At 45.9% G+C, this 49,296-nt stretch carries 47 protein-coding genes, 1 tRNA gene, 2 rRNA genes, 1 other RNA gene and 1 riboswitch; of the genes, 39 read left to right on the top strand and 12 right to left on the bottom strand.

All coding sequences use genetic code 11. The features are described 5' to 3' along the window. From rrf to AB4Z30_RS28175, 12 genes are all read left to right on the top strand, one after another. Nucleotides 1-99: ribosomal RNA gene (gene rrf, locus AB4Z30_RS28230) — 5S ribosomal RNA — on the top strand; the annotation flags it as partial. A 361-nt stretch (nucleotides 100-460) separates the two neighbouring features. Then, nucleotides 461-1,918 carry an IMP dehydrogenase gene (gene guaB, locus AB4Z30_RS28225; protein WP_090924897.1) on the top strand — a complete coding sequence of 486 codons (1,458 nt, stop codon included), beginning with the start codon at nucleotides 461-463 and terminating at the stop codon, nucleotides 1,916-1,918. A gap of 418 nt (nucleotides 1,919-2,336) precedes the next feature. Further along, entirely contained in the window at nucleotides 2,337-3,728 is a 1,392-nt protein-coding gene (locus AB4Z30_RS28220) for a D-alanyl-D-alanine carboxypeptidase family protein (RefSeq protein ID WP_441930944.1), read from the top strand. Between the two features lie 182 nt (nucleotides 3,729-3,910). Then, nucleotides 3,911-4,792, top strand: a complete 882-nt coding sequence (gene pdxS / locus AB4Z30_RS28215) for a pyridoxal 5'-phosphate synthase lyase subunit PdxS (protein ID WP_062329598.1) — start codon at nucleotides 3,911-3,913, stop codon at nucleotides 4,790-4,792. An 18-nt stretch (nucleotides 4,793-4,810) separates the two neighbouring features. Continuing rightward, nucleotides 4,811-5,401, top strand: a complete 591-nt coding sequence (gene pdxT, locus AB4Z30_RS28210; protein ID WP_441930942.1) for a pyridoxal 5'-phosphate synthase glutaminase subunit PdxT — start codon at nucleotides 4,811-4,813, stop codon at nucleotides 5,399-5,401. A 17-nt stretch (nucleotides 5,402-5,418) separates the two neighbouring features. Further along, nucleotides 5,419-5,688 carry a hypothetical protein gene (locus AB4Z30_RS28205; RefSeq protein WP_441930941.1) on the top strand — a complete coding sequence of 90 codons (270 nt, stop codon included), beginning with the start codon at nucleotides 5,419-5,421 and terminating at the stop codon, nucleotides 5,686-5,688. After that, entirely contained in the window at nucleotides 5,681-6,964 is a 1,284-nt protein-coding gene (gene serS, locus AB4Z30_RS28200; protein WP_441930939.1) for a serine--tRNA ligase, read from the top strand. The genes AB4Z30_RS28205 and serS overlap by 8 nt, the downstream gene beginning before the upstream one ends. A gap of 211 nt (nucleotides 6,965-7,175) precedes the next feature. After that, nucleotides 7,176-7,264 (top strand) — tRNA-Ser (locus AB4Z30_RS28195). Between the two features lie 135 nt (nucleotides 7,265-7,399). Next, complete coding sequence (locus tag AB4Z30_RS28190) at nucleotides 7,400-7,741, top strand: hypothetical protein (RefSeq protein ID WP_441930938.1); 342 nt, start codon at nucleotides 7,400-7,402, stop codon at nucleotides 7,739-7,741. Between the two features lie 25 nt (nucleotides 7,742-7,766). Next, nucleotides 7,767-7,943, top strand: a complete 177-nt coding sequence (locus AB4Z30_RS28185) for a hypothetical protein (RefSeq protein ID WP_441930937.1) — start codon at nucleotides 7,767-7,769, stop codon at nucleotides 7,941-7,943. Between the two features lie 22 nt (nucleotides 7,944-7,965). Beyond that, the gene (locus AB4Z30_RS28180) at nucleotides 7,966-8,118 is read left to right on the top strand and encodes a small acid-soluble spore protein P (protein WP_441930936.1); all 153 of its coding nucleotides are present in this window, start codon (nucleotides 7,966-7,968) and stop codon (nucleotides 8,116-8,118) included. A 266-nt stretch (nucleotides 8,119-8,384) separates the two neighbouring features. Then, nucleotides 8,385-9,482, top strand: a complete 1,098-nt coding sequence (locus AB4Z30_RS28175; protein ID WP_441930935.1) for a hypothetical protein — start codon at nucleotides 8,385-8,387, stop codon at nucleotides 9,480-9,482. Nucleotides 9,483-9,595: 113 nt separating this feature from the next. Here AB4Z30_RS28175 and AB4Z30_RS28170 read toward each other — a convergent pair whose 3' ends face one another. Beyond that, nucleotides 9,596-10,162: a GNAT family N-acetyltransferase gene (locus tag AB4Z30_RS28170; RefSeq protein WP_441930934.1), complete on the bottom strand. Its 567-nt coding sequence runs from the start codon at nucleotides 10,160-10,162 to the stop codon at nucleotides 9,596-9,598. Between the two features lie 59 nt (nucleotides 10,163-10,221). Then, nucleotides 10,222-10,722, bottom strand: coding sequence for a tRNA adenosine(34) deaminase TadA (gene tadA / locus AB4Z30_RS28165; protein WP_441930933.1), 501 nt, complete (start codon nucleotides 10,720-10,722; stop codon nucleotides 10,222-10,224). 322 nt (nucleotides 10,723-11,044) lie between these two features. Here tadA and AB4Z30_RS28160 point away from each other — a divergent pair, with 322 nt between their 5' ends. Together AB4Z30_RS28160 and AB4Z30_RS28155 are read left to right on the top strand one after the other, a co-directional pair. After that, nucleotides 11,045-13,384: an ATP-binding protein gene (locus AB4Z30_RS28160; RefSeq protein WP_441930932.1), complete on the top strand. Its 2,340-nt coding sequence runs from the start codon at nucleotides 11,045-11,047 to the stop codon at nucleotides 13,382-13,384. Nucleotides 13,385-13,402: 18 nt separating this feature from the next. Then, nucleotides 13,403-14,104, top strand: coding sequence for a pseudouridine synthase (locus AB4Z30_RS28155; protein WP_441930931.1), 702 nt, complete (start codon nucleotides 13,403-13,405; stop codon nucleotides 14,102-14,104). A gap of 202 nt (nucleotides 14,105-14,306) precedes the next feature. On the opposite strand, the gene motB is transcribed toward AB4Z30_RS28155, so the two are convergent. Beyond that, nucleotides 14,307-15,125, bottom strand: a complete 819-nt coding sequence (gene motB / locus AB4Z30_RS28150; protein WP_441930930.1) for a flagellar motor protein MotB — start codon at nucleotides 15,123-15,125, stop codon at nucleotides 14,307-14,309. Then, on the bottom strand, nucleotides 15,112-15,912 hold the full coding sequence (gene motA, locus AB4Z30_RS28145) for a flagellar motor stator protein MotA (RefSeq protein ID WP_441930946.1): 801 nt from the start codon (nucleotides 15,910-15,912) through the stop codon (nucleotides 15,112-15,114). The genes motB and motA overlap by 14 nt, the downstream gene beginning before the upstream one ends. A 234-nt stretch (nucleotides 15,913-16,146) precedes the next feature. Between motA and AB4Z30_RS28140 the strand changes: the two genes are divergently transcribed. Continuing rightward, on the top strand, nucleotides 16,147-16,440 hold the full coding sequence (locus AB4Z30_RS28140) for a hypothetical protein (protein WP_441930929.1): 294 nt from the start codon (nucleotides 16,147-16,149) through the stop codon (nucleotides 16,438-16,440). A gap of 213 nt (nucleotides 16,441-16,653) precedes the next feature. Beyond that, on the top strand, nucleotides 16,654-16,950 hold the full coding sequence (locus AB4Z30_RS28135; protein ID WP_441930928.1) for a 4a-hydroxytetrahydrobiopterin dehydratase: 297 nt from the start codon (nucleotides 16,654-16,656) through the stop codon (nucleotides 16,948-16,950). 120 nt (nucleotides 16,951-17,070) lie between these two features. Here AB4Z30_RS28135 and AB4Z30_RS28130 read toward each other — a convergent pair whose 3' ends face one another. The 5 genes from AB4Z30_RS28130 to AB4Z30_RS28110 all read right to left on the bottom strand — a co-directional run bounded on the left by AB4Z30_RS28130 (nucleotide 17,071) and on the right by AB4Z30_RS28110 (nucleotide 22,166). After that, nucleotides 17,071-17,427 (bottom strand): c-type cytochrome, encoded by a 357-nt coding sequence (locus AB4Z30_RS28130; RefSeq protein ID WP_441930927.1) that lies wholly within the window; start codon nucleotides 17,425-17,427, stop codon nucleotides 17,071-17,073. A 149-nt stretch (nucleotides 17,428-17,576) separates the two neighbouring features. Further along, nucleotides 17,577-18,074, bottom strand: coding sequence for a GNAT family N-acetyltransferase (locus AB4Z30_RS28125; protein ID WP_441930926.1), 498 nt, complete (start codon nucleotides 18,072-18,074; stop codon nucleotides 17,577-17,579). Nucleotides 18,075-18,408: 334 nt separating this feature from the next. Further along, nucleotides 18,409-18,879, bottom strand: a complete 471-nt coding sequence (locus tag AB4Z30_RS28120; protein WP_441930924.1) for a C40 family peptidase — start codon at nucleotides 18,877-18,879, stop codon at nucleotides 18,409-18,411. 3 nt (nucleotides 18,880-18,882) lie between these two features. Beyond that, nucleotides 18,883-19,020, bottom strand: a riboswitch (cyclic di-AMP (ydaO/yuaA leader). A gap of 289 nt (nucleotides 19,021-19,309) precedes the next feature. Further along, nucleotides 19,310-20,164 carry a hypothetical protein gene (locus AB4Z30_RS28115; RefSeq protein WP_441930923.1) on the bottom strand — a complete coding sequence of 285 codons (855 nt, stop codon included), beginning with the start codon at nucleotides 20,162-20,164 and terminating at the stop codon, nucleotides 19,310-19,312. 10 nt (nucleotides 20,165-20,174) lie between these two features. Continuing rightward, nucleotides 20,175-22,166, bottom strand: coding sequence for a M1 family metallopeptidase (locus tag AB4Z30_RS28110; RefSeq protein WP_441930922.1), 1,992 nt, complete (start codon nucleotides 22,164-22,166; stop codon nucleotides 20,175-20,177). A gap of 101 nt (nucleotides 22,167-22,267) precedes the next feature. Here AB4Z30_RS28110 and AB4Z30_RS28105 point away from each other — a divergent pair, with 101 nt between their 5' ends. Further along, complete coding sequence (locus AB4Z30_RS28105; RefSeq protein ID WP_441930920.1) at nucleotides 22,268-22,771, top strand: YwhD family protein; 504 nt, start codon at nucleotides 22,268-22,270, stop codon at nucleotides 22,769-22,771. A gap of 188 nt (nucleotides 22,772-22,959) precedes the next feature. Here the strand turns inward: AB4Z30_RS28105 and AB4Z30_RS28100 are convergent, their stop codons facing one another. After that, on the bottom strand, nucleotides 22,960-25,038 hold the full coding sequence (locus AB4Z30_RS28100; RefSeq protein ID WP_441930918.1) for a transglycosylase domain-containing protein: 2,079 nt from the start codon (nucleotides 25,036-25,038) through the stop codon (nucleotides 22,960-22,962). A gap of 259 nt (nucleotides 25,039-25,297) precedes the next feature. Between AB4Z30_RS28100 and speE the strand changes: the two genes are divergently transcribed. Beyond that, the gene (gene speE / locus AB4Z30_RS28095) at nucleotides 25,298-26,125 is read left to right on the top strand and encodes a polyamine aminopropyltransferase (RefSeq protein WP_441930916.1); all 828 of its coding nucleotides are present in this window, start codon (nucleotides 25,298-25,300) and stop codon (nucleotides 26,123-26,125) included. 14 nt (nucleotides 26,126-26,139) lie between these two features. Further along, nucleotides 26,140-27,009 (top strand): agmatinase, encoded by an 870-nt coding sequence (gene speB / locus AB4Z30_RS28090; protein ID WP_434748559.1) that lies wholly within the window; start codon nucleotides 26,140-26,142, stop codon nucleotides 27,007-27,009. A 237-nt stretch (nucleotides 27,010-27,246) separates the two neighbouring features. Here the strand turns inward: speB and AB4Z30_RS28085 are convergent, their stop codons facing one another. Continuing rightward, complete coding sequence (locus AB4Z30_RS28085; protein ID WP_441930914.1) at nucleotides 27,247-27,378, bottom strand: hypothetical protein; 132 nt, start codon at nucleotides 27,376-27,378, stop codon at nucleotides 27,247-27,249. A 347-nt stretch (nucleotides 27,379-27,725) separates the two neighbouring features. Between AB4Z30_RS28085 and AB4Z30_RS28080 the strand changes: the two genes are divergently transcribed. The 5 genes from AB4Z30_RS28080 to argS all read left to right on the top strand — a co-directional run bounded on the left by AB4Z30_RS28080 (nucleotide 27,726) and on the right by argS (nucleotide 33,438). Next, nucleotides 27,726-28,928 carry a WD40/YVTN/BNR-like repeat-containing protein gene (locus AB4Z30_RS28080; RefSeq protein ID WP_441930912.1) on the top strand — a complete coding sequence of 401 codons (1,203 nt, stop codon included), beginning with the start codon at nucleotides 27,726-27,728 and terminating at the stop codon, nucleotides 28,926-28,928. Nucleotides 28,929-29,143: 215 nt separating this feature from the next. After that, nucleotides 29,144-30,625 carry an alpha-N-arabinofuranosidase gene (locus AB4Z30_RS28075; protein WP_441930910.1) on the top strand — a complete coding sequence of 494 codons (1,482 nt, stop codon included), beginning with the start codon at nucleotides 29,144-29,146 and terminating at the stop codon, nucleotides 30,623-30,625. Nucleotides 30,626-30,628: 3 nt separating this feature from the next. Further along, the gene (locus AB4Z30_RS28070) at nucleotides 30,629-30,934 is read left to right on the top strand and encodes a DUF6171 family protein (RefSeq protein ID WP_441930908.1); all 306 of its coding nucleotides are present in this window, start codon (nucleotides 30,629-30,631) and stop codon (nucleotides 30,932-30,934) included. Nucleotides 30,935-31,336: 402 nt separating this feature from the next. Continuing rightward, nucleotides 31,337-31,762: a DUF1934 domain-containing protein gene (locus AB4Z30_RS28065; RefSeq protein ID WP_441930906.1), complete on the top strand. Its 426-nt coding sequence runs from the start codon at nucleotides 31,337-31,339 to the stop codon at nucleotides 31,760-31,762. Further along, nucleotides 31,759-33,438: an arginine--tRNA ligase gene (gene argS / locus AB4Z30_RS28060; RefSeq protein WP_441930904.1), complete on the top strand. Its 1,680-nt coding sequence runs from the start codon at nucleotides 31,759-31,761 to the stop codon at nucleotides 33,436-33,438. Before AB4Z30_RS28065 ends, argS begins: the two co-directional genes overlap by 4 nt. A gap of 193 nt (nucleotides 33,439-33,631) precedes the next feature. On the opposite strand, the gene AB4Z30_RS28055 is transcribed toward argS, so the two are convergent. Further along, nucleotides 33,632-34,786: a S8 family peptidase gene (locus tag AB4Z30_RS28055; protein WP_441930902.1), complete on the bottom strand. Its 1,155-nt coding sequence runs from the start codon at nucleotides 34,784-34,786 to the stop codon at nucleotides 33,632-33,634. 451 nt (nucleotides 34,787-35,237) lie between these two features. Here AB4Z30_RS28055 and rpoE point away from each other — a divergent pair, with 451 nt between their 5' ends. From rpoE to AB4Z30_RS27980, 15 genes are all read left to right on the top strand, one after another. Next, nucleotides 35,238-35,801, top strand: a complete 564-nt coding sequence (rpoE, locus tag AB4Z30_RS28050; protein WP_441930900.1) for a DNA-directed RNA polymerase subunit delta — start codon at nucleotides 35,238-35,240, stop codon at nucleotides 35,799-35,801. Nucleotides 35,802-36,302: 501 nt separating this feature from the next. Beyond that, nucleotides 36,303-37,907, top strand: coding sequence for a CTP synthase (locus tag AB4Z30_RS28045; protein WP_441930898.1), 1,605 nt, complete (start codon nucleotides 36,303-36,305; stop codon nucleotides 37,905-37,907). 227 nt (nucleotides 37,908-38,134) lie between these two features. After that, complete coding sequence (locus AB4Z30_RS28040) at nucleotides 38,135-38,521, top strand: response regulator (RefSeq protein ID WP_441930896.1); 387 nt, start codon at nucleotides 38,135-38,137, stop codon at nucleotides 38,519-38,521. Nucleotides 38,522-38,781: 260 nt separating this feature from the next. Further along, on the top strand, nucleotides 38,782-39,636 hold the full coding sequence (gene fba, locus AB4Z30_RS28035) for a class II fructose-1,6-bisphosphate aldolase (protein WP_441930894.1): 855 nt from the start codon (nucleotides 38,782-38,784) through the stop codon (nucleotides 39,634-39,636). A 147-nt stretch (nucleotides 39,637-39,783) separates the two neighbouring features. Beyond that, nucleotides 39,784-41,037 carry a UDP-N-acetylglucosamine 1-carboxyvinyltransferase gene (locus AB4Z30_RS28030; RefSeq protein ID WP_441930892.1) on the top strand — a complete coding sequence of 418 codons (1,254 nt, stop codon included), beginning with the start codon at nucleotides 39,784-39,786 and terminating at the stop codon, nucleotides 41,035-41,037. Between the two features lie 495 nt (nucleotides 41,038-41,532). After that, the gene (rho, locus tag AB4Z30_RS28025) at nucleotides 41,533-42,858 is read left to right on the top strand and encodes a transcription termination factor Rho (RefSeq protein ID WP_441930890.1); all 1,326 of its coding nucleotides are present in this window, start codon (nucleotides 41,533-41,535) and stop codon (nucleotides 42,856-42,858) included. Between the two features lie 139 nt (nucleotides 42,859-42,997). Then, a complete protein-coding gene (locus tag AB4Z30_RS28020) occupies nucleotides 42,998-44,272 on the top strand; it encodes a radical SAM protein (protein WP_441930888.1) in 1,275 nt (424 codons plus the stop codon). 103 nt (nucleotides 44,273-44,375) lie between these two features. After that, nucleotides 44,376-44,573: a 50S ribosomal protein L31 gene (rpmE, locus tag AB4Z30_RS28015; RefSeq protein WP_441930886.1), complete on the top strand. Its 198-nt coding sequence runs from the start codon at nucleotides 44,376-44,378 to the stop codon at nucleotides 44,571-44,573. Nucleotides 44,574-44,726: 153 nt separating this feature from the next. Further along, an RNA gene (gene ffs, locus AB4Z30_RS28010) (signal recognition particle sRNA large type) lies at nucleotides 44,727-44,994 on the top strand. 177 nt (nucleotides 44,995-45,171) lie between these two features. Further along, nucleotides 45,172-46,917: a DNA polymerase III subunit gamma/tau gene (dnaX, locus tag AB4Z30_RS28005; protein WP_441930884.1), complete on the top strand. Its 1,746-nt coding sequence runs from the start codon at nucleotides 45,172-45,174 to the stop codon at nucleotides 46,915-46,917. Nucleotides 46,918-46,978: 61 nt separating this feature from the next. Then, nucleotides 46,979-47,290 carry a YbaB/EbfC family nucleoid-associated protein gene (locus tag AB4Z30_RS28000; protein WP_342553666.1) on the top strand — a complete coding sequence of 104 codons (312 nt, stop codon included), beginning with the start codon at nucleotides 46,979-46,981 and terminating at the stop codon, nucleotides 47,288-47,290. Nucleotides 47,291-47,325: 35 nt separating this feature from the next. Beyond that, nucleotides 47,326-47,925, top strand: a complete 600-nt coding sequence (gene recR / locus AB4Z30_RS27995; RefSeq protein WP_062329683.1) for a recombination mediator RecR — start codon at nucleotides 47,326-47,328, stop codon at nucleotides 47,923-47,925. A 196-nt stretch (nucleotides 47,926-48,121) separates the two neighbouring features. Further along, the gene (locus AB4Z30_RS27990) at nucleotides 48,122-48,397 is read left to right on the top strand and encodes a DUF2508 family protein (protein ID WP_441930881.1); all 276 of its coding nucleotides are present in this window, start codon (nucleotides 48,122-48,124) and stop codon (nucleotides 48,395-48,397) included. A gap of 46 nt (nucleotides 48,398-48,443) precedes the next feature. Continuing rightward, nucleotides 48,444-48,713, top strand: coding sequence for a pro-sigmaK processing inhibitor BofA family protein (locus AB4Z30_RS27985; RefSeq protein WP_441930879.1), 270 nt, complete (start codon nucleotides 48,444-48,446; stop codon nucleotides 48,711-48,713). A 305-nt stretch (nucleotides 48,714-49,018) separates the two neighbouring features. Beyond that, nucleotides 49,019-49,296, top strand: a 16S ribosomal RNA gene (locus AB4Z30_RS27980); the annotation flags it as partial.

The raw sequence follows: 49,296 nt of genomic DNA, 5'->3' as shown, positions 1-49,296 counted from the left end.
GGGGTTCCACACGTACCCATCCCGAACACGACCGTTAAGCCCTCTAGCGCCGATGGTACTTGGACCGCAGGGTCCTGGGAGAGTAGGACGCCGCCAAGCAAAGAACCACTGCCGATGTAATTCGGTGGTGGTTTTTATTTTTATTTAAATATAGGTAAGAACATAAAAATCTTCAATTAAGGAATACTTAAACTACACTCATAACAAAGGCAGGCGTCCGATCTAAATGGAAGGACGCTTTTTATTATATTTTCAAGACTTGTCCACGTAAGAAACACATTTGTGTACAAGGGGAAGCACACCTGATTGTTCCAAGGAGTTTCCCTTGACATTCTAAATATCGCTTTGCTAAGATGGACAATAATATATTTTCAGAAAACGAATTTTCGGCATACAATACAGCCTGGAATCTTCGGGTCTTGGTCCGTAAAGCTGAGCAAACATAAGGAGGAACACTTGCGTGTGGGAAGATAAATTTGGTAAGGAAGGCTTCACCTTTGATGATGTATTGCTAGTGCCACGGAAATCCGAGACACTGCCTAAAGAAGTAGACGTATCTGTTCGTTTGAGCGATAACGTCAAATTGAACATTCCTTTGATTAGTGCAGGGATGGATACTGTTACAGAAGCGACATTGGCAATTGCCATTGCCCGCGAAGGCGGCATTGGTATTATTCATAAAAATATGTCCGTTGAACAACAAGCTGAAGAAGTGGATCGGGTTAAACGCTCAGAGAGTGGTGTAATTACCAATCCTTTTTCACTCACAGCTGAACATCTGGTATCTGATGCTGAGGCAGTTATGGCAAAATACCGGATTTCTGGTGTGCCTATCGTTGAAGGAGATCAGAAGCTCGTAGGGATTCTGACCAACCGTGACTTGCGATTTATCCATGATTTCAACATCAAGATTAGTGAAGTCATGACTCGTGAGAATTTGGTTACAGCTCCTGTCGGTACAACACTGCAAGAGGCAGAAGGTATTTTGCAGAAGCATAAAATTGAAAAACTTCCATTGGTGGACGAGTCCAACACATTGAAGGGCCTTATCACGATTAAAGATATCGAGAAGGCAATTCAGTTCCCGCAAGCTGCGAAAGATGCGCAAGGCCGCCTTTTGGTTGGTGCAGCAATTGGTATCTCGAAAGATACTTTTGAACGTGCAGACGCTCTGGTCAAAGCGGGTGTGGATCTGATTACAGTAGATTCAGCTCATGGCCATCATATTAACATTATTGAAGCAGTTCGCAAGTTGCGCGAACGTTTCCCTGAGCTCACCATCATTGCAGGCAACGTTGCTACGGGTGAAGCCACACGTGATCTGATTGAAGCAGGAGCTTCGGTTGTCAAAGTAGGTATTGGGCCAGGTTCCATCTGTACAACCCGTGTTATTGCAGGTATTGGTGTTCCTCAAGTTACAGCTGTATATGATTGTGCAAGTGTGGCGCGTGAATACGGCGTACCTATCATTGCTGACGGCGGTATTAAATACTCTGGTGAGATTACTAAAGCTCTTGCTGCCGGTGCTCATGCGGTAATGCTGGGAAGCCTGTTTGCAGGAACAGCAGAGAGTCCAGGAGAAACTGAAATCTTCCAAGGACGTAGTTATAAAGTATATCGTGGTATGGGTTCGATGGCTGCAATGAAACAAGGTAGTAAAGATCGATACTTCCAAGATGATGACAAGAAATTGGTACCTGAGGGTATTGAGGGCCGTGTAGCTTATAAAGGTCCGCTGTCTGATACAATCCATCAGTTGATCGGTGGTCTACGTTCGGGTATGGGATACTGCGGAACAAGTAATCTAGATCAATTGCGGAATGATACAAGCTTTATCCGTATTACAGGCGCTGGTCTTCGTGAGAGCCACCCGCATGATGTACAGATTACAAAAGAAGCACCTAACTACTCGTTGTAATCCGAAGAGAGTTAATCATTTCCAAGGCAAGCTCAGCGATTTTCGCTGGGCTTGTCTTTTTTTGCGGATATCCCTGTGATAGAATAGAACAAGCGGTGCCGTCCAACGATGGATCTGGGCGTTGCGGCGATTTTTTGACGTGATCCATGATGATTTATTTTATCGATTTAAGGTGAGCCGGAATTGGCTTATCCCACATGAAGAGAAGCCGATGCCCATTACATAAGCATATGGCAAGATGCGAGCGAAGTGACAATTGATCTGGACGTTAGAGCAAAGAATTTGCTCATATCGATACAGCGCATATAGTCAGAGAATCACACATCCATTGATACATTGACAGGGACTATGAAAACAGCAGCTTGAGCTGCACTGAGGCATCATTTCAGAAGCTTCAGATCGAAGGGAGTATTCATCATTGAAAGCCAAACACATGAATAAGAAGAAGCATCAGATCCTCAAAAAGAGCGTAGCCTCCGTTATGCTCCTTAACATGCTATGCATGTCCGCAGTGATGCCTGTTATGGCCGCAGCAAGTCACTCTGGTCAGGTCCTGACCGCGGCAGCTACAACAACGAAAACGCCTGCAAAGGCGGTTAGCATTCCCTCAGTTGACTCGCTTGGACTTGATGTAAGATCGGCAGTCCTGATGGAAGCTTCCACAGGCCAGATTTTGCTTTCGGTTAATGCGGATAAGGCAATGCCGCCAGCGAGTATGACGAAGATGATGACAGAGTATATCGTTGCAGAACAGGTGAAACAGGGGAAGTTTGGCTGGGATACTGTAGTTGAAGTGAGCAAAAACGCAGAAAAAAGTATCGGTTCACGTATTTTTCTAGCCGAAGGTGACAAACACACTGTGAAAGACCTGTATATCGCTATGGCTGTTGGTTCGGCCAATGATGCGACTGTTGCCTTGGCTGAATATGTTGCGGGTTCTGAAGCAGAATTCGTGAAAATGATGAATGAAGAAGCGAAGAGAATGGGCATGAAAGATACCCACTTCATTAACTCTAGCGGTCTGGATCGTGCGGACATGCCAGCTGAATTCCGCCCATCAGAAGACAAGGAAACGGTGATGTCCGCTTTAGACGCTGCTATTTTGTGCAGATATATCGTTAGAGATCATCCGGACTACAAAGATTTTACAACGATTCAATCCTATAAATTCCGTCCTAAAGACAAAGCACCGATTATCAACTATAACTGGATGCTGGAAGCGAATAAAAATATAACCAACTTCAAAAGCTACGCCTATGAAGGTCTGGATGGCATGAAAACAGGCCATACGAGCAATGCAGGGAATAACTTTACGGGTACAGCTGAGCGTAACGGCATGCGTTTGATCAGCGTGGTGATGGGTACAGATTCTGAATCTGCACGTTTTAGAGAAACAAAAAAGGTGCTGGATTATGGCTTTGATAACTTTGAAGTAAAACAGGCTGTTGCAGGCAAAACCAAAGTGAAGGGCTGGGAAACGGTACCTCTGAAAAAAGGGAAAGAAACAACAGTTCCTGTTGTAACCGATAATGCGGTAAGTTTTGTTGTGCCTAAGGGTACTCAAAATCTGAATGTTACATTCAAAGCGAGTGTAACCGAAGCAGATAAACTGGTTGCACCAATCAAAGCAGGTACTAAGGTTGGTACGGTGACTTACACATACAAAGCAGAGGGAATGGAGCCTCAGGAAAAAACAGTAAACCTGATTACAGCCGAAGAGGCTGAAAAAGGTGGCTGGTTCCGTCTATTCTTCCGTGCGATCAAAGACTTCTTCGTTGATCTGTTCGATGGAATCAAAAACTTGTTTTAATCGAAAAATACAAACTAATACTGAATGAGTGGATTGTATATTTACGCTTTTTCCGGTAAAATATCAAGTTAGAATTCTACGTATTAAAGTATAAAAGTCTAAGGTTCTTTCATCTGAATAGAAGCGTCATTATGCTTGTTGAAAAATGAGAGACAACACATACACTACGGGGGGCTTGGAATATGGAAACGGGAACATCACGCGTTAAAAGAGGTATGGCTGAAATGCAAAAAGGCGGCGTAATCATGGACGTCATGAACGCTGAGCAAGCTAAAATTGCGGAAGCAGCAGGTGCAACAGCAGTAATGGCACTTGAACGTGTTCCTTCTGATATTCGTGCAGCAGGCGGAGTGGCTCGTATGGCTGATCCAACGATTGTGGAAGAAGTAATGAAGGTTGTTACGATCCCTGTTATGGCCAAAGCACGTATTGGTCACTATGTAGAAGCTAAAGTACTTGAGTCACTTGGTGTGGATTACCTGGATGAGAGTGAAGTACTGACTCCTGCGGATGAAGTATTCCATATTGATAAACATGAGTTTACTGTACCGTTTGTATGTGGAGCGAAAGACTTGGGTGAAGCACTTCGCCGGATCGGTGAAGGAGCATCCATGATTCGTACAAAAGGTGAGCCGGGAACAGGCAACATCGTTGAGGCGGTACGCCATATGCGTTTCATCAACAGCCAAATTCGTAAGGTAACCAATATGTCGAAGGACGAGCTGTATGCAGAAGCAAAGAACCTTGGCGTTGCATACGAGCTTTTGCTTGATGTACATGAGAACGGAAAATTGCCAGTAGTTAACTTTGCAGCGGGTGGCGTAGCGACTCCGGCAGATGCAGCTCTTATGATGCACCTCGGAGCAGATGGTGTATTCGTAGGTTCCGGTATTTTCAAATCCGATAGCCCGGAGAAGTTTGCTCGTGCGATCGTTGAAGCAACAACACATTACACAGACTATAAATTGATTGCCGAGGTTTCCAAAAATCTTGGAGCACCAATGAAAGGCATCGAAATTTCCAAACTTGCACCTTCCGAGCGTATGCAGGATCGCGGCTGGTAAGAGAAGGGGAATTGACAGATGAAGATCGGCGTTTTGGCACTTCAGGGTGCTGTTACAGAGCATATACGCAGTATTGAACGTGCTGGGGCCGAAGGCATAGCAATCAAGCAAGTCCAGCAGCTAGAAGAACTGGATGGCCTGATTCTGCCGGGTGGAGAAAGTACGACTATCGGGAAGCTTATGCGCAAGTATGGGTTCATGGAAGCCATTCGAGCCTTCGCAGCAGCAGGAAAGCCGGTATTCGGCACTTGTGCAGGTCTGATTGTCATGGCGAAGCGCATTCAGGGTCAGGATGAGGCTCATTTGGAGCTTATGGATATGACGGTATCCCGTAATGCATTTGGACGACAAAGAGAAAGCTTTGAGACGGATCTGCCAGTCAAAGGCATTGATGAGACGGTGCGAGCTGTATTTATACGTGCGCCGTTAATTGAAAGTGTTGGCGAGCAGGTCGAGGTCCTTTCAACGTACAAAGATGAGATTGTGACAGCTCGCCAGGGGCATCTGCTGGCTTGCTCCTACCATCCGGAGCTAACGGATGACTATCGTCTGCATGCTTACTTTGTAGACATGGCCAGAGCGTATCAACAATCGAAAGAAGTAAAATAAAGTATGATGTACAACCTATGATCTCCCGGTCATCGGATCACTTCCTCAGACGTCTGTTTCAGGCTGCTGTGGCGGCTGCATCTGAACGGATGCCTCATGTTGCTTGTCACTGCTGCATAGCGGGAATTGCGGCAGAGGGCAGACCTGAGGACATAGGTTGTTTTTTCGGTTATTGGTATGAAGTAGGTTATAATAAATATATTGTCCTTTATATTGAAGGTTTCGAGAATGGGTCTAACACGAGGCCCTATATTGTAGGTTTATTAGGAGGGGTACGTAGTGCTTGATGTTAAAATATTGCGGAATGAATATGCACGAGTAGAGGAAGCATTAAACAACCGTGGCAAATCACTAGATCTGATTGCTGGATTCACCGAATTGGATGCAAAGCGCCGGGAGCTGCTTCAGGAGAGTGAGAATCTGAAGAGCCGCCGCAACACGGTATCTTCAGAGGTAGCCAGACTGAAAAAGAACCGTGAAAACGCGGATGATTTGATTGTTGAAATGCGTGAGGTATCTGATCGCATCAAAGCGATGGATGAAGAAGTACGTGAGCTTGAGGTTAAAATTAATGATCTGACAATGGCGATTCCTAACATTCCTAATGAGAGTGTGCCTATCGGTACATCGGAAGAGGATAATGTTGAAATTCGCCGCTGGGAAGAGCCCAAGTCATTCTCATTCACGCCAAAAGCGCACTGGGAGATTGCACAGGAGCTGGACATCCTTGATTTCGAAGCAGCAGCCAAAGTGACAGGTTCCCGTTTTACCTTCTATAAAGGACTTGGAGCGCGTCTGGAGCGTGCGCTGATTAACTTTATGATGGATTTACACAGTGATCAGCATGGATACGAAGAAATTTTGCCTCCATACATTGTGAATCGGGACAGCTTGTTTGGAACAGGACAACTGCCGAAGTTCGAGGAAGATCTGTTTAAGCTTAGAGATACAGAGTATTATCTGATTCCAACAGCAGAAGTGCCTGTAACGAACTACCACCGTGAAGAGATTTTGAATGCAGATGATCTGCCGAAGCATTTTGTGGCGTACAGTTCGTGTTTCCGCTCTGAAGCCGGATCGGCTGGACGTGATACTCGTGGCTTGATTCGTCAGCATCAGTTCAATAAGGTGGAGTTGCTCAAGCTATCTTCACCAGAGACGTCGTATGATGAGCTGGAGAAAATGACACAAAACGCAGAGCGTGTACTACAACTTCTGGGCTTGCCTTACCGCGTGTTGACGCTTTGTACGGCTGATATGGGTTTCACTTCGGCAAAAACATATGATATTGAAGTGTGGCTGCCTGAGAGCAACACTTACCGAGAGATTTCATCTTGCTCTAACTGCGAAGACTTCCAGGCACGTCGTGCCAATATCCGTTTCCGCAGAGAGCCTAAGGCGAAGCCAGAATTTGTACACACATTAAACGGATCTGGACTGGCTGTGGGACGCACGGTAGCAGCGATCCTGGAGAACTATCAGCAGGAAGACGGTACGGTAATTATTCCTGAAGCATTACGTCCTTACATGGGCGGAATTGACGTCATCGCTCGCCGCGCGTAAAGCCGGAAACGAGATCGGACACTATATTTATCATCTGACTCACCCGTCATCTGCTTGGTGACGGGTGGAATAGATGATGTAATAGAACGTTGGCTAGAAGGTGGAGAATAGAAGTTCGTTTTTGATTTAAAAAAAGCAATAAAAAAACTTGCACTCTGATATTAATCTATGGTATGATACTTTTCGTGGCAAGTTTATAAAATGAATATTTGGAGAGGTACCGAAGCGGTCATAACGGGGCGGTCTTGAAAACCGTTAGGGTGCAAGCCCACGTGGGTTCGAATCCCACCCTCTCCGCCATACTACACTTATAACAAGGATTTGAGCGTTAATGCTCAGGTCCTTTTTTGTTTAATTTTATATAAAAAGAGCGCAAACTTAGCATGCATAAAAACAACATCATTTCCACACGTTATAGAAGTGGAGGTGGTAAAGATGAACCGCGAGCTAAACATCGAACAGAACGAACTTGTAGGTGCATGGCAGGATCGTTTGCCCCAAGTCCTGAATGTGGGTGATCAGGCACAGATCATGGCTGATGAAGCTGATAACCAGGCGATACGGATACACATTGCAACAGCAGGTCATGAAATGTATTCTTTTGATTTCAAATGCCAATATGTTGATTCCCGTGAGGTTCGTGTAGAGCTGGTAGATGTGGAACGGGATGGGCGAGCAACGGATGAGCGTACAGAGCCGATTCAGGAACTGGCGCATGATTACACCAGACATATTCACGAATGTGCCCAGTCTCTGCAATCGATAACGAAACCTTAACGCGARCCAAAAGGAGTTGAATGGTGTGACTAAAGCTAAGTCAGGTGTGGACAAAAACCTACAGAATGTTGTTGGAGATCTCGACCAAACTGGAGTTAATAGTCATCATGCCAATCAAATACAGCAGGATTCCAATGATCGCCGTCATCAGGATGTCTTAAATCATGATAAAACGGAAGACAGAGACCCATCCCATTCTTAAGCTATGATGAGGAGGCACTTGTATGAGTAAACCCAAAGCAATTCCTGTACCGGAAGCTCAGGAGAGCCATCAGCAGCATCATTCGTCCAAACGCTCTTCTATGCAGGAACCATTGTCGGGCTCTAAAAAGGTAAAGAATCAGAATCATGTGGATCATCTGAATCCGGAGGGTTAACCAGAGTTATACTGTATAAGACATGCTTTGCCACATACAAAATTAAATCTTTTGAAAGTCCCTTGTTACCAAACAAGGGGCTTTTGCGTATTCATACATATGGAAAGACTAGCAGTCAGATTATCCCGTTACTGACATAGGTCTTTGTAGCCATTTTCAAGAGGAAAAATCACAATTTTCCCAAATAAGGTTTCAGTATCTGCCGAGATGGTATATCATTGATATTGAATTATTTTTTTGGGGTTATCACGAGAGGAGAGAAACAAATGACTAAACGCATGGGGGCGCTTCTTCTTACGTTGTTGTTAACGGTATCTTTGGCTTTAACAGCATGTAGTAGCAAGCAAGAACCAAAAGAGGCATTGAAGACAGCTGCAGCAAATGCTTCTAAATTAACATCGTATGAAATGAGTTCCAACTTTACAATTAATGAATTGAGTTATAAACCTGGTGATGCTTCTCAGACGGATCCAAGCATGGCCCAGTTTATGAGCATGCTGAAAGATGCACAACTGAATGTCACAGGTGTATACCAAAGTGAGCCAATGCAGACAGAGATGACCGTTGGCATCGAGCTTAAAGGCGATATGGGAATGACCTTTAATATTCCTATGGTGTTGACTAAAGAGAAAATGTATGTGAAGGTGCCAAACATTCCATTCCTGCCAATTCCGGAAAATATCGTGAACAAATTCATTGAATTTGACTTGAAAAAGTTGGCGGAGCAAGAGGGTACTGAATTTAACCCTGATGCACTGGATGCTGCCAAAACACAAAAGCTGAGCAATGAAATCATGGATGCGGTATTGGGTGAATATGATCAAAATAAATTTTTCAAAAATCTCGATACCAAAGATGCTAAGCTGCCAGAAGGCGTAGATGCAAAGCAAGTTGTACAATTTTCGGTGAACAATGACAATGTGAAAGAAGCTCTTACAGTACTAGTAACCAAAGCATTGCCTAAGGTAATGGACATTGTCTCCAAAGAGGAGTACCGGGATATGCTGCAACTGAGCCAAGCAGATATCGATAAAGCCAAAGAAGATTTGAAAATCTCCGAAGCAGATCAGGCTAAGATGACGAAAGATCTGGATAAATTAAAAGATGTTCTGACGATTAACACATTTAATATCGATTTCGCTTTGGATAAAAATGACTTCCCAGTATATCAAAAAATGGTTGCTGATATGTTGATCAAACCGGAAGATACCAAAGACGAAGTGAAATTGGCGTTTACGGGATCGAATACGTACACTAAGATTAACGAAAAACCAGAATTCAAAATCAATATCCCAACGGGTGATGATGTAATCACGATGGAAGAGTTCGAGAAAATGATGAATTCCTCTTACGGCGGGTACTAAAACCTGGAATCAAACGAAACCGCCTGATATTCAACTGGAGATGAACTTCTCCAGCCTGAATGTCAGGCGGTTTTATTATGTTGACCCAATGCCGCATATCGCATCAACTAGCGCTACACGTCCTCTTCCAAATCCTCAGCAAGCACAGCGTAAATTTGGTGGTCTTGATAGATCCCGTTGATTTTCAAATATTTGCGGGCTACCCCCTCAGGCTGAAATCCGTTTTTCTCCAGAACTCGCTTAGATCCATGGTTTGAAGGCAGTACAGCGGCTTGTATTCTATTTAATTTTAGAGCGCGGAAGCCATAGGCTACAGCCAGCTTCACAGCTGCTGACATACGACCGCCACCTTGATAGTTCGGATGGATAAAGTAACCTGTATCTGCATAGTTAGCAACACCGAGTACAACATTATTCAGACTAATTTGCCCGATGAGCAAGTCATCCTTAATGTTGAAAATTCCGAACTGATAACCGTTACCTTCGTCAGCCGCTCGCACACGATCCTGTATCCGCTGAGTCTGCGCTTCAAGTGTATAAAAATCATTCTCTCGAACCGGTTCAACCGCTTGATAAGGGATTCGGGTAAGCCTAATCAATTCAAGATAGGCTTGTGCATCCTGAGTGGTGAGTAACCGAAGACTTATTCCATGAGCTGTATCATAAAGTGTTAGTGCCATTTCAGTAAACTTCCTTTCGTATGCAGTTTTTGCGATGGAATTAGGGTGTGTCTTGAAACTTATTTTTTACGTAAACGTCTGAAAAATTGGGTCAGCATGGAAGAACATTCGAGTTGAAGAACATCCGCAATAACCTCGGTTCGATGGTTGAAACGCGGTTCTTGCAACAAATTCATTAGTGTCCCTGCACAGCCTGCTTTGGGATCAGCGGTACCGAAGACGACGCGTGGAACTCTGGATTGTACAATCGCACCAGCACACATGGGACAAGGTTCGAGAGTAACATACAGTGAACAGTCCAGTAAGCGCCAAGCTCCGATGACTTCGCTGGCCTCACGAATGGCTACCATTTCCGCATGGGCCGTAGAATCCAGTGTAGTTTCCCGCAGATTATATCCACGTCCGATAATCTCGTTGTTACGCACGATGACAGCTCCTATAGGTACCTCACCAAGAGCTTCAGCTTTCTGAGCTTCTGCAATCGCTTGTCTCATCCAATACTCATGCAGCTCTTCTTCGGTCAATTTTATGAGATCAGGCTGGGAAAAATCATCATTCATAAGTGAAAAACTCCTTTCGTCACCGTTTATTCAGCGAACAAATATTCGGTTTGTTAACATGTTGTGTATAGAATTGTGGATAACCAGTAGTTAATCACATAGTTATAAACATAATATCCACAACCCTGTGGATTTGTGTATAACTCAAGTGATATATTTCATGGAAAGTGAATAAACAACAATATTCGACCTGTTCAAGCCTGAGCGGTAACTTTTGGGCAAAGGGCAATTATCCTTTTCAAATAGTCACACAAGCGTTATGATGGATATAGGTTTTGCCATATATCGCCAGAGGGCATAAGCCGAGAGGTGAACAAAAAATTTGTCTATTAAAACGAAATTATCCATGATTATGTCGTGCTCCGTGCTTGTTATTTTGATTTTAAATATCGCACTGAGCTATTATACTACAGAAGAGAATTTGAGGCAGGATAGTGAGAACAAGATGGTGCTCACAGCCAAACAGATTGCAATTTCTGTCGAACAGAATCAGTACAGTGCTGAATATGTAAAAAGGCAGATCGGCAACAATTTGTGGCTTGCTTCTATAATGGCAGCAGAGGAATTAGATCCAGACATCAAAAATATTACCAATGAAGACCTGGTTCGTTTGAGTAAAAGAGTAGGTGTATCTCATATCTCACTTCTGGAACAGACAGATGATGACATCGTGGTTAATCGGTCTTCTGATCCAAGAGAGATTGGTTTGTCTACAAAATCGATGACGTACTGGTACCAGGCGTTTAAGCAGTTATTTGAGAAGCATCAGGTAACGATTCCCCAAGGGCAGAAACTGGATCATTTCTGGTCAGATGGTTTCGAATATTCAACTTCCAGTCCTACAGATATTGATATATGGGGATATTACCATGATGGAAAGAGAAACTACATAATCAATCCCTTCTATAATAATACTGAAGTAGATGACTATGTGAAAATCTCTAGCCCGGATGAAATTTTAAATAAAATTCGTGAAGTCAATCCTTCCATTCTGGAGATTACGGGCATTAATCCGTTGACGTTTGCCAGTCCGGACATGAGTGGTGATGGAAGAGATACGAACTTTAGCAAACTGAACAACAGACCGATTCGTTTTGGTACATATCAGTATGGCTCGGTAGACGAAGACCATCGTGCTGTAGTAAGGGCTGTTCGCACCGGGCAGAATGTATCATTTGTTAGTGAGACACATGATCAGAAGGTTTTGAAGAGTTTTATTCCGATCTTCACACCGAATGAGTCTTCCTATGTGATCAGTATTGTCATGGATTACAAACAAATATCCTCGATGGTCTCTGAGCAATTGGTCAGCCATGCTTCCATATCTTTGGTATTGCTGGAGATTGTGATCTTCGGTAGTTACTTGCTCGCTGGTTACATCACGCGTCCAATCCAATCGATCTTGGGCAAGGTGAACGATGTGGCGGATGGGCACTTTGATTTCCGTTTGAAAATTAAACGCAAGGATGAACTCGGACAACTAGCTAACCGGATTAATGCCATGATACRCAATCTGGGTCATTACACAAGCCGCTTGAAACAGATGTATGAAGAAAACCGGGCAGTTAAGGAGCATCTGGAGTCTATCATTAATCAAACCGCCGATGCAATTCATATAACAGATCTGGAAGGAAAAGTGCTGCGGGTCAACCGAGCTTTTGAACAACTATATGGTTTCCGTAGCCGTGAGGTAGAAGGACGTTTGCTGAAGATTATTCCGCCAGAGGCGGAAGAGGAAATGAAGCAGCAACATGCCCAGCTGGTTGAAGGCATGTCAATTACGTCCAACGAAACAATCTGGATGAAGAAAGATGGGACCCGGGTCGAAGTCAGTGTTAGTACAGCGCCTGTGAGGGACGAGGCCGGTGAGATTACAGCACTCATCAGTGTCTCAAGGGATATTACTAGCCGTAATCGGATGGAAGAGCTGCTTAGACGGTCCGAGAAGTTAACAACGGTAGGACAGCTCGCCGCTGGTGTAGCTCATGAGATTCGTAACCCCCTTACGACACTGCGTGGTTTTTTGCAACTCCAACAGGAAAGCAACAAATTAAACCATCGCCATCTGGATCTGATGTTATCCGAGCTTGATCGAATCAACCTGATTGTAGGTGAGTTTCTGATTCTGGCAAAGCCGCAGGCGGTTCATTTTCAGGAACGGGATATTCGTTTCATTCTTGGAGATGTCATCTCGCTGCTGGATAGTCAGGCTCATCTGCACGGGGTAGAGTTTGTATTGCATGCCTCATCAGATTCAGCTATGGTACACTGTGAAGAGAATCAGTTGAAGCAAGTATTTATCAATGTGCTGAAAAATGGAATGGAAGCTATGCCGAATGGAGGAAGCATCCATATCAAACTTAAGGCTGATGAGCTTGCCAAACGGGTAAGAATTGAAATCAAGGATGAGGGGATCGGTATTCCTGAAGATATGATGTCAAAGCTTGGGGAGCCGTTCTTCACCAATAAAGAATCAGGAACAGGACTCGGCCTCATGGTCAGTCAGCGCATTATTCAATCACATAAGGGCATGATGGATATTAAGAGTGTAATGAATAGGGGAACGACGGTCATTATTGAACTGCCAGCCTCTGAACTGCACCCGCAGTTACAAGAGGCAGATCAGACAGCGGTAGAACAACAACCAGACGAAGAGAACTAGATGAGGTGAGATGACCTTTTGCGTATTAATAAGTTTATTAGTGAGACAGGTTACTGCTCCCGTCGAGCAGCTGACAAGTTAATTGAGAGTGGTCAGGTGACCATTAATGGCGTTAAGGCGGAGCTGGGCAGTCAAGCAGAAGAAGGCGATGATGTTCGAATTAACGGCAAGCCCATTAGCGAGAAGAAAAAGCATGTTTACATTGCGCTGAACAAGCCCGTGGGCATCACCAGCACGACCGAGCAGCATATTCAGGGAAATATCGTTGATTTTGTTGGTCACCATGAACGAATCTTCCCTATTGGACGTCTAGACAAGGATTCAGAAGGCTTGATTTTGATGACGAATGATGGTGACATCGTGAATCGAATTCTGAGAGCGGAAGGTCGTCATGAAAAGGAATATATCGTTACGGTTGATCGAGCCATTACGCCGAGTTTTCTTAAAGGCATGAGTACGGGAGTCAAAATTCTGGGTGAAATGACGCTGCCTTGTACAGTAACCAGAATGACAGATCGTGTGTTTCGGATTATTTTGACGGAAGGAAAAAATCGTCAGATCCGCCGCATGGTTAGTGCATTCGGATACGAGGTTCGCAAGTTGAAACGGATTCGCATTATGAACATTCACCTTGGAGAACAGGCGACAGGATCATGGAGGGAGCTTACAGCCGCTGAAAAAGCAGAGCTGGGCAGCTTGCTGGACTATTCGCTGGAATAGGAAATGAAGAACGAGAATCAAGCAATGATTTGCTCAGCGCTAGTAAGTATGAAAAAAAGCATTGTTTCCTTACAACAGGAGGCAATGCTTTTTTGGTCTAAATACAGGGAGGGCGCTCTATACTATGGTTTAAAAAAGAGAAAAACCGTTCCCCTTAAGCTTAGTGGAGAACGGTCTTGGACTCATGTATAGCTGAGGGCTTCTAATTGCTGCCACTCACGGATTTTGCATTGGTATTCTTACTTTGATACTTCCGGATAATCGACACTTCTACACGCCGATTCTGTGCTCTTCCGATGTTTGTGTCGTTGCTGGCGACTGGGTGATATTCCCCATATCCACTAGGTGTGAACTTGGAAGGGTCCAGCTGGGTATTTAACAACAGGATTTTCAGAAAATTCAAGGCGCGATCTGCACTCAAATCCCAGTTATCCTTATATTGGTTATTCGAAATGGGCACATTATCGGTATGACCAGATACGACAATTTCGTACTCAGGGAACTCTTGAAGCATGCTGGAGATCGCCTTGGCCAGTGAACGTGATTCAGGTTTTACATCTGCTCGTCCAGAGGAGAACAGGGCCTTATCACTGATGGTGATCTTCAGTTCAGACTGGTTGAGCTTGGTGTTCAACTGATCTGAAAGCCCATTTTGAGCAATATACTTGTCGAGTTGTTTCTTCAGCTTCTCCAGATTTTCCTGTTCCTTCTGAGCCATCTGAGCATCAGTGATCTGTGCAGGTGTCTTCTTCGTTATTTCCTTAGGGATCTCCTTGTTCTTGCCAAGATCCGTGCTGGATTCAGTCGGATTCATGGAGGTATGATCCAGGACACCGGAGCCTCCGTTGAGTGCACTGCTTAGTGCTGAGGCCATTTGCTCGAATTTGGCAGCATCAAGTGAGCTCATGGAGAACAGGGTAATAAATAAGGCGAGCAGCAAGGTCATTAAGTCAGAGTAAGGAAGCAGCCAGCTCTCATCGATATGTTCTTCATGCGGTTCGTGCTTTTTAGCCTTTTTCACCTGATGATCCCTCCCTCTCTTCCAGTTGTTTACGTTCGGAAGGTGTCAGGAATACGGATAACTTTTGGTTGATGGCAATAGTTGATACACCCGATTGAATAGACAAGAGCCCTTCAACCATCATCAACTTGATTTCCATCTCCTTTTTGGACATCCGTTTCAGCTTGTTGGACATCGGATGCCACAACACGTAACCACTAAAGATACCAAGGAGTGTTGCAATGAATGCGGCTGCAATCGCATGAGAGAGCTTCTCCATGTCACTGAGGTCGGCAAGTGCAGCGATTAGACCTACTACAGCCCCGAGAACCCCGAGAGTTGGTGCATACATCCCTGCTTGAGCGAAGATCAACGCACCGCCGCGATGTCGCTCTTCGGTTGCATGAATATCTTCCATCAGGACGTCACTCACAAATTCTTGATCGTTGCCGTCAATAATCATACGCATACCGCCACGAAGGAATTGATCATCAATCTCTTCTACTTTTGACTCCAGTGCAAGCAAACCTTCACGACGGGTAGTGGAAGCCCAGTCCATAAATGTGCCGATCAGAGAGACGCGGTCAATCAGTTCTTGCTTTTTAAAAAGGATACCGAATAACTTCGGAATCTTCTTAACTTCAGACATAGGAAACGCCATAAAGATGGTTCCTGCCGTACCAACGAAGATAATAACGTAAGCTGCCGGGTTATTAACGAGGTTGACCAGCGGAGCACCCTTCAGAAACATACCAAGTACAAGGGAGACTAAACCCAAAACTAGTCCGATAATCGTTGAAATTTCCATCATACACCTCATCCATGAGATAAAATTGAATCCTTTCAAGCGGCCGAATTCGGGCTTCCGGACGAACGTTCTGCCGCAATCCGTTGCATGTTTGGCTGCCTCCATGGCTGCCGAAACGATTGAAACGGTCATTTATAGTATTTATCGACCAGAAGGCCTTTTTTTTTAAGGGTTATTTTCAGGTATAATAAGAACAAATCCGCCTCATTCGGGGTGAGTAGGAGTGAAAAGTCAATGGGCGTAAAGCATGGACGTGATTATGAAGGAATTTTGACAGATTTAACCGTAGCCATCGGGCGCATCCCGGATCGCTATGTTTTCTTTGAAATGGATGCGGAAGAGTGGGGTAGACTGGGAGAAACGGAACAGCATGAAGTAGATGAGGCTTTGGCAGAGGATCTGTTTTATGCTCTCGGGGAGGAAGCGGTCATACCGGTTGGTAGCGGCGTCGTGATCCATGATAAGGAACAACACCGGATTCATATTTTAATTGGAGAAGAAGAATTAACATTTGTTCCTTTAATTTAAGAAAATGAATCGACAATAAGACCTTGCGCATCAAGGCGCTGAGCCGTCTGTTCTATGGATTTTGGCGCTTTGACGTGGTAAGATGATACTCATGAAAAAAGGCGCCGCAGGGCGGTGGCCTGCCTTTAAAGCTGTATGGCAGCTTGCGAAGGTGTCGATGGTCACGTGGATGCAAGTCCGCGATGTCTCATCATATGGGGAGGAAGATAACGCATGGTTTTTACGCAAGAGGAAGTCGAAGCTCATCTGGGAAGGCTTGAAGGCTGGGAACTGGAGGAGGGACGGTGGATTGTCCGCAAATTTATGTTTTCTAACTATATGAAAGGGATTGCATTTGTAGACGAAGTCGCTGCCATTTCGGAAGCATTCAATCACCATCCTTTTATTACTATTGATTATACAACGGTTACGCTGCGTCTTACGTCATGGGATGAGGGCGGCATTACATCGGTAGACATTAAGGAAGCAGAGCAATACAATGAAGCGTTTGAGAAAATGAGAACAGAATAATCTGTAGCAGCATCCTAGAATCTGCCTACAGAATATTGCGCTTAACGCACTTAAAAAAGAGGCTCTTGCTTCCCAAACGGGGGAACGAGAGCCTCTCTTTGATGCCTTGCGTCGTAACACTTATTTCTTCTCTGCCAACCACATGGCGATATGGGCGATTTCCTCATCCTGCAGTCTGCCTTTGAAGGAAGGCATTCCGCCTTTACCTTTGACAATCGTGGAATAGATTTTCTCCACATCGTCCTTGCTACCAATGTTTGCAAGAGCCGGGCCTACGCCACCTTGAAGCTGATCACCGTGACAGGAAATACAGTTGGCTTTCACCAGTGTTTCAGCCTGTCCAGCATCCATAGCTACTTCAGGCATGGGCGGTTTGGCTTCCTTGGCTACTTCCTCTTTACCTGGAAGCGTAAACATTAAAACAATAGCTAAAGCACATGCTGCAAAAAATACCCCGCTCATGATCCATTTGTGCATCCCTTATGTCCCCTCCAGAATGAAAGATCATCTAACTCAAACTATCCCTATCATTATAACGGAAGCTGTCATTACATCATAGCATTTTGTGGTAATTTTTTGAACTAATCACCAAAGAGAGACAAATTGAAACCATTTTAATCATTAATTTACGCTCTAGGGCCTTCATAGACCATGCAATAGAAGGGCTTTAAACCACTTGGGGTTTGGCGTTCATATGTATCCTGGATAATAAATCCGCTCTTTAGATATACTTGAATAGCACGGTTGTTCCAAGTGAGTACTTCAAGATCAATCTCATTGGACGGATTGCGACGGATGGCCTCTTGTACGATGGCTTCAACGAAAGCTTTGCCATGACCTTGACCACATTGATTCGGGTGCATGCCGAGGCCAATACGTGTAACATTCTGGAGCGGAAAATATTGTGCAAACCCATACACATGATTATCCTGATTCAGGACAATGGCATATTGCTCTTCTCGCAGTTGTGCATCTCCAAACTCAACTTCCAATGCTTTCATCTGTTCCCACGGCAGCCAGCTATAGATATTGTAAGGCGGATCATATTGCCAGCTACAGATGAGTTCTGCATGTTCTTCCTGCATAGGCACCACATGAAACGTCAAAGGGGCTTCATTCTTCATATAAAAGTGCATGCTCCTTTCTCCGTTATCCGTTCATTGTTCACTCTACAAAAGACCTGTCCATTTGACAAGTCTTCAATTCTCAGAAAAAAATGAAACAAAAGTACGGATCACTCCGTTTATATTATAACGGGATGGGTAAAAACATCATAAGGGCACGGATCAACGAAGGAAGATAACGTGTTGGTTCAGGAACATCTACATGAATTTGCAGCATCAGCAGCCACATGGGATCAGAAAGCATAAAAAAACCGCCGGATACATTCCTGCGGAGAATGTACCGGGCGGTTCTGTTTATACTTCGTTACAGTATGATGTTGATTCCAGCTTGTCCCTAGTCGAGGGCCAAAGACTCATACGCATCCGTGCTCATAATCCGTTTAGCGCCAATGTAGCGGTTAGCCCAGTAATCTTCGCTCAATGAGCTGATCGTTACACCTTTAGAAGAAGAAGAATGTGCAAACTTGCCACTTCCTACAAAAATACCTACGTGTGACACGCCTTTACCTGTTGTGTTGAAGAACACCAGATCTCCAGGTCTCATCTCCATGCGAGATACGGAATCCCCCATGTCGTATTGAGAGCTAGATTGACGAGCCAAATCAATACCTAGTTTGTCAAATACATACCGTGTGAATCCGGAGCAGTCAAAACCATCAAGTGTTGTTCCTCCGCTTTTGTATGTAGTTCCCATTGCTGAATCAATGACTTTGTCCATCTTAGAATCTGCAAACGCGCTGCCTGCTCCAAGTGATAATGCAAATGTGAGGCTAAGTACTGCTGCAGTAAGTTTCTTCTTAAACAAGTGATATACCCCTTCCAACGCCTGCGAGGTTAGCTTAAGGATTCGGTTGAAGGTCCCCTATGATCCCTCTGTTTCAAGATCAATTCACCCATAACTGGTTCCCCCGCTTCCCAGGTGCCAAGAATTTGGCTTTGCTAGTTATTGCACCTGAAAAAAGAAAATTTAATTTAAGGATTTAATTTAAAGTTGTTACAAATCAGGATTTAAAGATTACAAAGTTGTTACTAAAAGCTCACTGCGATTATTGTACCAGAGGCTTAGTACTTTGGCAACGTTTAGCAGCAAAATTAGCAAAAAAAACCTCGACCTTTGACGGGGAAAGGTCGAGGTTTGTGTATTTATACGCAATAACGAATGAAATGTGTAACATGAGATGGTAACAAATTTTTATTTTTGAAAGCGATCTCAGATTGCGTGCCTAATTTTTGAGTTAACCTATATGATCTTCATTTCTGGTTGATGTCGATTGCCATAAGCGAAAATGACTACAAATTTTCCACATGCTTAGCAGGCTGCGGGCAAGGGGGTATGTTTGTTGCAAGATCAGCCCGGAGAGTCCTGTCAGGAACCATGAGGCAGATGTGAATGCACCAAAGACAAACAAATGAACAACTCCCAGCGCCAGCGCAATGCCGATGACAGGGAAGATGCGGCGTACAGCAATCCACAGTCCCTTAAATGTACCGTGAATTCGTCCTTCTCCTTCCGGGTCAGAAATGCCAAACTGCATATAGAGCACAGCATGGTGTACAATCCAGCCATAGATGATCCAGCTTGCTGCATATGGAATGCCAGGAAGTAACAGATGAAGAGAATGAAAGCTATCCATTACTGTTGAATACAAAATGGGAACGAGCCAGTACGCAGGGAGTAGTATGAGTACTGTACGTATGGTGTGCGTCAGGAGCATCGGTTTCCATAACTTTTTAATACCCTGAATAAAAGGAATGCGTTCTTCTGAAGAATTGAAATGTTGAAGGGAGTAGAGCAATCCGGCTTGAATGAGTGGGCTGATCAAAAGGCGAAGCAGCAACATGCCGCCCAGAATCCACAGATAGCGCTGGACTTCAGGGCCGGACAGACTCAGCTGGCTTTCCATTTTGAATAAAAGTGTACTTAGTTCTCCGACATCGTCTGTTGGGTAACGTAGCAGAAGAGGAACGACAGCCGATTGAACTAGCCGATAGATGAAATATCCCCAGATTAATTGATAGATAAATAAAAGTGCGGCAATAAACATATGCTGACGGACGAGAAACCAGCCTTCACGAATTTTTGCTTTCACTGTCTCCACCTCACCATGACAGACCTCCGAATATGGCTTCAATTAATTTCGTAGCACTCATGTTCCAGCGGGATTTGACTTGCTCATCCAGTCCGGTTCTCAGGAAATTGTTCATATGGCGATTTTCGAGCACAATGTCATACAAAGGGTCGGTCATGGCCCAGGTGACAGGAGATGTATATGTGAACTTATAGGTAATGCGCTCCTCGCTGCCATCCCAGTCCTTGGTTACGGTATGGCCGTCCTCAAAGGCAATCCGAACAGGAACCTTGGGGAAGTCACTTCCTCTTTTGACAATAGTGACAGAGGACTCGTACATTTTTTGGCCGTCCTTTTCTATAGAAGAAACGTTGATCTTCTCCACAGCAAAATCGGCCATGCCGTTGCGGTAGACGTACTGGTCAAAATAATCTGCCCAGGAGGTGCGGGTGACTTGCTCAACCACCTTCTGAAAATCACCCGTTGCGGGATGTTTAAAGCGATATTTTTTTACATAGCTCAAAAGGATTCGTTCCATGGTCTTCGCTCCGACTTGTTGTTCGATGCCGAGAAGCACTAGCTTGCCTCGGGTATATACGTTGGAAGCATATTGATTCTGCGAATCAAACTTCCATGAGGGCTGGGTTAAAGGAGCCGGGGATGTAATCAGACCTGATTGTACAGGCAGGTTCGGGATGAGTCCGTATTCCTGCTCCATCAGTTTGTCTTCTGCGTAGGAGGTGAATCCTTCATCCAGCCAAGCCTCTTCAAATTCATTGCTGGCAACCATACCATAGAAGTATTGGTGTCCAATTTCATGTGCAACCGTGCGCTCCAGATCGTAACCCGGTGTTGTATCATCGGCTCCAAAGGCTGTAATGAGGGTTGGGTACTCCATACCTCCGGCACCGTTTGCGTTTTTTGGCGGGACAACGATAGATAATGTGGCATAAGGATAAGGGCCGAACCACTTGCTGTAATTCGTCAATGCAGCTTTGGCGGCAAAAAGGTAACGCTCTTTCAGATCCTGATGTGCCGGGTCCAGGTAGAGTTTAATACGTACGCCGGGTACGTTGGGGGCAGAGAAGGGTTCTTCTGCATAGACAAAGTCAGGTGAGGCTGCCCAAGCGAAGTCATGCACATCATCGGCATAGAATTGATATACTTTCTCGCCATTCTTCAAGACCGCCTGCTGCGTTGGGAATCCGGTTGCTGCTACCTTGTATGTTTCGGGTACTCGAATACGCACACTGTAGATACCGAAGTCAGCATAGAATTCGGAATTGCCGTGATACTGGTGCAGATTCCAGCCTTCTATAGTACGGCCCCGTCTTCCGGCAGGTTCGTAAGCACTGAGTTTGGGGAACCACTGGCCTGCCATAACAAAATTATCCGTTTTGCCCATTCGTGCGAAGATTTTTGGCAAATTCACTTCGAACTTTGTGCGGATCGTGATGCTTTCCCCACCTTTGACAGGTTTGGGCAGACGGACCTTGATCAGCGTTTTATCTTTGATGTTCCCATCATCCGGTTGTACATACTGCATTCGGTGCAGCAGGGAAAGCCCGTCCTCCGTCTGCATGTCGATAAACTTCATGGAGCCATAACCATCTGTGGGCATGACATCTCCGCGAAGCTTACCGCCGGATTCCTTCATAAATGTAGTATCCGCAGAGGAGAACGCATTCGGGTACATATGAAAATAAAGCTCGTTCACCGTTTTTTTACCCGGATGAGTCCAGGTTATGGTCTGTGTGCCTTGCAGTTTGTTTCCCTCGTTCAGCTTCACATCCATGTGGTATTCCACCACACGATTGCTGTACACCTCGGCCGTAGGAGATTGTACACTTTCCGGGGGAGAAGGCACTCCAGCTTTGGCTTGAGGCTTGCCTGATTCTGGAGCGAGTACGGGTAACTCAGATGAAGTGGAACGATTGTAACCGAGTGTGATCCATATCCCTCCGGCAAGTAAACACAAGGCCAGGGATACAGTGAGCCAGCTCTTGGCGCGTCGTGGAATCATCGTTAAATACCTCCCGTTGACAAGCATCTACAGCATGTATATGTTTGCAATGGGCTGATTATTAGTTAAAATATTTATATCAACTCTTGGAGGCTATGAATATGGACCAAAATGAGCAAAACGGCAAGAAACAGATTGCCTTGAATATCGTGAGTGCGAAGAGCAAACATAAAGGTTTCGGTGCAGGTTCCATTGATCTGAACAACCTTTCACCGGTTATTATTGATCAGGGCGAAGCCAAAATCGACGTTGGTGCAATGCACGCGAAGAGTAAAGTGGAACGAGGTATCAAATTCTCTACCAATCGTGAAGATGTTCCAAATGGACGCCAAGTATGGCTGGTATGGGTCGCTGTAGATCGCACGGAGCAAGGGCAGCTGTATGGCGGAGCAACGGCATGTGAGATGTGGATTGATACAGAAGCCAAACGGGGGTGGAAACTACTTGCGGATCACGTCAACCGGATGGATTATGCGATGAAACGCCGATTTATGCTGGATGAGCTGGGACCAGAAGACAGAGCGGCATTGAAGACTCTGCTGATCTCCCATAATGAAGAGTGGTGGAATGCATCCCCGGATGAATTGAAAGAGGCGCTTGTTTAGGGTGAAAAAGAACAAAGCAAAACAAGCCCCGAACCAGAATAACTGGGTTCGGGGCTTATTTTGTATTCAGTGCAGATGTAAGGATGGTTCTATACACACATCTGCATATTTATAAGATGTCCATTTTAGTAAATGGCATCATTATTACATGAGGCTCTATGACGCAATTAAGTCATTACGGATATGCGTCACTCCACCCACCAGCGTTTGAAATCACTCCACCAGGAATGCTTCTGCTCTTGAACTCCCTTTTGATTCTCTGCCGCACGTTCTTTTTCATCCTGCACAGCATCCAGTTTCTCTTTCTCGCCACGGCAGACTTCAGTGGGCTCAGTTCCTTGAATGAACACTTCCAGTCGCTTCTCTTCACAGCCGTTGCCTGCAAGCTTTCCGCTCTCCGGGTTGATGTAGACACTCACGACTTGATCAGGTACTGAGAAGATTTTGGGTGGTACACTTGCAAGGGCTTGTTCCGTAAACTGAGCAAAGATCGGGGCAGCGCGACGACCATCCGATGTGGAGATAGCTTTGCCCTGATCATAGCCAACCCATACAGCGGTGGACAGCTCTGGGGTGAATCCAACTAACCAGGCATCGGTATTCGTTGTTCCCGTTTTGCCAGCTACTGGGCGTTTAATTGTAGAAGATACCCGATTTCCCGTGCCACCGTTCTCGAACACACTCTCCATCAGACGTGTTAATACATAGGCTGCTGCCGGTTCAACCACTGTTTCTGCTTTGGTCTGCGGAGATTCGTACAACACTCGTCCTGCCGCATCTGTTATCTGTAGGATAGCTACGGGGGGTGTCCGTTGTCCTCCGGCAGCAATAACGGAGAAGGCGGAGGCCATCTCGAGCGGACTAACAGGTGAAGTGCCTAATGCTAGAGATGGCACAGGACTCAGCTTGCTTGTGATACCCAGATTCTGAGCCATGCTTACGACTTTCTCAGGGCCAACCTTCATAATAGTGTTCACTGCATAGATATTATCGGACGCAGCGATGGCTTGCCGGAGATCAATCTCGCCCAGATATTTATCACCGAAGTTTCCGGGTTTGTAGGTTTTGCGATCATTGTCATAATGAAAGAGCGTAGGCTGACTGTTGAAAATGGATGCACTGGTAAGTTGTTTAGACGCCAAAGCAGCCAGATACATAATCGGCTTAAAGGCCGATCCCGGTTGACGTGTAGTTGCCAGCGCATGATTGATCTGATTGATGCGATAGTTTTTGCCGCCAACCATAGCTTTAATGTAGCCAGTACGAGGGTCGATGGACACAAGGGCTGTTTCCAGCTCGCTTTTGGCATCCATTTCTTTGGCAACAGCTGTTTCTGCAGCTCTCTGTACGCGTAAATCCAGCGTAGTATAGATGTTCAGCCCGCCGTGATCGAGCATCGCTTCGCTGATGCCCAGCTCCTTTACTACGAGACTTCGAATGTAGTCCCGGAAATAAGGCGCGTTCTCCACCGTCTTGCGCTCGCTCTCCGGTTTGAAGTTCAGCATCTCTTCGTAGGCGGTGTCTGCTTGTTTTTGCGTAATTTTGCCTGTTTCCATCATGGCTTTTAGCACGATCTTCTGCCGATCCTTGGCATTTTTCATATGGTTGTAGGGTGAATAGTAGGTTGGCCCTTTCGGGATACCTGCAAGCATGGCGCTCTCGGCCAGATCCAGCTTTTTAGCGGATTTACCAAAATACATCTGCGCAGCCGCTTCGATACCATAGGCACCGTGACCATAATAAATTTCATTCAGATACATCTGCAAAATTTCATCTTTGCTGTATTTCATCTCAAGCTGTGCAGTATACATGGCTTCTTTGACTTTACGTGTCCATGTTTTCTCGTGGGACAGGTAGAGATTACGTGCAAGCTGTTGGGTCAGTGTACTTGCTCCTTGAGACATCCGCATGTGTTGAATATTGACAAGGACCGCTCGTCCCATGCCTTGAATGTCGAATCCGAAGTGCTGCCTGAATTTGCGATCCTCTACAGCTAGCGTAGCGTTCACCAAATCAGGAGTAATATCCTGAAGTTGAACGGGAATCGAATCCTTGCCGCCAGCGGAGAAGGTGGCGATGACTTCACCCTGGCTGTCTAGCAGTCTGGAATTGCGGTCAGAATCGGCGAGGGGCAGACTGGTTGCGTATAGATATACCAAAATGGCAGCTGTGGCAACAAGGCCGAGCACCATAAGTATGGATAGATATTTGATGAATTGGAGTACGCGGAACCCGCGTTTGCGGGTCTTGACACTTGGCTTGTTCATGGAACGGGCTCCTCTCTTTTCTTTCCAGTATGGGACTGGATTAACCGGGATATTCAATTGGTCTGCGAAGTGAACAAATTCTAGCGAATTTTGGCCTGAAAACCGTTTTACAGTTGAATCGTCTATCGCGTATAATGCAAAAGGGTAATGAAAAGGTAGGGTTCGGCACAACATACTAAAGCATGTGTGGACGAACAGACCAGTGATTATGCAATTTTAAATGATCACTCATTACTTTTACGGAAAGAAGGTAGCGATCATGGAATTGTGGTTTACAGAAAAGCAGACCCCTGTGTTCGGAATTACCGCAAAGATTAAGCAGACTTACGTCACGGAGCAAACGGATTTTCAGGACCTCGCAATGGTTGAAACCGAAGAATTCGGCAACATGCTTGTACTGGACGGCATGGTGATGACGACGGTAAAGGACGAGTTTGTATATCATGAAATGGCGGCACATCCGGCCTTGAACACTCACCCAAATCCGAAAAAAGTGCTGGTGGTTGGCGGCGGTGACGGCGGTGTAATCCGTGAAGTCATCAAACATGCGGCTGTAGAAAAAGCAGTTCTCGTCGAAATCGACGGTAAAGTGATCGAATATTCTAAAACGTATTTGCCTGAGATCGCTGGCAAGCTCGATGAGCCGAACGTTGAAGTGCTCGTTAACGATGGTTACATGCATATTATTGAACATAAAGATGAGTACGATGTTATTATCGTAGACTCAACAGAACCTGTAGGCCCGGCTGCTCCGCTTTTCGAGCGCGGTTTCTATCAGGGGATCTATGAAGCGCTCAAAGAAGACGGGATCTTCGTTGCCCAGACGGACAACCCTTGGTTTAAGGCGGATCTGATCCAGAAGGTGAACAAAGACGTCAAAGAAATCTTCCCGATCGTACATGTGTACGGCTGTAATATTCCAACCTACCCAAGTGGCCTATGGACATTTACCATGGGCAGCAAAAGGCATGATCCACTTGCGGTGGACGAGGCTCAAATTCCGGAGATGGATACAAGGTATTACTCTCCGCGTCTGCACAAAGCGGCATTTGTACTTCCAAAATTCGTGGAAGATTTAACGAAATAAAGGGGAAATGAAAAATGAAACTGGATCAAGCTTATTCAGGAAACGTATTTATTTGCAGCTCTGAAGATTATGAAAACTCAAAAGCGGTTATCTACGGCATGCCGATGGACTACACCGTCAGCTTCCGACCGGGTTCGCGTTTCGGCCCGGCTCATATCCGTCAGGCATCGGTTGGACTTGAAGAGTACAGCCCGTATCTGGATAAAAGTATCGTGGATATGACTTATTTTGATGCTGGAGATCTACTTTTGCCGTTCGGTAACGCGGGACGCAGCCTTGAGGTTATTCATGAATACATCGGCAGCCTGCTGGCAGACGACAAGTTCCCGATTGGCCTTGGTGGTGAGCACCTCGTGACTTGGCCCGTGATTCAACAGATGTACAAGAAATATCCGGATCTGATCCTGATCCACATTGATGCACATGCAGACCTTCGCGAAAACTATGAAGGCGAGCCCCTATCTCACTCAACACCTGTGCGTAAAGCTGCTGAGCTAATGGGTGGTCAAAATATTTATCAATTCGGTATCCGTTCCGGCTCCCGTGAGGAATTCCAGTACGGCCGCGAGAATATTAACTTCTACCCGTTTGAAGTAGCGGCTCCAATGAAGGAAGCTCTGCCGAAGATGGGCAACCGTCCAGTGTATGTAACCATTGATATTGACGTGCTTGATCCGTCTGCTGCACCAGGAACAGGAACAGCAGAAGCAGGCGGCATCACATCCAAAGAGCTGCTTGAAGCCGTTCATATGATTGCTGGATCGGATGTGAATGTTGTGGGCTGCGACTTGGTGGAAGTGGCACCAATCTATGACCCGACGCAACAGACACAGATTGTAGCTGCCAAGTTGATTCGTGAAATGCTGCTTGGATTCGTGAAGTAAGTGAACTTAACTTCTGTTTCGGGCTATGATATACTGAACACACAAGTAATTCAGTAATATATTCATGAATATATTACAGTCGGAAAGTATAGGGTATGCGGGTTCGACCATATACTAAATAAAGAGTCATTACCGCGCCAACGGTAATGACTCTTAGGACCCGAAAGGCTGGGATTGCCACGGCGTGCAAGAATTAAATAGTGCTATTCAAGCAAAACCCACCGTAGGCGGCTAACCTTATGAGGTGGGTTTTCGCTTGTTCCGAAGCTTTTTGCGTAACCAACGATACAGCTTTCGTCCGCTCAGCACAATACTGAGGATCGCAGCGACCCATCGGATTACATCAAGCCACGCCACAAGTTTGACCATCGACGTCACCTCCTTTCGGAAAGCAGCGCCGTGATCGGAAAACATCCACACTCAATCATAAGTCCATACCTTTAATTATAGCACATATGTTCCCCAAATGGTTTGTTATCATAAAGAATGGAGTCGAAGACAAAGGCTCGTCTTTTAAGCGGAAATATAAAGGTTATAACGACCATGGGTAATGAAGAAACCGGGTTAACATAACTTATTGCACACCACTTTTAACCGGATGGACGTCATCATGGGTAAAGGTGGTTTTTTTCTTGCAAAATTGTCACCTGCTTTCACCCGATTTGTTACGTTATGATGCGCGATTTAGGGTAAAACGTTAGAAGGAGGTGTTACCGATGAGAATGAAAACAACCAAGAACACCGAGACATGGAAACGAGCAAGTATAATAACTCTAGCACTCACACTGATATGGGGAACGGGATTGATGCATACATTACCTGATGCCGGCGCAACATCTTCTGCGGCAACATGCGGCACAGGAGATCATGGATTGACATCAGACTTAAAAAAAGGCAGTGGCGTGGAAGAGCAGCAGTTGCGATTCACGGATATTGACTTTCTTAATCCGAATACCGGACGAGCCGCAGGCGAGGGGTTCCTGATTGGAACCTCGAATGCGGGGTGTACATGGCAATCCATCTATACCGGGCAGTGGCAGTTTAAACAGCTGGATTTTCCGAATAACGTTACCGGTTATGCACTTGCAGGCACGAAAGACTCTACAGTAACCTATCTTATTCGTACGGATGATGGGGATTCACATTGGAAGAGACTTGATACGCCGGGCAAAGCACCATTCAAGCAGATTGATTTCAGGGATAAAAATACGGGCTACGGTTACACCTATAACGGGGCATATCGAACTGCCGATGGCGGTGTGACATGGAGTAAAATAGCTACACCAGCCAACACGAGGGCCGCTACGTTTACCACAGACAAGCTGGGATATGCGGTTGTAGCTGTACCCGGATCGGGTTATAAGCTTGAGAAGACGAGCGATGGAGGCAAGAACTGGACTACGACTCTTCTGGTTAAATCCGATACATGGAACAGAGCAGAATTGTATGCGAATGAATATCTGGTATATGCTATCCTGTATGGCGATGCGGGCATGTCCCAACAATCCTATTCACTCTATGCGAGCGGTGATCAAGGGACACACTGGAGACAGGTTTTTGCCCAATCAACAGCAGGAGCAGGTCCAGCTCCTGGTGCTAATCAAGAGGGCAAAGGAACCGGACCGGCTAACCCCGGTGGACATCCGGGCAACATGGCACTGATTGGCAACCAGACTGCTTATCTCTCTGCTGGATCGCCAGCGGCAGACAAGGTTGGGATTGGACGTTCCTTTGATGCAGGTTCCACGTGGAAAAACATTGATCTGAAAGTTAAAGGCTACAGCTCCCGTATCTCATTCCCGGCAGCCAAGACTGGCTGGCTTGTTGTGACCAGTGGGAATGCACCTGCCGTTTATGCAACAACAGATGGTGGAATGACATGGTTACCAAAAATTTTATTTCAGTCAGAACAAAATTAACAAATTATAAAATGAATTAATGTATCAGCTAATTCATAGCAAAAACGATCTATGTGTATTTTTAATTGAATTAAAATGATGTAACATCATAATGAGCCCTTTTCCTGAGAATTCATAAGGAAAAGGGCTTTTTGTTCAGGAAATAAAAGGGTTGAAAGCTGTCTCGAAACAGGTTATTGTAAGCGTTGACAACATATTTCAAGGAGGTTGAAATAATGGTTAATGTTATTTTAAAAGCTGATTCAGACAAAGGATTAATAAATCGCAATATATATGGTCACTTTTCCGAGCATTTGGGACGTTGTATTTACGAAGGATTATGGGTAGGAGAAGATTCACCTATTCCAAATACGGAAGGGATACGTAATGATGTGCTTTCGGCGCTCCAGAAGCTGAACATTCCTGTGCTTCGCTGGCCGGGCGGATGTTTTGCCGATGAGTATCACTGGAAAGATGGTGTGGGTCCTAAAAGTAAACGTGCGCGTATGATCAATACTCACTGGGGCGGCGTAGAGGAGAACAACCATTTTGGTACACATGAATTCATGAGATTATGTGAGTTGCTAGGGGCAGAACCTTATATCAGCGGCAACCTGGGTAGCGGAACCGTGCAGGAAATGCAGGAGTGGGTAGAGTACATTACGTTTGATGGTGAGTCTCCTATGGCGAACTGGCGGAAGCAAAACGGTCGGGAAGAACCGTGGAAGCTGAAGTATTTTGGTGTCGGCAATGAGAACTGGGGCTGTGGTGGCAACATGCGTCCAGAGTATTATGCGGATGAATATCGTCGTTATGCTACATATGTACGTAATTATTCAGGAAATCAGATCTATAAAATTGCTTGTGGACCGAACGATAGCAACTATGAGTGGATGGAAGTGTTGATGCGGGAAGCAACCCGTTTCATGGATGGCATCAGTCTTCATTATTACACGATTCCAACAGGTGTGTGGGAAGACAAAGGGAACGCTACCGGTTTTGGAGAGGGTGAATGGTTTACCACGTTGAAGAAAACCTTGTTTATGGATGAATTGCTCGTAAAACACTCCGAGATTATGGACAAATATGATCCAGAAGGTCGAGTAGGGATCATCGTAGATGAGTGGGGCACATGGTACAACGTTGAGCGAGGAACTAATCCGGGGTTTCTCTATCAGCAGAATACAATGCGTGATGCTGTGCTGGCGGCGGTGAATCTAAACATTTTCAACCAGCATAACAAACGGGTGCATATGGCCAATCTGGCCCAGATCGTCAATGTACTGCAATCCCTTGTGCTCACTGAAGGGGATAAAATGCTCCTGACGCCGACGTACCACGTGTTTGATATGTATCAGGTGCATATGGATGCGCAGCGTCTGGATCTTAGCTATGATAGCCCGGGATATACATTTGGAGAAGAGACGATTCCACAGCTTAGCTTGTCGGCATCTCGCAACAAAGATGGGGTTATTCATGTGACGGCATGTAATCTGAGTCATACGGATGAGCTTGAAGTGGTATGCCAGCTTGAGGCAGGTCAAGCAGCGAGTGTGGCGGGGCAGGTTCTGCATAACGCTGACTTCGGGGCTTATAATACGTTTGAACAGCCGGATCAGGTGAAACCTGTAGCTTGGGAAGGGCTTATTTTGGAGAATAATACATTGCGTTTCGTGTTACCTCCGGCTTCTGTTGGTCTGGTCGTTGTCCAGGGTTAAGGTATGAAATCCTTCGGATACGAACATCAGCAGCAGATCAGTGGGAGAAGAAATGAACCCTGTAAAGGGTGTGACAGTCAGTATGATATTCATATCAGTGATGCCAAAATGGCACGTCTGGTGGAGATCGCTTCACGCTCTCGCGAAACAGTAGAGGCTAATGAGTATGAACGGCGGCTTGTCATCTGCTCTGCCTGTCCGGATCTACAGTACGGAACAACATGCCGGCATTGCGGCTGCCTTGTACAAGTGCGTGCCAAACTGGCCGAGTCAACATGTCCCTTCCCATTTCAATCGCAGTGGATATGAATAGAGTTCATCATTTTCAGTTTGGAACAGGGTATACATGTATGTTGATATATTGCCTAAACACGTGTCATTATAATGAAGCAAGTGAGCAAGTCTCATGAAGCAAAGTGGCAAAATGAATGAAGTCAGATAGCCAGATGATGAAGCAAGATAACAAGATAGATGTGAATTAAGGGAGGGTTGCACGATACGGGTGCGGCTCTCCTTTTTGATGTCATAACAAAAAACTCTGAATTTGGATTTGAATTGAGCGGGTGAACTGGATATAGTTATACAGTAGAGTGTAGGAGAGTAAGTTATTCGGAATATGAGCGTGTATAGCGACACAACCATACAGGAAGGGCTGTTCTCACCGGCCGTCCTGATTTTGCGTCGCCTCGAATATAATGGAGGTTAACATTCATGTCGAAGATGCGTCCGGTTCAGATCCGGCTGCACAGCCGTTATGAAGGGGAAGATGTACTGCAGGAAATGCAGGGAGAAGCGGTGGTCAAGGGGGCATACTTGTATGTTCGTTACGAAGAACCACAGGCTGGACCCGAGGGAGGCATGACCCGTACAACATTGAAGCTGGGCGGACAATCCATCAAGATTATACGTCATGGTGAGGTGGAATCGGAGCAGACGTTCGAATTGAACCGTAAGCTTCCGGGTTTCTACCGTTCACCATATATGTCGTTTGCCCTGTCCACGCATACACAGAAGCTGGAACTTTCCATTCAGGGATTGAGCGCACGCGCAGCGTGGAGCTACGACTTTTACCGCTTTGATGAAGAGGCCGGACATTTTGCGATTAGTTTGCATATACAGGAGGAACCAAATTCATGACACGTAATCCACTAGATACCATTAACGAACGGGTAAGTACTGCCATCGGCGACGCGATTGTGGCAGCCGGTATTGTAACACGAGAGGAAGTTCCAGCAATTACACTTGAAGTTCCTCGCGAGAAGTCACATGGAGACCTTGCTACCAATGCGGCGATGCAATTGACCAAAATTGCCAAGCGCAACCCTCGCCAGATCGCTGAGGAGATCATTGCCAACCTGAATCTTGCGGCAGCCGGAATTGAGAAGGCGGAGATTGCAGGGCCGGGATTTATCAACTTCAAATTGAACAAGAGCTATCTCTATCCCGTGCTGAACCTGGTACATGAGCAAGGCGAGAACTACGGAAGAATCGATGTTGGAGCGGGGAAAAAGGTAGAGATGGAATTTGTCAGTGCCAACCCGACAGGTAGTCTGCATCTCGGTCATGCCCGCGGAGCAGCTGTAGGGGATGCACTGTGCAATATTCTCGATTACGCAGGTTACGATGTAACTCGTGAGTATTACATTAATGATGCGGGTAACCAGGTATTTAACTTGGCGCGTTCCATTGAAGCGCGTTATTTGCAAGAACTCGGTCAAGAGGCCGAAATGCCGGAAGATGGCTACCATGGCGAAGACATTAAAGGTTTCGCGAAGGAACTGGTTGCTGAAAAGGGAGACAGCTTGCTGTCTATGCACCCAGGAGATCGCGCAGCATACTTCCGTGATTATGGTCTGGAGAGAGAACTCGACAAGATCAAACGTGACCTGAACCGGTTCCGTGTGAATTTTGATATCTGGTTCAGCGAAACGTCACTGTATGATAATGGTGAGGTGCTTCGCGTACTGGATGAGCTGCGTGACCGCAACGAAATTTATGAAAAAGACGGCGCAACCTGGCTGAAAACGATGCAATATGGTGATGACAAGGAGCGCGTACTGATCAAAAACGACGGTACGTATACTTACCTGACACCGGATATTGCATATCACCGCGATAAATACTCCCGTGGTTATGACACGATGATCAACATCTGGGGAGCGGACCACCACGGATATATCCCGCGTATGAAGGCAGCGATGCAAGCGCTGGGTAACGATCCAGACAAACTGGTTGTCTTGATTGCGCAGATGGTCAGTCTGTTCCAGAACGGTGAGAAAGTGAAAATGTCCAAACGTACAGGTAAAGCTGTAACAATGGAAGACTTGATGGATGAAGTGGGTATCGATGCCATCCGTTATTTCTTCACGATGCGCAGCATGGATTCCCATCTGGACTTTGACATGGATCTGGCGATTTCGACATCCAATGAAAATCCGGTGTTCTACGTGCAATATGCACATGCGCGTGTATGCAGTGTGTATCGTCAAGCTGAAGAGCAAGGCATCGAGCTGCTGCCGCTGGCACAGATTGATCTGTCCAAGCTGACTACCGAGCATGAGTACGACCTTCTTCGCAAAATGGGTGAACTGCCTGAGGAGATTGCAGCAGCGGCTACAGGTTATGCGCCGCACCGCATCGTTCGTTATGTCTACGAACTGGCATCCCTGTTCCATAGTTACTACCGGGCTGATCGCGTCATTACCGAAGACGCAGAGCAGACCCAGGCGCGCCTGGCGTTGATCGGTGCCGTTCGTACCGTCATCGCGACAGCGCTCCGTCTGGTGGGCGTATCCTCACCAGACAAAATGTAACCCCTTCGGCCCCGCGGCGGCAGCACCATGCCGCTGGGCCGAAGGCAAAGTCTCCATGCCCCGCGCGAGCAGTTGCTTGTGCGCGGGCATGGAGACTTTTTTGTGCCTGCTGCGCAAGGCGTGCCCGGCATATGCCGGCATCCATTGCTGCGCAGCATAGGTGTGCCGGCGGCTCGTGGCATGCACCGCCGGTTTACCCACCGCCCTCTTGCATCAGCTTGAGGGCGTCTAGCTCACCACCGCGAATTTTACTCTTCGCGGTGGTGCTTTTTCGGGCGCGCAGCGGAACCGTCGCGCGCTTTACAAGCGTCTTGATCTCGGCTGGAGACAAGCCGGGATGTCTGGCGAGCAGCAGGGCGATTGCACCGCTAACATGGGAGGTTGCCATGGATGTGCCGCTCATCTCATGATGTTTGCCTTGCACCCAAGAGGACACAATTTTATCGCCAGGGGCATAGACATCCACATAAGCCCCGCGATTGCTGAATGAAGCAATCCGTCTGTTTTTGTCGGTTGCACCGACAGAGATGGTTTGCGGATATCGAGCAGGATAATCGATACTGCGTCGTTTGCCGTCATTTCCTGACGAGGCTACAATGACGATTCCTGCATGATATGCACGGTTGACCACATCAAGCAAAGATTTACTGCGTGTTTTCATGCCAAAACTCATATTGATAATATCGACCTTGTTGCGTACACACCAGTCGATGCCGAGGACGATGTCGGAGACATAAGCCGAGCCGTTGTGATCGAAGGCTTTGACCGGGTAGATCAGAGCGCGCGGGGCAACACCGATCATGCCTTCCATGCTGTTCGCGGCGGCGATTGTTCCCGCAATATGGGTGCCGTGCCCGTTGTCATCATGGGGAAGCAGGCTTCGATTCAAAAGATTGATGCCACGGGCAAGGGAATATCGCAGATCAGGATGGTGGTAATCTGCTCCTGTATCAATAACGCCAATTTTGATCCGGTGCCCTGTTGAAACAGACCACACCTTGGGGGCACGGATCTGTTTGACTCCCCAGGGGATACCTTGAGGGGTAGTTGGTTTGTTGTGTAGTGCGGTAGAATGCAGTACGACAGGGGTATCTTTCTCTACCGTGATGTCATCTGCATAACGATATAACACGTCTGGGCGCTGTACAGGGGCAATGAGGGTTCTAGCCAACCGGGACGCTCCGACGCCTCCCAGATCGGCGAATTCATTGCGCATTCGGGATAATTCAACGAGACAGGCCTCGTACTGCTGTGGTTTGGCGAAACGAATCAGATAGCGTCCTCCGTGTTCAGGCTCGGGGCATCTCATTCCGTCAATCAACTGATGCAATAAACCGGTATAGTCCATTATGGGCTGCCCCCTTCGGGATGAACATGCTGAGGTATTCTATGAATGCGTTCATCCCGGCGCATGGGGAACTTGCCCTTTTTTTACAAAAACATATTCTCTCCGTGTCAAAACGGGCGCAGGAACATATGATGGATGGAGGGCTAGAGGGCTCTTGCGGGGAACCTGGTGAGGAGCAATCCTACGAGGGTATACAGTCAGAAGGCGGAGGGGACTCCGTCTTTTACATATGATTTCTATTTTGGTCCTTCAGGAGATAGGCCACCGTAGTATTGAGCAGATCGGCAGATGGATTAAAAGATGATTGTGCAAATATGGAACATGCTTACATAAAAACTTGCTTTTTAACGCTAAATAGGTTTTACTTAGGTTTGTTAATGGATATGTTATACGTAACGTTCCAGTTTGCAGGGGATATAAAGTGAATTATGTGTGAGAGGAAGTGTCTTTAGTGAGTACCTCACTCAATTTGAAAATTGATAAAGAAAAGGTAAAAGAGATCCCTTTGGTGGATCTAGCTTTTATGGTGCTGAAAGCGGCCAATACGCCGTATTACTACCGGGATTTGATGAATGAGGTAGCGAAGCAGCGCGGAATGACGGATGAAGAGATCAACGAGTATATTGCCCAGCTGTATACCGAAATTAATATCGATGGCCGTTTTGCATGCGTCGGTACGAGTCTGTGGGGATTGAAACGCTGGTATCCGGCTGGATCAGAAGATTCCATGACAGGTGCGAAGCGTCCGCGTATCATCAACGATGAAGATGATGATCTGGAAGACGAAGACTTCGGTGAAGAGGAAGACAGCTACAACAGCGATGAAGACTTCGATAGCACAGATGATGATCAGGACGAAGATGAAGAAGAAGAAGAAGAAGAAGATGACATCTTTGACGAAGACGACAGCGAAGAAGAAGTGCTGGTTGAAGATGACGATCTGGAAGATGAAGACCTCGATGAAGACGATGAAGAGTCCGAAGATGAGGATGAATTTGACGACGATTCTAAATAATCGCTAGTCCTTTTTGGTGTCTAATATTTACCCGTTTTCCCCCCTATAGTCAGCCTTGACAGCGGGCGGGGTAACGGGTAAACTATTGCATGGGCTTATGAATGAGCGAGAATATATTTATGTTTTTTTAGAGAAAGTGCCCCGTCCTGCGGGAGTACTTTCTTTTTGTATTTTTAGAGGCAGAATGATGTTAAACGATTACTTTTCCGACTGCTCCCGGCCAAACCTTTTCGGCCTCTTTTTTTGTATGTTCAAACAAGAAATGCAGCCTATAGGTGATGCTCGGTTTGGGGACAAGCGTGGATGAAGGCTCCCGGAAAGTTTGCATTATTTTTTGCCAGGAATGATGTGTAGTTAAAGCCGTCTTCGCTGAGAAGAGCAGATCGCAGGTTTAGTTAATTTCTGCCAGTGCTCTTTTTAACGATGATTACCTGGGAAACGGGTTACGATAACACCATATATCGCCTGAATTTCTGTACTTATATTAGGAGGGTAATAACAGTGACAAAGTATATTTTCGTGACGGGCGGAGTTGTGTCCTCCCTGGGCAAAGGGATTACAGCAGCCTCGCTGGGCAGATTGCTGAAGAACAGAGGTCTCAAGGTAACGATTCAAAAATTCGATCCATACATCAACATTGACCCGGGAACGATGAGTCCTTATCAGCATGGTGAGGTATTCGTAACAGATGATGGTGCAGAGACGGATCTGGACCTTGGCCACTATGAGCGTTTTATCGACATTAATCTCTCCAAAAACAGCAATGTCACGACAGGTAAAGTGTACTCTTCCGTTATCAGCAAGGAGCGTCGCGGAGAGTATCTGGGCGGTACAGTTCAAGTGATTCCGCACATCACCAACGAGATCAAAGAGCGTGTATTCCGCGCTGGGCGTGAAGCGGGTTCGGATGTGGTGATTACCGAGATTGGCGGCACAGTGGGCGATATTGAAAGTTTGCCATTCCTGGAAGCGATTCGTCAGATCAAGAGTGATGTAGGTCGTGACAACGTGATGTACATTCACGTTACGTTGATTCCATACATCAAAGCTGCGGGTGAAGTGAAAACAAAACCGACACAACACAGTGTGAAGGAATTGCGCAGCATCGGTATTCAGCCGAACGTTATCGTTTGCCGTACGGAATATGAGTTGTCCAAGGACATGAAAGCCAAAATCGCACTTTTCTGTGATATTGACGAGAATGCGGTAGTCGAATGCCGTGATGCAAGCACATTGTATGAAGTACCGCTTAACCTTCGTGAAGAAGGACTAGATGAGATCGTCGTTAACCACCTGAAGCTGACTACTCCTGCACCGGATATGAGCGAGTGGGAAGGTCTGGTCAACCGGATTAGCAAGCTGGAGCGCACGGTTGAGATTGCGATCGTTGGTAAATATGTAGCATTGCATGACGCATACCTGAGTGTCGTAGAGTCCCTGTCACATGCAGGTTTTGCTTCCAATGCAGAGGTGAAGATCCGCTGGGTTCACTCTGAAGATATTACAGATGAAAACGTTGGTGACATGCTGCACGGTGTTGGCGGGATTCTCGTTCCTGGTGGTTTCGGTGACCGGGGTATTGAAGGTAAAGTTTCTGCGATCCGTTATGCTCGTGAGAAAAATATTCCATTCTTCGGTATTTGCCTTGGTATGCAGGTTTCCGTTATTGAGTATGCACGTTCCATCGTTGGATTGAACGGAGCGAACAGTTCCGAGATCAACCCGGCTACGGAGTTCCCGGTAATTGATCTTTTGCCAGAGCAAAAAGATATCGAAAACCTGGGCGGTACGATGCGTCTTGGTCTGTACCCTTGCAAGCTGCAAGAAGGTTCTTTGGCGATGGCTTGTTATGATGATGAACTGGTATATGAAAGACACCGTCACCGGTATGAGTTCAACAATGAATACCGTGAAGCGATTGAAAAAGCGGGTCTCGTTATTTCCGGTACATCACCGGATGGACGCCTGGTTGAGATTGTGGAACTTCCTGGACACCCTTGGTTCCTGGCTGTGCAGTTCCACCCGGAATTCACTTCCCGTCCAAATCGTCCGCAACCACTGTTCCGTGAGTTCGTGAAAGCTTCTCTGGAGAATGCGGAGAAATAATAAATTCATTCGTTGAAATACTGATTTTATAAGGATGGTTCTCGTTGCTATTATGGCGCGGAAGCATCCTTTTCTTTTTTAGTAAAGATGTAGATTGATTTAGCCTTGGTCAATTTGAGATAATAGAAGGATTTTAATGGAAGAGGTAGAATACTTATCATGACGACTATGGGATAGTTATCCAGATACAATATGTATATGCTTTCCTAATTCTAGGAGGTTACAGCGTGGAAGAGAAAAAAGTTCTGATTGTTGATGACCAAAACGGTATTCGAATTCTACTAATGGAAGTGTTCAGCAGCGAAGGGTATAACACATTTCAGGCGGCAAATGGCAAGATCGCGCTCGAAATCGTCAACAAGGACAAGCCTGACCTGGTTTTGCTGGATATGAAAATTCCGGGCATGGATGGGTTGGAAATACTGAAGCATATCAAGGCGATCGACCCCGATATTAAGGTAATTATGATGACAGCGTATGGAGAACTAGACATGATCAAGGAAGCTACCGATCTTGGTGCGCTTATGCATTTCACAAAACCGTTCGACATTGATGAGATGCGTGTGGCCGTTAATATGCAACTTCGTAACGGTGCTGCAAACAAGTGCAGCTAAATCCTGTAGATACAGGATTTTTTTGCGTCATTCACCAATCTATGTCTAATCATGAGAAAATGAGGTATTTCACCTGATTCCATAGGGAATATTGAAAATGGTAACGCCATCATGCTGTGTCTCTGAAAACTGTGCTGCAAAGCACAGCATTTTTGCAAATGCTTGTTTAGTATTTGACATGGGATGTGGTATAATAAGCCCGTATGTGATTTCGGCTAAAAACCATAGACACAACCCAAACCCCTAGGAGGATTGAAACCATGCCATTAGTATCTATGACAGACATGTTGAACAAAGCACTTGAAGGTAAATATGCAGTTGGTCAATACAACATCAACAACCTTGAGTGGACTCAAGCGATTCTTGCTGCCGCTGAAGAAGAGAAATCCCCAGTAATTCTGGGCGTATCCGAAGGTGCAGCACGTCACATCGGTGGCTTCTACACTGTAGTCAAAATGGTAGAAGGACTCATTCACGACATGAAAATCTCCGTACCAGTTGCGATCCACCTGGACCACGGTTCAAGCTTCGACAAATGTAAAGAAGCAATCGATGCAGGATTCACATCCGTAATGATCGACGGTTCTCACCACTCCATCGATGAGAACATCGAAATGACTAAAAAAGTAGTTGAATATGCACACGCTAAAGGCGTTTCTGTAGAAGCTGAAGTAGGTACTGTAGGCGGACAAGAAGACGACGTTATCGGTGGTATTCAATATGCTGACCTGAACGAGTGCATTCGCATCGTTAAAGAAACAGGTATCGACACTTTGGCACCAGCTCTGGGTTCCGTTCACGGTCCTTACCAAGGCGAGCCAAACCTCGGCTTCAAAGAAATGGAAGAAGTTCGTGACGCGGTACAAGTTCCACTCGTATTGCACGGTGGTACAGGTATTCCTAAGCACGATATCGATAAAGCAATCTCCTTGGGTACTTCCAAAATCAACGTGAACACAGAGAATCAAATCTCGTTCACTAAAGCAGTTCGTGAAGTGCTTGCAGCAAAACCAAATGCTTACGATCCACGTACGTTCATCGTACCAGGTCGCGAAGCAATCAAAGAAACCGTTAAAGGTAAAATCCGTGAGTTTGGTTCTAACAACAAAGCGTAATTTATCTTTACCAGTTCCATACTGTGAAATGGAAGAACACCGCCTAGCCGGTGTCTTTCCATTTTCACACCTTATTTCTACATCGTTAGCCATCAGCACGTATTGCCGTTCATCGGCTGCAAAACACGTAGGGGGACATTAAGCTTTATGGAAAAATTGATGATTAGTGGCGGACGTCCGTTACAGGGAACTGTAACTATAAGCGGCGCCAAAAACAGCGCCATTGCACTTATTCCTGCAGCATTGCTTGCCGAGTCAGAGGTCGTGTTGGATAACTTGCCGTTACTCAGTGACGTGGCCGTGTATGCAGAAATTTTGGAGGAACTTGGAGCGCGTGTAACTTGGGAAGGCAGTCAGATGAAAATTGACCCTTCCGATATTAAATCAATTCCGATGCCGAACGGTCCCGTCAAGAAGCTTCGTGCTTCGTATTATATGATGGGTGCACTGCTTGGGCGTTTTAAAGAAGCAACAATAGGTTTGCCTGGAGGTTGTAATTTTGAGCCTCGTCCAATAGATCAACATATCAAAGGGTTTGAAGCGCTTGGCGCAACAGTAACCAATGAACATGGCTCCATCCATTTGCATGCCAAAGAGCTGCGAGGAGCTAAGATATATCTGGATGTAAGCAGTGTTGGTGCGACCATCAACATTATGCTGGCGGCCACTCGTGCCAAAGGCTCTACAATTATTGAAAATGCGGCTAAAGAGCCTGAGATTATAGATGTAGCAACACTTCTCAATTCCATGGGTGCCAGCATCAAAGGTGCGGGTACAGAAACGATCCGAATTGAAGGAGTTTCGGAGCTTAAGGGTTGCCGTCACTCTATCATCCCGGACCGAATTCAGGCGGGTACGTATATGATTGCCGCAGCTGCGACACGCGGAGATGTACTCATAGATAATGTCATCCCTAAACATTTGGAAGCTTTAACGGCCAAGTTGCTGGAGATGGGAGTGGGGATCGAGGAACTGGATGAGAGCATCCGGGTCATTGGACAGCCACATTACAGTCATGTTGATGTAAAAGCGCTGGTGTATCCAGGGTTCCCAACGGATCTTCAATCACCAATGACCAGTGTCTTAACACAGGCAACGGGTGTGAGTGTACTCAGCGATTTTGTTTACAGCAATCGGTTCAAACATGTGCCTGAGCTGGTTCGCATGGGTGCTAAAATCCGTGTGGAAGGCAGATCGGCGATTATTGAAGGCAGTGCCCTGAATGCTGCTAAAGTGAAAGCTTCTGATCTTCGCGCCGGTGCAGCTTTGGTCATTGCAGGACTTACCGTCAGTGAGGGTGTAACTGAGGTGACGGGTGTTGAATTTATTGATCGTGGATACGATCATTTGGTAACGAATCTACGTTTGCTTGGTGCTGATGTGTGGCGAGAAACCGAATAAACGTTTATGGGGGCAGCATCGTGTAGATTTCGCTAGAAGCGTGTTTATAGCGGTGCTGCATAACCTATAATAGAATGGGGTATACTATTCTAATAGATTTTGAATTCTCTTCCGGATATGATGAACTGTAACAGGTTCTTTGCCGGAGGGTCTTTTTTTGAAACAAACAACATAAGGCTTTATGAACACATCATTCCTTATATTGTTTTTGAAGATCATTCCCTTTCTCCAATCCCCGGATTTGTTTGAACCTGCGCTTCATAGCCGGTCTTCCCGGATCGATCGCCCCATGTTTGGAGTTCACTCATTAAGGATTATGCCATGTAATGGCCATTCCACCCGGAAACTTACACACCAAGACATGTATTTGCATTATAACGGTTACATTCCGTACAATGGATAGAAGAGATTGTGGTAGAACTACTTTCTATGGCTTGAATGAGCTAACGAAACTATCCATTTCACGGACTCATTAATTGAATAGGTGGTTATTATATGGATCTGCAAATTTCCGATTTGGAAGAAATGAAATTAACGGACCTCTATAAGCTGGCGAAAAAATACCAGATTCCTTATTACGGGACCCTTAAAAAGAAAGAGTTAATCTTTGCTATACTCCGTGCACAAGCGGAACAAAGTGGTTTGATGTTTATGCAGGGTGTGCTCGAGATTTTACCTGAAGGTTACGGCTTCTTGAGGCCAATCAACTACTTGCCAAGCACAGAAGATATTTATATCTCAGCTTCACAGATTCGCAAGTTTGATCTACGGACGGGTGACCTTGTATCAGGTAAGTGTCGAACGCCAAAAGAGAATGAGAGATATTTCGGTCTATTGCAAGTTAACGCTGTGAATGGTGAGAATCCATCGGCGGCTGCGGAGAGACTTCACTTCCCGGCATTAACCCCACTGTATCCGCAGAAGAAACTGGTTCTTGAAACATCCCCGAGCCATTTATCCACACGTATTATGGATGTGCTTGCCCCTGTAGGATTGGGACAACGTGGATTGATTGTAGCACCTCCCAAAGCCGGTAAAACGCTTCTCCTCAAAGAAATTGCCAACAGTATCTCAACTAACAATCCAGAAATTGAACTTTTTGTCCTGTTGATTGATGAACGTCCAGAGGAAGTAACGGATATGTCTCGTTCGGTAAAAGGGGAAGTTGTTGCTTCCACGTTTGATGAGCTGCCCGAGAATCATATTAAAGTAGCGGAACTAGTGCTGGAGCGTGCACTGCGTTTGGTTGAAGCTAAGAAGGATGTCGTTATTTTGCTGGATAGTATTACACGTCTGGCCCGTGCATATAACCTGGTCATTCCGCCATCTGGACGTACACTAAGTGGTGGTATTGATCCAGCAGCATTCCACCGTCCGAAGCGTTTCTTTGGTTCCGCTCGTAATGTAGAGGAAGGCGGCAGCTTGACCATTTTGGCAACAGCGTTAATTGATACGGGATCGCGTATGGATGACATCATTTATGAAGAATTTAAAGGTACGGGTAATATGGAGCTTCATCTGGATCGCAAATTGGCTGAACGCCGTATTTTCCCTGCCATTGATATTCGCCGTTCCGGTACACGCCGTGAAGAGGTACTGCTTAGCAAGGAAGAGCTCGATACGATCTGGGCTATTCGTAAAAATATGAATGATTCCCATGACTTCGTTGAAGGTTTCTTGAAGAAACTACGTAATAGTAAAACGAACGCCGAGTTCTTGGCTGCTTTTGATGCGGCTGGTAACAGTTCTTCCAGCAATGCGGGAACAACAACTACTCGTCGCTCCCCAAGACAGACAGCTACATCGGGAACATCGAATTAACATTTGAGTCGCAGTCTATTCTATATAACAGAGCCACGATTAGGTAATACCAATGGATGAACTGGCATGTCTTTATAGAATGGCTGCGTCATTATACACTCGTCGTTAGGTTTAACTCAATAGATGTGAGGAGAACATCATGTATTTAGTATACGCAGATGAAAAAGGTAATGTTTTTGATCATCCCTCCCTATACGGGCTTGCCCGCAGCGGAGATATGATTGTGGAGATTATGGAGGATGAGTTGATTCCTCTGCCGGAAGGTGCAACATTGGTTGGACTTCCGAGTACCCGGCCAATTGGTATGGACCCGGATACGGGCGAGATGCTGCCGTTGCCAAGTGACACACAAGCCGTAGGTGCACTGTTGCCGCAAGGTTTCACGCGTCTGTGCTTGCCTGGTTATGTGAAGACTGACAAGGAATATAAACTGCCTTTGTTTGGTTATTCGGCTGTCGTATGGAAAGATGGAGGTTTTTATGTTACAGCTTCCCAATCCGACATTCCGGAGAAATGGAACCCGATAAACTGTGATCGTGACGATGTTCGTTCGGGAGTTAAACGGTTTACCAAAAAGTATCCAGAGAACCGTCTATACACTCATCTCTCCAACTGTGCACTTGGTTATGAGTGTCTTACGTCTTCCAACACGTTCTTGAATCGCTGGGAGGGCGGTGTGCCAGTATCGTACTCATGTAATGCTGGCTGTTTCGGCTGTATCTCTGAACAGCCGGATGATAGTGGTTTTGTCTCACCACAAACCCGGATGAATTTCCGCCCGCGTGTGGATGAGATCGTAGAGGTGATGCTGGAGCATTTGAAAACGCCGGAATCTATTATTAGCTTCGGACAAGGATGTGAAGGCGAACCTTCCACACAGGCCAAGCTAATTATTGAGGCGATTCGGGAAGTGCGATCCATTACGGATATGGGCTATATCAACATTAATACCAACGCGGGATTGAATGATCATATTCGTGGCATTGTGGACGCAGGACTGGATCTGATGCGTGTAAGTACGATCAGTGCACTGGATGATCATTATAATGCATATTACAAACCACGTGGGTACACACTCGCTAATGTAGAGAAGTCCATGAAGTACGCTGCAGAGCAGGGAGTATATACGTCCATCAACTACCTGATCTTCCCGGGTGTAACGGATCGTGAGGAAGAGATCGAGGCGATGATTGAGTTTGCTCGCCGGACTAACCTTCGTTTGATTCAGATGCGTAATCTGAATATCGATCCGGAGAGTTATCTGGAGTTGATTCCACCAGCACAGGGCGATATTTTGGGAATGAAACAGATGCTTGAAATCTTTGCTGAAGAGTTGCCAGATGTTGTTATTGGGTCATATACTCATGTTCCGCCAGCAGGGATGGCTCGTCCTAAAAAGCTGATTACCTCTTGAATGAATTAGATTGCAACCGGGTTTAGGCCGTGTTATAATCTGCTGTGTTGTGCCATTTACTCTGGGTCCGCTTGAGGCTCAGGGCGGAAAGAGGTGAAAGGTAATGAAAGAAGCAATTCATCCTAAATACACGATTGGTCAAGTATCCTGCGCATGCGGTAATACTTTTGAGACTGGTTCGGTTAAAGACGGACTTCGTGTAGAGATTTGCTCCGCGTGCCACCCGTTCTTCACAGGTAAACAGAAGTTTATCGATGTTGGCGGCCGTGTGGATCGTTTCAAAAAGAAATACGGAATCTAATAGCACAATTCCTCGGGGATTGTCTACTTATTGTATCCCAATAACCCCTGCTAATTTGGCAGGGGTTTTTTAGTTACCTGTACAAAAGAAGCGTGTAGTTTCTATTTTCCAGCCGGTTGCATTTTGGACTACCTTACGTTATACTATTTCTTACCGTGCTAGATGGGGAGGTAGCGGTGCCCTGTAACTCGCAATCCGCTATAGCGAGGTTGAATTCCTGTTAGAGGTTTTGTCGATGTGAGGTTTGGTCCCTGAACGTGGTGTTGACGGTTGGGTCCTTCGCAATGAGTACTCGCGAACCTGGTCAGGTCCGGAAGGAAGCAGCCATAAGTGAGATCACTCTTGTGCCGAAGGGTTGCCTAGCCTGAGCTATTGTTCAGGGGTGCCGCTTGGATCGCAAATATCGATAACAGGTGCACGGCTTAATCCTTTAAAATGTAGAGACCTTTGCAGCAGTATGAATGCAGGGGTCTTTTTTGATATGTTAAAAAAACCACACATGAAATGAGTCAGATAAAGTTTGGATTCACCTTGGAATATAGTATAATGGGGTGACGACAACGGACTCGAATGCGAAGTGGAAGGAAGGTAACGCATCATGGAGCATATCGCGTTATACCGGGCGTGGCGTCCTCAGTCGTTCCAGGATATGGTGGGACAACAACATATTATTCAGACCTTGCAGAACGCGATTCGTGAGCAGCGGACTTCCCATGCCTATTTGTTTAGCGGCCCCCGAGGGACGGGGAAGACGAGTGCGGCCAAAATATTGGCCAAAGCTGTAAACTGTGAACGCGGACCTGCAACGGAGCCTTGTAACGAATGTGAGGCTTGCCGCCGAATTACGAACGGCGCTGTGATGGATGTGCAGGAGATTGATGCTGCATCCAATCGGGGCGTAGAGGAAATCAGGGATCTTCGGGAAAAGGTGAAATATGCCCCGACCGAAGTCCGGCAGAAGGTTTATATTATTGATGAAGTGCACATGTTGACGACAGAGGCGTTCAATGCTTTGCTCAAAACATTGGAGGAACCACCGCCGCATGTGATGTTTATTTTGGCAACGACAGAACCGCACCGTTTGCCGGCTACCATTATCTCGCGCTGTCAACGATTTGATTTTCGCCGGGTATCTCTGGAAGAACAGACGGCCAGACTGGCTTTGATCTGTGAACAGGAAGGTATGGAAGCGGATCACGATGCTTTGCAGTACATTGCCCGTTTATCTGATGGTGGAATGAGGGACGCGCTCAGTGTACTGGATCAAATCTCTTCATTTACCGATGGGAAAGTAACGTATCAGCAGGTTATGGATATGACAGGCGGTATTGCTTCTGAGCAATTCGCCAAGCTCGCAGCTTCTTTACTCAAAGGGGATGTCGGTCATATTTTGCAAATGATTGAAGGTTTTATGCATGAGGGCAAGAGTGCGGACAAATGTATGGAGAATCTGCTCTATTATTTCCGCGATTTGCTGATGATCAAGATGGTGCCGGATGCGGACAAGCTGACAGATCGGGTATTAAATCCGGAATCGTTTAGTGAAATGGCAGAATCGTTCACGAAGGAACAATTATTCCAGATGATCGATACGCTGAATCGGTACCAGAGTGAGATGAAATATGCAGTTCAGCCGCAGACGTTATTTGAGGTAGCCCTGCTTAAACTGTGTAGTATACCGGCTTCAGGTGGGGCGACTGTAGCCATTGGGTCAACTTCTTCGTCAGCACCAGCTGATGCAGGTGAGATCAACCGGTTGAAACAGCAGCTTTCTGAACTGGAGAAAAAGCTTGATCGGGCGCTCAAAAGCGGTTTATCGGGTGGAGAGGGTGCCTCAAGTGCACCTGCTCGGCCAGCAACGCGTGCGCCTATGTCCAGAGCGAACGCTCCGGTGAAGCTTCCGGCGAATTTGGATCAATATATTGCGCGCAAAGGGTCTCCAGAATTCACGGAGATCAGCAAAAAATGGAGCCAGATTTTGCAACGTGTCAAAGAGGAGAAGGTTACAGTTCACGCCTGGTTTATGGATGGAGAACCGGTTTCGTTGCTTGAAGATAATGTGCTGGTTGCTTTCAAAAACAACATTCACCGTGAAACAACGGAGAAGCAGGCGAACCGTGATGTCATTGAGCGTGTGCTTTCTGAGCAGCTCGGCCGTCAGGCGCGACTTGTGACGATGATGCTCAGAGATTGGACTGGCGCGATGGAAGGAGCTTCTGAGACGCCAAAGGAGGATTTTAAGCTTGAACCAGAGCATGAAGACGGTGGTTCAGGCGATAAACAGCCTTGGATTGATGAAGCTATTCAGTTATTTGGCGAGGATCTTGTAGTCATTAAAGAATAGTACAATGAAATAATTGTAGTGTGTATAATTCTGAGTAACCACAATAAAGGAGATGACGGATATGAATAACATGAACCAAATGATGAAGCAAGTGAAGAAAATGCAGGAGCAAATGCTGAAAGCGCAGGAGGAGCTTGCGGACAAAACAGTTCAAGGGACTTCTGGCGGCGGAGTGGTAACCGCTGAAGTTAATGGACATAAAAAATTGCTCTCCATCACGATCAAGCCTGAAGCTGTAGATCCGGATGATGTTGAAATGCTTCAAGACCTTGTCATGACTGCTGTCAATGACGCTATGGCCAAAGCAGATGAGATTGCTAATAAGGATATGGGCAAATTTACAGGCGGCATGAATATTCCGGGGTTATTTTAATTTAAATTGATCCTGTCCAAAGGAGACACAACCGATTGTATTATCCTGAACCGATAGCCAAGCTGATCGATGCTTTCACCCGTCTTCCGGGTGTGGGTCCAAAGACAGCGGCGCGTTTAGCTTTTCATGTGCTTAACATGAAGGAAGATGACGTTATTGATTTTGCCAAAGCGCTCGTGAGTGTGAAGCGTAATCTTCATTACTGTTCTGTGTGCTGTAATATAACGGATACCGACCCTTGCCGGATTTGTCAGGATAAGTCGAGAGATGTGTCTGTTATCTGTGTAGTTCAAGACTCGAAAGATTTGGTGGCTATGGAACGTACCAAGGAATTCGATGGATACTACCATGTATTGCAGGGTGCGATCTCTCCGATGGAGGGGATTGGTCCGGATGATATACGTTTGAAGGAACTGCTAACACGTTTGAGTGATGAACGGGTCAAAGAATTGATTTTAGCGACGAATCCGAATATCGAGGGCGAAGCTACTGCAATGTATATTTCTCGTCTGGTGCGTCCGTTTGAGATCAGTGTGACCCGTATTGCTCATGGACTGCCAGTTGGCGGAGATCTGGAGTACGCGGATGAGGTAACTCTATCTAAGGCCCTAGAAGGACGCAGGGAAATGCGCTAAGGTTCCTTGTTGTCACTCGGTATAATAGGGATGTTATCATTATCAAATTAAAATGTGTGATCTGATTAGAATTGCAGGAGAGAGTCGTGAGACTCTCTCCTTTTTTTGTGTTAAAAAACATATGTCCAAGTTCTAAGTTTGTCCCTTCCTTGATATGTATGAGAATGTGCTATGTGGATGAAGAGGAGGGGGATTGATGTTGATGTGGCGTAAAACGCAGTGGTTAGGGGAGAAACGGAAGAGAGAGTTGGCGGAGCTGGAGGCAGAACAGATTTATGTGGATGTGCAGAAGGCCAAACAAGAGTGGGAACGCGCGATGAGACAGTTTGAGGATGCATTGGGAGAAGATGAGATTGATTACGCAATCTATGTGCTTGAAGCAGCTGAGAGGAAATACCAAATTCACTTGAAACGGGCGAAACGGTTAACTGGGGATGGTAGGGCTATTACCGAGCGAGAAGTTAGCGTTTAGTGGTGTGCTTGTTAAGGACATCTCATTATGTCTGGAGGAATGAGCTATGAAGACAATTATTCTGGGGAGTATATTGGTGGCATCTCTGCTGGCTCTCATTGTTGTTTTGTTTAGGAAGCGATTAGGTTTATCGATCTTTACATCGATCGGAATTCATCTGGTACTTGCTGCTGCTGGAATATATATCGTGAATTACTCTGGTTGGATAACGGGAATGTATATCCCGTTGAACCCTGCAACAATAGGTACAGTTACTGTTTTGGGTCTGCCAGGTGTCGGGTTGTTATTGGGGTTGAAATTTTCTTTGTTTGGGTAGTTGACTATTAAGAAAGATATATGGTACATTATATCTCGTTGCTTTGCTTGCTTGGTTACGCGCTTTGATTGAAACAAACGGAGTTCATCACGAACTTCGAAAAATAATTTCAAAAAAAGCTTGACTAAAACAAACAGAGTGTGATATATTATAAAAGTCGCCGCTGAGACAAAATGGTGACAAAAAACAAGTTTGATCTTTGAAAACTGAACAACGAGTGAGTAATCATTCTGCTTGCAGAATGAACAAAATGAGATTTTTAATCTCGTCAGATTCAAAATGAGCTTATCGCTCTTTTCAATACTTTATTGGAGAGTTTGATCCTGGCTCAGGACGAACGCTGGCGGCATGCCTAATACATGCAAGTCGAGCGGACTTGAAGAGAAGCTTGCTTCTCTGACGGTTAGCGGCGGACGGGTGAGTAACACGTAGGYAACCTGCCCTCAAGCTTGGGACAACTACCGGAAACGGTAGCTAATACCGAATACTTGTTTTCTTCGCCTGAAGGAAACTGGAAAGACGGAGCAATCTGTCACTTGGGGATGGGCCTGCGGCGCATTAGCTAGTTGGTGAGGTAACGGCT

This window comes from Paenibacillus sp. 2TAF8 (genome assembly GCF_052114825.1).
Lineage (GTDB): Bacteria > Bacillota > Bacilli > Paenibacillales > Paenibacillaceae > Paenibacillus.
Note: the sequence above shows the minus strand (reverse complement) of the source record. Positions and strands in the feature narration are given on the sequence as shown.

What these genes read in the sequence shown, in the direction of transcription:
- pdxS (WP_062329598.1), top strand. Translation starts at nt 3,911, where the DNA reads ATGGAAACGGGAACATCACGCGTTAAAAGAGGTATGGCTGAAATGCAA.
- pdxT (WP_441930942.1), top strand. Translation starts at nt 4,811, where the DNA reads ATGAAGATCGGCGTTTTGGCACTTCAGGGTGCTGTTACAGAGCATATA.
- AB4Z30_RS28205 (WP_441930941.1), top strand. Translation starts at nt 5,419, where the DNA reads ATGATCTCCCGGTCATCGGATCACTTCCTCAGACGTCTGTTTCAGGCT.
- AB4Z30_RS28190 (WP_441930938.1), top strand. Translation starts at nt 7,400, where the DNA reads ATGAACCGCGAGCTAAACATCGAACAGAACGAACTTGTAGGTGCATGG.
- AB4Z30_RS28180 (WP_441930936.1), top strand. Translation starts at nt 7,966, where the DNA reads ATGAGTAAACCCAAAGCAATTCCTGTACCGGAAGCTCAGGAGAGCCAT.
- AB4Z30_RS28175 (WP_441930935.1), top strand. Translation starts at nt 8,385, where the DNA reads ATGACTAAACGCATGGGGGCGCTTCTTCTTACGTTGTTGTTAACGGTA.
- AB4Z30_RS28170 (WP_441930934.1), bottom strand. Translation starts at nt 10,162, where the DNA reads ATGGCACTAACACTTTATGATACAGCTCATGGAATAAGTCTTCGGTTA.
- tadA (WP_441930933.1), bottom strand. Translation starts at nt 10,722, where the DNA reads ATGAATGATGATTTTTCCCAGCCTGATCTCATAAAATTGACCGAAGAA.
- motA (WP_441930946.1), bottom strand. Translation starts at nt 15,912, where the DNA reads ATGGAAATTTCAACGATTATCGGACTAGTTTTGGGTTTAGTCTCCCTT.
- AB4Z30_RS28140 (WP_441930929.1), top strand. Translation starts at nt 16,147, where the DNA reads ATGGGCGTAAAGCATGGACGTGATTATGAAGGAATTTTGACAGATTTA.
- AB4Z30_RS28135 (WP_441930928.1), top strand. Translation starts at nt 16,654, where the DNA reads ATGGTTTTTACGCAAGAGGAAGTCGAAGCTCATCTGGGAAGGCTTGAA.
- AB4Z30_RS28130 (WP_441930927.1), bottom strand. Translation starts at nt 17,427, where the DNA reads ATGCACAAATGGATCATGAGCGGGGTATTTTTTGCAGCATGTGCTTTA.
- AB4Z30_RS28125 (WP_441930926.1), bottom strand. Translation starts at nt 18,074, where the DNA reads ATGAAGAATGAAGCCCCTTTGACGTTTCATGTGGTGCCTATGCAGGAA.
- AB4Z30_RS28110 (WP_441930922.1), bottom strand. Translation starts at nt 22,166, where the DNA reads ATGATTCCACGACGCGCCAAGAGCTGGCTCACTGTATCCCTGGCCTTG.
- AB4Z30_RS28105 (WP_441930920.1), top strand. Translation starts at nt 22,268, where the DNA reads ATGGACCAAAATGAGCAAAACGGCAAGAAACAGATTGCCTTGAATATC.
- AB4Z30_RS28100 (WP_441930918.1), bottom strand. Translation starts at nt 25,038, where the DNA reads ATGAACAAGCCAAGTGTCAAGACCCGCAAACGCGGGTTCCGCGTACTC.
- speE (WP_441930916.1), top strand. Translation starts at nt 25,298, where the DNA reads ATGGAATTGTGGTTTACAGAAAAGCAGACCCCTGTGTTCGGAATTACC.
- speB (WP_434748559.1), top strand. Translation starts at nt 26,140, where the DNA reads ATGAAACTGGATCAAGCTTATTCAGGAAACGTATTTATTTGCAGCTCT.
- AB4Z30_RS28085 (WP_441930914.1), bottom strand. Translation starts at nt 27,378, where the DNA reads ATGGTCAAACTTGTGGCGTGGCTTGATGTAATCCGATGGGTCGCTGCG.
- AB4Z30_RS28080 (WP_441930912.1), top strand. Translation starts at nt 27,726, where the DNA reads ATGAGAATGAAAACAACCAAGAACACCGAGACATGGAAACGAGCAAGT.
- AB4Z30_RS28075 (WP_441930910.1), top strand. Translation starts at nt 29,144, where the DNA reads ATGGTTAATGTTATTTTAAAAGCTGATTCAGACAAAGGATTAATAAAT.
- AB4Z30_RS28070 (WP_441930908.1), top strand. Translation starts at nt 30,629, where the DNA reads ATGAAATCCTTCGGATACGAACATCAGCAGCAGATCAGTGGGAGAAGA.
- AB4Z30_RS28065 (WP_441930906.1), top strand. Translation starts at nt 31,337, where the DNA reads ATGTCGAAGATGCGTCCGGTTCAGATCCGGCTGCACAGCCGTTATGAA.
- argS (WP_441930904.1), top strand. Translation starts at nt 31,759, where the DNA reads ATGACACGTAATCCACTAGATACCATTAACGAACGGGTAAGTACTGCC.
- AB4Z30_RS28055 (WP_441930902.1), bottom strand. Translation starts at nt 34,786, where the DNA reads ATGGACTATACCGGTTTATTGCATCAGTTGATTGACGGAATGAGATGC.
- fba (WP_441930894.1), top strand. Translation starts at nt 38,782, where the DNA reads ATGCCATTAGTATCTATGACAGACATGTTGAACAAAGCACTTGAAGGT.
- AB4Z30_RS28030 (WP_441930892.1), top strand. Translation starts at nt 39,784, where the DNA reads ATGGAAAAATTGATGATTAGTGGCGGACGTCCGTTACAGGGAACTGTA.
- rho (WP_441930890.1), top strand. Translation starts at nt 41,533, where the DNA reads ATGGATCTGCAAATTTCCGATTTGGAAGAAATGAAATTAACGGACCTC.
- AB4Z30_RS28020 (WP_441930888.1), top strand. Translation starts at nt 42,998, where the DNA reads ATGTATTTAGTATACGCAGATGAAAAAGGTAATGTTTTTGATCATCCC.
- rpmE (WP_441930886.1), top strand. Translation starts at nt 44,376, where the DNA reads ATGAAAGAAGCAATTCATCCTAAATACACGATTGGTCAAGTATCCTGC.
- dnaX (WP_441930884.1), top strand. Translation starts at nt 45,172, where the DNA reads ATGGAGCATATCGCGTTATACCGGGCGTGGCGTCCTCAGTCGTTCCAG.
- AB4Z30_RS28000 (WP_342553666.1), top strand. Translation starts at nt 46,979, where the DNA reads ATGAATAACATGAACCAAATGATGAAGCAAGTGAAGAAAATGCAGGAG.
- AB4Z30_RS27990 (WP_441930881.1), top strand. Translation starts at nt 48,122, where the DNA reads ATGTTGATGTGGCGTAAAACGCAGTGGTTAGGGGAGAAACGGAAGAGA.
- AB4Z30_RS27985 (WP_441930879.1), top strand. Translation starts at nt 48,444, where the DNA reads ATGAAGACAATTATTCTGGGGAGTATATTGGTGGCATCTCTGCTGGCT.